At 62.5% G+C, this 55,404-nt stretch carries 60 protein-coding genes, 1 tRNA gene and 2 pseudogenes (2 of these 63 cut by a window edge); 38 read left to right on the top strand and 25 right to left on the bottom strand.

Annotation, left to right across the window (positions count from 1 at the left end; all coding sequences use genetic code 11):
- From X730_RS143035 to X730_RS143060, 8 genes and pseudogenes are all read right to left on the bottom strand, one after another.
- Positions 1–166: the 5' portion of a GGDEF domain-containing protein gene (locus tag X730_RS143035; RefSeq protein WP_023670937.1), read on the bottom strand. Its footprint begins 980 nt before the window's first position; 166 of the gene's 1,146 nt are visible here — the first part of the coding sequence; its start codon is at positions 164–166; its stop codon lies beyond the left edge, outside the window.
- A 315-nt stretch (positions 167–481) separates the two neighbouring features.
- Positions 482–1,285 (bottom strand): DUF72 domain-containing protein, encoded by an 804-nt coding sequence (locus X730_RS143040; protein WP_023693383.1) that lies wholly within the window; start codon positions 1,283–1,285, stop codon positions 482–484.
- Between the two features lie 28 nt (positions 1,286–1,313).
- Positions 1,314–1,777: pseudogene (locus X730_RS01000000164670) on the bottom strand (N-acetyltransferase).
- A gap of 34 nt (positions 1,778–1,811) precedes the next feature.
- Positions 1,812–4,733 carry an excinuclease ABC subunit UvrA gene (gene uvrA, locus X730_RS143045; RefSeq protein WP_023670940.1) on the bottom strand — a complete coding sequence of 974 codons (2,922 nt, stop codon included), beginning with the start codon at positions 4,731–4,733 and terminating at the stop codon, positions 1,812–1,814.
- Positions 4,734–5,516: 783 nt separating this feature from the next.
- Positions 5,517–5,738, bottom strand: coding sequence for a hypothetical protein (locus X730_RS07850; protein WP_032910214.1), 222 nt, complete (start codon positions 5,736–5,738; stop codon positions 5,517–5,519).
- Between the two features lie 147 nt (positions 5,739–5,885).
- The gene (locus X730_RS143050) at positions 5,886–6,494 is read right to left on the bottom strand and encodes an ATP-dependent Clp protease proteolytic subunit (protein ID WP_023684630.1); all 609 of its coding nucleotides are present in this window, start codon (positions 6,492–6,494) and stop codon (positions 5,886–5,888) included.
- A 29-nt stretch (positions 6,495–6,523) separates the two neighbouring features.
- Entirely contained in the window at positions 6,524–6,991 is a 468-nt protein-coding gene (locus tag X730_RS143055; protein ID WP_023826993.1) for an SRPBCC domain-containing protein, read from the bottom strand.
- On the bottom strand, positions 6,988–7,302 hold the full coding sequence (locus X730_RS143060) for a metalloregulator ArsR/SmtB family transcription factor (RefSeq protein WP_023826992.1): 315 nt from the start codon (positions 7,300–7,302) through the stop codon (positions 6,988–6,990). The genes X730_RS143055 and X730_RS143060 overlap by 4 nt, the downstream gene beginning before the upstream one ends.
- Positions 7,303–7,435: 133 nt before the next feature.
- Here X730_RS143060 and X730_RS143065 point away from each other — a divergent pair, with 133 nt between their 5' ends.
- From X730_RS143065 to X730_RS143080, 4 genes are all read left to right on the top strand, one after another.
- A complete protein-coding gene (locus tag X730_RS143065) occupies positions 7,436–7,837 on the top strand; it encodes a hypothetical protein (RefSeq protein ID WP_023826991.1) in 402 nt (133 codons plus the stop codon).
- 210 nt (positions 7,838–8,047) lie between these two features.
- The gene (ssb, locus tag X730_RS143070; RefSeq protein ID WP_023670946.1) at positions 8,048–8,581 is read left to right on the top strand and encodes a single-stranded DNA-binding protein; all 534 of its coding nucleotides are present in this window, start codon (positions 8,048–8,050) and stop codon (positions 8,579–8,581) included.
- Positions 8,582–8,618: 37 nt separating this feature from the next.
- Entirely contained in the window at positions 8,619–9,017 is a 399-nt protein-coding gene (locus X730_RS143075; RefSeq protein WP_023752202.1) for a DUF2306 domain-containing protein, read from the top strand.
- Positions 9,018–9,040: 23 nt separating this feature from the next.
- Complete coding sequence (locus X730_RS143080; protein WP_023706191.1) at positions 9,041–9,466, top strand: OsmC family protein; 426 nt, start codon at positions 9,041–9,043, stop codon at positions 9,464–9,466.
- Positions 9,467–9,490: 24 nt separating this feature from the next.
- Here the strand turns inward: X730_RS143080 and X730_RS143085 are convergent, their stop codons facing one another.
- The 3 genes from X730_RS143085 to X730_RS143095 all read right to left on the bottom strand — a co-directional run bounded on the left by X730_RS143085 (position 9,491) and on the right by X730_RS143095 (position 11,175).
- Positions 9,491–10,120: a MarC family protein gene (locus X730_RS143085; RefSeq protein ID WP_023670949.1), complete on the bottom strand. Its 630-nt coding sequence runs from the start codon at positions 10,118–10,120 to the stop codon at positions 9,491–9,493.
- Positions 10,121–10,226: 106 nt separating this feature from the next.
- Complete coding sequence (locus X730_RS143090; RefSeq protein WP_023754906.1) at positions 10,227–10,604, bottom strand: VOC family protein; 378 nt, start codon at positions 10,602–10,604, stop codon at positions 10,227–10,229.
- 34 nt (positions 10,605–10,638) lie between these two features.
- Positions 10,639–11,175: a hypothetical protein gene (locus X730_RS143095; RefSeq protein ID WP_023754905.1), complete on the bottom strand. Its 537-nt coding sequence runs from the start codon at positions 11,173–11,175 to the stop codon at positions 10,639–10,641.
- Between the two features lie 87 nt (positions 11,176–11,262).
- On the opposite strand from X730_RS143095, the gene X730_RS143100 reads away from it, so the two are divergent.
- The gene (locus X730_RS143100) at positions 11,263–12,114 is read left to right on the top strand and encodes an AraC family transcriptional regulator (protein ID WP_023739981.1); all 852 of its coding nucleotides are present in this window, start codon (positions 11,263–11,265) and stop codon (positions 12,112–12,114) included.
- 222 nt (positions 12,115–12,336) lie between these two features.
- Positions 12,337–15,188 (top strand): annotated as a pseudogene (locus tag X730_RS01000000164665) (DNA gyrase subunit A).
- A gap of 56 nt (positions 15,189–15,244) precedes the next feature.
- On the opposite strand, the gene X730_RS1000000166515 reads toward X730_RS01000000164665, so the two are convergent.
- Positions 15,245–15,391, bottom strand: coding sequence for a hypothetical protein (locus X730_RS1000000166515; protein WP_023712381.1), 147 nt, complete (start codon positions 15,389–15,391; stop codon positions 15,245–15,247).
- A 194-nt stretch (positions 15,392–15,585) separates the two neighbouring features.
- On the opposite strand from X730_RS1000000166515, the gene coaD reads away from it, so the two are divergent.
- The 7 genes from coaD to tgt all read left to right on the top strand — a co-directional run bounded on the left by coaD (position 15,586) and on the right by tgt (position 20,237).
- Entirely contained in the window at positions 15,586–16,086 is a 501-nt protein-coding gene (coaD, locus tag X730_RS143105; RefSeq protein ID WP_023696507.1) for a pantetheine-phosphate adenylyltransferase, read from the top strand.
- Positions 16,087–16,254: 168 nt separating this feature from the next.
- On the top strand, positions 16,255–16,749 hold the full coding sequence (locus X730_RS143110) for a peptidylprolyl isomerase (protein ID WP_245259922.1): 495 nt from the start codon (positions 16,255–16,257) through the stop codon (positions 16,747–16,749).
- Between the two features lie 43 nt (positions 16,750–16,792).
- Entirely contained in the window at positions 16,793–17,305 is a 513-nt protein-coding gene (locus X730_RS143115) for a peptidylprolyl isomerase (RefSeq protein ID WP_023670956.1), read from the top strand.
- Between the two features lie 12 nt (positions 17,306–17,317).
- Positions 17,318–17,767, top strand: coding sequence for a DMT family transporter (locus X730_RS143120; RefSeq protein WP_023684639.1), 450 nt, complete (start codon positions 17,318–17,320; stop codon positions 17,765–17,767).
- On the top strand, positions 17,767–18,855 hold the full coding sequence (queA, locus tag X730_RS143125) for a tRNA preQ1(34) S-adenosylmethionine ribosyltransferase-isomerase QueA (protein WP_023712379.1): 1,089 nt from the start codon (positions 17,767–17,769) through the stop codon (positions 18,853–18,855). The genes X730_RS143120 and queA overlap by 1 nt, the downstream gene beginning before the upstream one ends.
- On the top strand, positions 18,845–19,114 hold the full coding sequence (locus X730_RS143130; protein ID WP_023684641.1) for a hypothetical protein: 270 nt from the start codon (positions 18,845–18,847) through the stop codon (positions 19,112–19,114). The genes queA and X730_RS143130 overlap by 11 nt, the downstream gene beginning before the upstream one ends.
- Positions 19,107–20,237 (top strand): tRNA guanosine(34) transglycosylase Tgt, encoded by a 1,131-nt coding sequence (gene tgt / locus X730_RS143135; protein ID WP_023826990.1) that lies wholly within the window; start codon positions 19,107–19,109, stop codon positions 20,235–20,237. Before X730_RS143130 ends, tgt begins: the two co-directional genes overlap by 8 nt.
- Positions 20,238–20,244: 7 nt before the next feature.
- On the opposite strand, the gene X730_RS143140 is transcribed toward tgt, so the two are convergent.
- Entirely contained in the window at positions 20,245–20,667 is a 423-nt protein-coding gene (locus X730_RS143140) for a DUF4864 domain-containing protein (protein WP_023670961.1), read from the bottom strand.
- Between the two features lie 192 nt (positions 20,668–20,859).
- On the opposite strand from X730_RS143140, the gene X730_RS143145 reads away from it, so the two are divergent.
- The 18 genes from X730_RS143145 (at position 20,860) to X730_RS143230 (ending at position 38,958) form a co-directional block, all read left to right on the top strand.
- Positions 20,860–21,471 (top strand): DsbA family protein, encoded by a 612-nt coding sequence (locus X730_RS143145; protein ID WP_023693402.1) that lies wholly within the window; start codon positions 20,860–20,862, stop codon positions 21,469–21,471.
- Between the two features lie 68 nt (positions 21,472–21,539).
- The gene (locus X730_RS143150; RefSeq protein ID WP_023670963.1) at positions 21,540–21,776 is read left to right on the top strand and encodes an Lrp/AsnC family transcriptional regulator; all 237 of its coding nucleotides are present in this window, start codon (positions 21,540–21,542) and stop codon (positions 21,774–21,776) included.
- A gap of 273 nt (positions 21,777–22,049) precedes the next feature.
- Positions 22,050–23,462, top strand: coding sequence for a circularly permuted type 2 ATP-grasp protein (locus tag X730_RS143155; RefSeq protein WP_023670964.1), 1,413 nt, complete (start codon positions 22,050–22,052; stop codon positions 23,460–23,462).
- A gap of 178 nt (positions 23,463–23,640) precedes the next feature.
- Entirely contained in the window at positions 23,641–24,582 is a 942-nt protein-coding gene (locus X730_RS143160; protein WP_023693403.1) for an alpha-E domain-containing protein, read from the top strand.
- Positions 24,583–24,667: 85 nt separating this feature from the next.
- Positions 24,668–25,462, top strand: a complete 795-nt coding sequence (locus X730_RS143165; protein WP_023670966.1) for a transglutaminase family protein — start codon at positions 24,668–24,670, stop codon at positions 25,460–25,462.
- A 32-nt stretch (positions 25,463–25,494) separates the two neighbouring features.
- Positions 25,495–26,226, top strand: coding sequence for a peptidase (locus tag X730_RS143170; RefSeq protein WP_023684646.1), 732 nt, complete (start codon positions 25,495–25,497; stop codon positions 26,224–26,226).
- A gap of 89 nt (positions 26,227–26,315) precedes the next feature.
- Positions 26,316–27,731 (top strand): pyridoxal-dependent decarboxylase, encoded by a 1,416-nt coding sequence (locus tag X730_RS143175; RefSeq protein ID WP_023826989.1) that lies wholly within the window; start codon positions 26,316–26,318, stop codon positions 27,729–27,731.
- A 14-nt stretch (positions 27,732–27,745) separates the two neighbouring features.
- On the top strand, positions 27,746–28,192 hold the full coding sequence (locus X730_RS143180; protein WP_023684648.1) for a hypothetical protein: 447 nt from the start codon (positions 27,746–27,748) through the stop codon (positions 28,190–28,192).
- Between the two features lie 115 nt (positions 28,193–28,307).
- Positions 28,308–29,075, top strand: coding sequence for a DeoR/GlpR family DNA-binding transcription regulator (locus X730_RS143185; RefSeq protein ID WP_023742487.1), 768 nt, complete (start codon positions 28,308–28,310; stop codon positions 29,073–29,075).
- Positions 29,076–29,192: 117 nt separating this feature from the next.
- Complete coding sequence (gene glpD, locus X730_RS143190) at positions 29,193–30,713, top strand: glycerol-3-phosphate dehydrogenase (protein WP_023826988.1); 1,521 nt, start codon at positions 29,193–29,195, stop codon at positions 30,711–30,713.
- A gap of 38 nt (positions 30,714–30,751) precedes the next feature.
- Positions 30,752–31,831 carry an ABC transporter ATP-binding protein gene (locus X730_RS143195; RefSeq protein WP_023826987.1) on the top strand — a complete coding sequence of 360 codons (1,080 nt, stop codon included), beginning with the start codon at positions 30,752–30,754 and terminating at the stop codon, positions 31,829–31,831.
- Positions 31,832–31,841: 10 nt separating this feature from the next.
- A complete protein-coding gene (locus tag X730_RS143200; RefSeq protein ID WP_023826986.1) occupies positions 31,842–32,933 on the top strand; it encodes an ABC transporter ATP-binding protein in 1,092 nt (363 codons plus the stop codon).
- Positions 32,934–33,800, top strand: coding sequence for a sugar ABC transporter permease (locus tag X730_RS143205; RefSeq protein ID WP_023670975.1), 867 nt, complete (start codon positions 32,934–32,936; stop codon positions 33,798–33,800).
- Position 33,801: 1 nt separating this feature from the next.
- A complete protein-coding gene (locus tag X730_RS143210) occupies positions 33,802–34,716 on the top strand; it encodes a carbohydrate ABC transporter permease (RefSeq protein ID WP_023670976.1) in 915 nt (304 codons plus the stop codon).
- Positions 34,717–34,783: 67 nt separating this feature from the next.
- Entirely contained in the window at positions 34,784–35,071 is a 288-nt protein-coding gene (locus X730_RS143215) for a DUF2160 domain-containing protein (protein WP_023670977.1), read from the top strand.
- Positions 35,072–35,148: 77 nt separating this feature from the next.
- Positions 35,149–36,876, top strand: a complete 1,728-nt coding sequence (locus X730_RS143220) for an ABC transporter substrate-binding protein (RefSeq protein ID WP_023670978.1) — start codon at positions 35,149–35,151, stop codon at positions 36,874–36,876.
- A gap of 89 nt (positions 36,877–36,965) precedes the next feature.
- Positions 36,966–38,459, top strand: coding sequence for a glycerol kinase GlpK (gene glpK / locus X730_RS143225; protein WP_023826985.1), 1,494 nt, complete (start codon positions 36,966–36,968; stop codon positions 38,457–38,459).
- Between the two features lie 22 nt (positions 38,460–38,481).
- Entirely contained in the window at positions 38,482–38,958 is a 477-nt protein-coding gene (locus X730_RS143230; RefSeq protein ID WP_023826984.1) for a DUF6882 domain-containing protein, read from the top strand.
- A gap of 90 nt (positions 38,959–39,048) precedes the next feature.
- On the opposite strand, the gene X730_RS143235 is transcribed toward X730_RS143230, so the two are convergent.
- Positions 39,049–39,540 (bottom strand): BA14K family protein, encoded by a 492-nt coding sequence (locus X730_RS143235; RefSeq protein ID WP_023693412.1) that lies wholly within the window; start codon positions 39,538–39,540, stop codon positions 39,049–39,051.
- Positions 39,541–39,636: 96 nt separating this feature from the next.
- Here X730_RS143235 and X730_RS1000000167635 point away from each other — a divergent pair, with 96 nt between their 5' ends.
- Both X730_RS1000000167635 and X730_RS143240 read left to right on the top strand, forming a co-directional pair.
- Entirely contained in the window at positions 39,637–39,801 is a 165-nt protein-coding gene (locus tag X730_RS1000000167635; protein WP_023826983.1) for a hypothetical protein, read from the top strand.
- 61 nt (positions 39,802–39,862) lie between these two features.
- Positions 39,863–39,938, top strand: a tRNA-Lys gene (locus X730_RS143240).
- A gap of 47 nt (positions 39,939–39,985) precedes the next feature.
- Here X730_RS143240 and ugpC read toward each other — a convergent pair.
- From ugpC to X730_RS143270, 6 genes are all read right to left on the bottom strand, one after another.
- On the bottom strand, positions 39,986–41,047 hold the full coding sequence (gene ugpC / locus X730_RS143245; protein WP_023693413.1) for a sn-glycerol-3-phosphate ABC transporter ATP-binding protein UgpC: 1,062 nt from the start codon (positions 41,045–41,047) through the stop codon (positions 39,986–39,988).
- 39 nt (positions 41,048–41,086) lie between these two features.
- Positions 41,087–41,908, bottom strand: a complete 822-nt coding sequence (locus X730_RS143250) for a carbohydrate ABC transporter permease (protein ID WP_023684659.1) — start codon at positions 41,906–41,908, stop codon at positions 41,087–41,089.
- Positions 41,909–42,847 (bottom strand): sugar ABC transporter permease, encoded by a 939-nt coding sequence (locus X730_RS143255; protein ID WP_023693414.1) that lies wholly within the window; start codon positions 42,845–42,847, stop codon positions 41,909–41,911.
- Complete coding sequence (locus X730_RS143260) at positions 42,847–44,184, bottom strand: sugar ABC transporter substrate-binding protein (RefSeq protein WP_023826982.1); 1,338 nt, start codon at positions 44,182–44,184, stop codon at positions 42,847–42,849. Before X730_RS143260 ends, X730_RS143255 begins: the two co-directional genes overlap by 1 nt.
- A gap of 66 nt (positions 44,185–44,250) precedes the next feature.
- Entirely contained in the window at positions 44,251–44,910 is a 660-nt protein-coding gene (locus X730_RS143265) for a GntR family transcriptional regulator (RefSeq protein ID WP_023826981.1), read from the bottom strand.
- 23 nt (positions 44,911–44,933) lie between these two features.
- On the bottom strand, positions 44,934–45,818 hold the full coding sequence (locus X730_RS143270; protein WP_023826980.1) for a dihydrodipicolinate synthase family protein: 885 nt from the start codon (positions 45,816–45,818) through the stop codon (positions 44,934–44,936).
- 239 nt (positions 45,819–46,057) lie between these two features.
- On the opposite strand from X730_RS143270, the gene X730_RS143275 reads away from it, so the two are divergent.
- Positions 46,058–47,200 carry a hypothetical protein gene (locus tag X730_RS143275; protein WP_023706211.1) on the top strand — a complete coding sequence of 381 codons (1,143 nt, stop codon included), beginning with the start codon at positions 46,058–46,060 and terminating at the stop codon, positions 47,198–47,200.
- A gap of 217 nt (positions 47,201–47,417) precedes the next feature.
- On the opposite strand, the gene dprA is transcribed toward X730_RS143275, so the two are convergent.
- The 4 genes from dprA to X730_RS143295 are packed head-to-tail and all read right to left on the bottom strand — an operon-like array spanning position 47,418 to position 51,449.
- Positions 47,418–48,545 (bottom strand): DNA-processing protein DprA, encoded by a 1,128-nt coding sequence (gene dprA, locus X730_RS143280; RefSeq protein ID WP_023670989.1) that lies wholly within the window; start codon positions 48,543–48,545, stop codon positions 47,418–47,420.
- On the bottom strand, positions 48,542–49,147 hold the full coding sequence (gene plsY / locus X730_RS143285; RefSeq protein ID WP_023696534.1) for a glycerol-3-phosphate 1-O-acyltransferase PlsY: 606 nt from the start codon (positions 49,145–49,147) through the stop codon (positions 48,542–48,544). The genes dprA and plsY overlap by 4 nt, the downstream gene beginning before the upstream one ends.
- A 56-nt stretch (positions 49,148–49,203) precedes the next feature.
- On the bottom strand, positions 49,204–50,490 hold the full coding sequence (locus X730_RS143290; protein ID WP_023826979.1) for a dihydroorotase: 1,287 nt from the start codon (positions 50,488–50,490) through the stop codon (positions 49,204–49,206).
- Positions 50,487–51,449, bottom strand: a complete 963-nt coding sequence (locus X730_RS143295) for an aspartate carbamoyltransferase catalytic subunit (RefSeq protein WP_023670992.1) — start codon at positions 51,447–51,449, stop codon at positions 50,487–50,489. The genes X730_RS143290 and X730_RS143295 overlap by 4 nt, the downstream gene beginning before the upstream one ends.
- A 195-nt stretch (positions 51,450–51,644) precedes the next feature.
- On the opposite strand from X730_RS143295, the gene X730_RS143300 reads away from it, so the two are divergent.
- The 3 genes from X730_RS143300 (at position 51,645) to X730_RS1000000166505 (ending at position 54,317) form a co-directional block, all read left to right on the top strand.
- On the top strand, positions 51,645–53,273 hold the full coding sequence (locus X730_RS143300) for a DNA alkylation response protein (RefSeq protein ID WP_023670993.1): 1,629 nt from the start codon (positions 51,645–51,647) through the stop codon (positions 53,271–53,273).
- Positions 53,274–53,397: 124 nt separating this feature from the next.
- The gene (locus tag X730_RS143305) at positions 53,398–53,976 is read left to right on the top strand and encodes a hypothetical protein (RefSeq protein WP_023826978.1); all 579 of its coding nucleotides are present in this window, start codon (positions 53,398–53,400) and stop codon (positions 53,974–53,976) included.
- Positions 53,976–54,317: a DUF6105 family protein gene (locus tag X730_RS1000000166505; protein ID WP_081731041.1), complete on the top strand. Its 342-nt coding sequence runs from the start codon at positions 53,976–53,978 to the stop codon at positions 54,315–54,317. Before X730_RS143305 ends, X730_RS1000000166505 begins: the two co-directional genes overlap by 1 nt.
- Here X730_RS1000000166505 and ruvX read toward each other — a convergent pair.
- Positions 54,235–54,741 carry a Holliday junction resolvase RuvX gene (gene ruvX / locus X730_RS143310; protein WP_023826977.1) on the bottom strand — a complete coding sequence of 169 codons (507 nt, stop codon included), beginning with the start codon at positions 54,739–54,741 and terminating at the stop codon, positions 54,235–54,237. The two genes, X730_RS1000000166505 and ruvX, sit on opposite strands and share 83 nt — an antisense overlap.
- A gap of 181 nt (positions 54,742–54,922) precedes the next feature.
- On the opposite strand from ruvX, the gene X730_RS0134190 reads away from it, so the two are divergent.
- Positions 54,923–55,404, top strand: the 5' portion of a protein-coding gene (locus X730_RS0134190; protein ID WP_023684673.1) for a metal-dependent hydrolase. Its footprint extends 226 nt past the window's final position; 482 of the gene's 708 nt are visible here — the first part of the coding sequence; it begins with the start codon at positions 54,923–54,925; its stop codon lies off the right edge, out of view.

The raw sequence follows: 55,404 nt of genomic DNA, 5'->3' as shown, positions 1-55,404 counted from the left end.
AGGCCTGGTAGGCGAAGACGTCGGCAACGATCAGAAGCACGCTGACGGCCCAGGTCAGCAGGAATTTTTCCGAGCGCGCGGTAAGCCAGATGCCGAACAGCGTCAGGCCGAGGCAAGCGGCGGAAAACCCGACAGCCAACAGAAGGGAACTGTAGTCGAGCGACATGCCCTCGTCCTTGCGCGCGGCGGCCGGCCTCTAGAAAGGACCCGCACCGGATTTATGCAGGAAGGAGGTATCGATAAGGTTACGATGCGCATAAGCTATCACGCTTCGGTTGATCGTAGCAATTCTGGGTTGAAACCCTTTTCAAGGGAAAGCGCTTCCCGGATTTCCGGGAAAACCGGTCCACACTTTTCCTGGAATTGCTCCTAATGCATGTCGCCCAGAAGTGTGCCGCGGTTCTGGGACAACGGCATGCATCAAGACAAAGACTTAAATCGCGTCGTATGAATCCGTTTCAGCGCGACGCGCTTTAACCGATCAGCTCACCCGCTTCATCAGCGCCATGGCGCCGAACGGCGCGCGCACCTTGCCCTCGGTGATGAAGTAGACGAACACATCGCGCGGTTTCACCGGCGCGTCGAAAGTCGGATCGGCGCGCCGCAGATCGGCCGGCTGCTTGCCTTGCGCCCAGGTCTTCACCCGCGCTGCCCATTCGTCCAGGCCATTCGGCGTATAGCAATCCGGATTGTCGTCGCTGCCGGTCTGCAGCCGCGCATAGATAAAATCGCCGGTGATGTCGGCGATACCAGGATATTTGGCATGGTCGGCATAGACGATTGCCGCCTTGTATTTGCGCGCCAGGCCCACAAATTCCGGCACGCTGAAACTGTCGTTGCGCACTTCCAGCGCATGGCGCAGCGCCACGCCATCCTGCTTTTCCGGCAGCAGCTTCAGGAAGGCCTCGAAATCGTCGGCGTCGAACTTTTTCGTCGGCGCGAACTGCCACAGGATCGGGCCCAGCTTGTCGCCCAGCGCGGCAATGCCGGAGCCGAGGAAGCGCGTCATGGACTCGCCGGCTTCGCCAAGCACGCGGCGGTTGGTGACGAAGCGATTGCCCTTCAGCGAATAGACGAAACCGTCCGGCGCCTCGCCCGCCCATTTGACGAAGGTCGGCTCCTTGAAGCTGGAATAGTAGGTGCCGTTGACCTCGATGCTCGGTACCTGGCGGGTGGCGTAACTCAGCTGTTTGGCCTTGGAAAGCTTGTCCGGGTAGAAGGACGTATCCCAGGGTTCGAAAGTCCAGCCGCCCATCCCGGCGCGGATTGTTCCTTGGCTGATCATCGTCTTCCTCCCAGTTCTAAAAATGCGGTCAGGCTATTTTTCCAACCGGTTTGATCATGTCGACCACGGTCCATCCGGGACGGTGGGGATTGGCTCGGCGGCCCGTTTCGTGGAAGCCATAGGCCGTATAGATCTCGATGTTCCGCTCCATGCGCGAATTGGTGTAGAGCCGCACCTCCGGCACACCCCATAGCGCGCCTGTTCCTGGGCGAAGTCGAGCAGCGCGGTGCCGAGTTTCCTGCCCTGGAAAGCGGGGGAGACCGCGACGCTGAAGATCATCGCATGATCGGGATGGCGCTCAATAACGATCAGCCCGGCGAGTTCCGCGCCGCTCTCCAAGAGCCAGACCTCGCCACGCTCGATGCGTGGCGCATAGTCCTCGGTGACTGGGAGCGGCGGCGCGCCTAACAGGGGCGTGTAGTGCTCATAGGCGGTCTGCGTCAGCGAGACGACTGCGTCGAGATCACCGGCAAGCGCCTGTCGGACTGTCATTCAAAGCTCTCCAGGCGCCCGACCGGTCTGTCAGTTACTCCGCCGCTTCGCGCTTGCCTCCGGGCCGCCGCTCCAAAAGCTCCTTCAGGAACTGGCCGGTGTAGCTGCGCTTTTCGCGCACGATGGCTTCCGGTGTGCCCTGTGCCACCAGTTCGCCACCGCCATCGCCGCCTTCGGGGCCGAGGTCGAGCACCCAGTCGGCGGTCTTGATGACTTCGAGATTGTGCTCGATGACCACCACCGTGTTGCCCTGGTCGACCAGTTCGTGAAGCACTTCCAGCAACTTGGCGACGTCGTGGAAGTGCAGGCCGGTGGTCGGCTCGTCGAGGATGTAGAGCGTCTTGCCGGTCGCCTTGCGCGACAATTCCTTGGCGAGCTTGATGCGCTGCGCCTCGCCGCCCGACAGCGTCGTCGCCTGCTGGCCGATATGGATGTAGCCGAGGCCGACCTGCTTCAGCGTGTCGAGCTTGTCGCGCACGCCGGGCACGGCGGCAAAGAAATCGACACCTTCCTCGACCGTCATGTCCAAGACGTCCGCGATCGACTTGCCCTTGAACACTACATCCAGCGTCTCGCGGTTATAGCGCTTGCCATGGCAGACGTCGCAGGTGACATAGACGTCGGGCAAGAAGTGCATCTCGATCTTGATGACGCCGTCGCCCTGGCAGGCTTCGCAGCGGCCGCCCTTGACGTTGAAGGAGAAGCGCCCCGGCTGGTAGCCGCGGGCCTTGGCTTCGGGCAGGCCGGCGAACCAGTCGCGGATCGGTGTGAAGGCGCCGGTGTAGGTGGCCGGGTTCGAACGCGGTGTGCGGCCGATCGGCGACTGGTCGATGTCGATGACCTTGTCGAGGAATTCGAGGCCCTCGATGCGGTCGTGATCGGCCGGATGCTCGCGCGAGCCCATGATGCGGCGCGACGCCGCCTTGAACAGCGTCTCGATCAGGAAGGTCGATTTGCCGCCGCCAGACACGCCGGTGACGGCGGTAAAAGTGCCGAGCGGGATTTCGGCAGTGACGTTCTTGAGATTGTTGCCGCGCGCGCCGACGATCTTCAGCCGGCGGTTCTTCTTGGCCTCGCGCCTGACACCGGGCGTGGCGACTTCGAGCGCGCCCGACAGATATTTGCCGGTGATCGAATTAGGATTGGCCATCACCTGCTGCGGCGTGCCTTGGGCGATGATCTCGCCGCCATGAATGCCGGCGGCCGGACCCATGTCGACGACATAATCGGCATGCAGGATGGCGTCCTCGTCATGCTCGACGACGATCACCGTGTTGCCGATGTCGCGCAGATGCTTGAGCGTGTCGAGCAGGCGGGCATTGTCGCGTTGGTGCAGGCCGATCGACGGCTCGTCCAGCACATAGAGCACGCCGGTGAGGCCGGAGCCGATCTGCGAGGCCAGACGGATGCGCTGGCTCTCGCCGCCCGACAGCGTGCCGGAATTGCGCGACAGCGTCAGATAGTCGAGGCCGACATCGTTGAGGAAGCGCAGGCGGTCACGGATTTCCTTGAGAACGCGCACCGCGATCTCGTTCTGCTGGTCGTTGAGATGTGGCGGCAGTTCGGTGAACCACTGGTCGGCCTTGCGGATCGACAGCTCTGTGACTTCGCCGATATGCTTGCCGGCGATCTTCACCGCCAGCGCTTCCGGCTTCAGCCGGTATCCCTTGCAGACCGGGCAGGGCGTCGCCGACATGAAGCGCTCGATCTCCTCGCGCATCCAGGCGGATTCGGTTTCCTTCCACCGCCGTTCGAGATTGGGAATGACGCCCTCGAACGTCTTGGTGGTCTTGTAGGAGCGCAGGCCGTCATCATATTGGAAGGTGACCTCGCGCTCGCCGGTGCCACGCAGGACGGCATCCTTTGCCTCTTCGGTCAGGTCTTTGAACTTGTCGCCGAGCTTGAAGCCGTATGCCTTGCCCAGCGCTTCCAGCGTCTGCGCATAATAGGGCGAGGTCGATTTCGCCCACGGGCTGACGGCGCCGTCGCGCAGCGAGACGTTTTCGTCCGGCACGATCAGGCTGGCGTCGATGGCGCGCTGATTGCCGAGGCCGTCGCAGGTCGGGCAGGCGCCGAACGGGTTGTTGAACGAGAACAGCCTGGGCTCGATTTCCGGAATGGTGAAGCCGGAAACCGGGCAGGCGAATTTTTCCGAGAACAGGATGCGCTCATGCGTCTCGTTCTTCGATTTGTTGACCGAGTCCTCGCCGGTCTGGCTGGCGTCGAGCGGCCGGTCGGCGAACTCGGCCACCGCCAGCCCTTCGGCGAGCTTCAGCGCCGTTTCGATGGAATCGGCAAGCCGTGTCGCCAGGTCGCCGCGCACGACGATGCGGTCGACGACGACGTCTATGTCGTGCTTGTACTTCTTGTCCAGCGCCGGCACGTCGGCGATCTCGTAGAAGACGCCGTCGACCTTGACGCGCTGAAAGCCCTTCTTCTGCAGCTCCAGCAGTTCCTTGCGATATTCGCCCTTGCGGCCGCGCACGATCGGCGCCAGCAGGAAAAGGCGCGTGCCTTCCTCGACAGCCAGCACCCGGTCGACCATCTGGCTGACCGTCTGGCTTTCGATCGGCAGGCCGGTCGCCGGCGAATAGGGGATGCCGACGCGCGCGAACAGCAGGCGCATGTAGTCGTAGATCTCGGTGACGGTGCCGACCGTCGAGCGTGGGTTCTTCGACGTGGTCTTCTGCTCGATCGAGATGGCCGGCGACAGCCCGTCGATCTGGTCGACATCCGGCTTCTGCATCATTTCGAGGAACTGGCGCGCATAAGCCGACAGGCTCTCGACGTAACGGCGCTGGCCCTCGGCATAGATGGTGTCGAAAGCAAGCGACGATTTGCCGGAGCCCGACAGGCCGGTCATGACGATCAGGCTGTCACGCGGCAGGTCGAGATCGACATTCTTTAGGTTGTGTTCGCGTGCCCCGCGAATGGAAAGGTATTTATGGTCGGCCATCGCCGGTCGCCGCCTCAGGTCTGGTGTCAGTGGGATCGGCGGGTTTTCCCGGCCATTCCCTATGTAGGTATTTTTGCCGCCACGTCGAGAGACGCCACACTTCTCGACCAAAGCCGTTTAACCGTCTTTCGCGCGAACGGGCAAGCGGAAAGAACAAAGACCGAACACGCTCCTGACAAAGCTGTGCAGAAACTGACAAGGGTGTTTCAGAAACTGACCCTGACGTAAGCTCCCGACGATCACATTTTCCGTAACCGGCTATTCAAGGTTGACGCCGTCAAATCAGGGGCGCACTCTGCCGGAGTCAACGGAGCCGGCCGTCTTTGATGGCCTCGCCGCCCATAGCGGCCTGCGAGACGCCGCAGGTTTTTGCGATTTGTGCTTCGGATTGACACCAGTCGCAACGGACATAGGAGCGGAGCATGACGCCACCGGATAGTCCCTTGAGGCTCCACCTGCTAGTGGAGCCGCGGCGGGCATAAGTGCCAGGTAGTTTCAAGGCATTGGAGTGTATGCGTCCAAACGAACGCATCGCGTCAGTCCAACAAACCACCAGACAAACCGTGACCTGCCGAATCCCACAAAAATCAGAGACGGCTAGTCGGATCGTCGGCTGAATGCCGCGAAGCATCCGAAATCAAAGTCGGTATAACACTACCGGCAGTTTGGATTTGGAATCCAAAAAAAGCCCCGACCGTTAGCGGAAGCAACGGCGGGGCTGTTCTTTTGCGAGGAAGTCGTCGGCGCAGGCTTTCTCTCCCGTATAGTAGCTGGGAGAAGGGGCTACCGGCGCGGCGGCTTGATCCCACCCGTGCCGACATCGACAGTGATGCTGCCGGAAATCCTGACATCGGTGTCGCCGATCTTGAACGTGCCGTTCTCGCCGGGAGGCAGCGCGTCGTCCGGCTCCGGCTGCGGCGCGGGCTTGGCGATGCGGTAGTCGACGGCCACGCCGGGCAGGGCGCCTTTCCGCGACGTGCTGGTGCTGCCCCCGGCAAAGGCCATGCTCGATGTCGCCGCCGTGATGGCAATGGCTATGGTCAGTCTGTTCAGGTGGTAGCGCATGGCAAGACTATAGTGCCGCGCTCAAGGCGAGGCCAGACCAGAGGCGTTGAAATTGAGGGAACACCGGCCCTGCATTCAATCCGCCGATCAGGCCGCTGCCTGCTTGCGGGTGTCGAAGACGTGGTCGACGAGGCCCCAGTCCTTGGCCTCCTTCGCGGTCATGAAGAAATCGCGGTCGAGCGTGCGTTCGACCTCTTCGTGGGTGCGGCCGCAATGGTGAGCGTAGAGGTCGGCCATGTGCCGCTTGGTGCGCAAAATGCCTTCGGCGTGACGCTGGATGTCGGAGGCCTGGCCCTGGAAGCCGCCCAAAGGCTGATGCAGCACGATGCTGGCATTGGGCAGCGCGATGCGCCGCCCCGGCGTTCCCGCCATCAGCAGGAAGGAGGCCATCGACGCGGCAAAGCCCATGCACACGGTCGACACCGGGCAGCTGACATATTGCATCGTGTCGTAGATGGCGAAACCGCTGGTCACCACGCCGCCCGGCGAGTTGATGTAGAGCGAGATCTCCTTGTCGGGATTGTCCGATTCCAGCGACAGGAGCTGGGCGCAGACCAGCGCCGACATGCCGTCATTGATCTCGCCATTGACGAAGATGATGCGCTCGCGCAGCAGCCGCGAGAAAATGTCGAAGGCGCGTTCGCCGCGGCTCGATTGCTCGATCACCATCGGCACCAGATTGGCAAAGCCGCTCATCTCATTGTCTCCGTTTTGATTTTTCCGGTTCAGGCAGCGCGCAGCAACAGGCGCGGCGCGTTGGCGGCGACAGGCGGTTTGGGCTTGTATGCGCGCAGCGAGAGCCGGCAGCCGGCGCCGGCCATCGCAACCGCAGGCGTCAGGACAAACCCGTCATGGACGATGCGCAGATGCGTGCCGCCGGAAACGGTGCGGGCGAGTGTGAAGGTGACGATGCTCTCCAGCTCCTCGCGGTCGGCGTCGCCGGAACGCTCGCGCCAGGAATAGCGCAGCAGGCGCCCCGGTTCGGCATCGAGCACTTCGCACTCGATCGGCTTCTCAGGCCCGGCAAAGGCAAAGCGGCTGCCGGTTTCCGGATTGATGTCGTTCGGCATCATCCATTCCGCCAAGAGGTCCGGCACGGTCAGTGCCCGCCACACTTTTTCCGGTGCGTCCGGCAGATCGCATTCGAAGGCGAGGGCATCTTTGGCGGTCTGCGTCTGCTTTTCGTCGGTCATTGGTCCATGTCCTTCAAAACGGCCTTCAGTCTTTCGATGCGCTCCGGCCAGAATGCGCGGTAGCGTTCGATCCAGCCGAGCAGCGGCTCGAGCCCTTGCGGATCCGCGCGATAGTAGGCGTTGCGGCCGGCCCGCCTTTCGCTGACCAGGCCGGCGCCGCGCAGCACGGCAAGGTGCTGCGACACCGCCGGCTGCGACACGCTCATGCCGGTGCGCAACTCCGAAACGCTCATCTCGCCGCAAGTCAGCCGCTCATAGACGGCGCGTCGCGTCGGGTCGGCCAGGGCGCGAAAAATCTCTGCTTCGATCATGGCAAAAGCATAAGTCGATACTTATCGATTTGGCAAGGGGTGTTTTGAATGCCCCGTATTGATTGGATCCTGCCGGGCCTCTAATCCATGGGGAACAAGATGGGCCGCTCATCGCGAGGCAGGAGTAGTATTTATGAATTCCAACGTCGATCTTTCGTCCGCCGAGAACCTCAACGAGGCTCTGAGGCTCTATCGCCGCCTCGTACTCGGTATAGGAGCGATCGCCGTCATCGGTTTCGTGGCCGTGATCTTGTTGGCCAAGCTGGGTACGGCGCTATCGCCGCCATACGGGATTTACATCTTCGGCGAAGGATTGGGGACCTGGGGCCTGATCGCGGTGGTAGCGGCGCTCGTCGCTCAGGTGTGGTGGCACGGGCGCGCGATCGGGAAATTGCTGAATGACCCGGCTCTGAAATCTGAACCTGCAGTCGGGCTGATGTCGGCCCCAACCGTGATCGCACAGCGCGCCCATGCCATGGGCATGGAGTGGAGCGGCTTTTTCGGTCCGTTGCGACCAGTGAAAAAACGGCGCTGACGACACCGCTTCTCGCCGCTGCGTGTCAGCTAAATCCACGCGCCCGCGTCGGCGATTGCTGCCATTCCTTGACAATCCGTGGTTAACAGTATAGGAACGAAAAGGGAACAAAAACCTTGTGGGAAAAGCCAGCCGCGGCAAGCCAGGATTGTCCGCGGCCTGTAAGGTGAACGACTTGAAATTTGTTTCGGATGAGCGCGGAGAAGTGTCATGGCGGGTAGCGTCAACAAGGTCATTCTGGTCGGTAACCTCGGCGCGGACCCTGAAATCCGCCGCCTGAATTCTGGTGACCCGGTCGTCAACATCCGCATCGCCACGTCGGAAAGCTGGCGCGACAAGAACTCCGGCGAGCGCAAGGAAAAGACCGAATGGCACAACGTGGTCATTTTCAATGACCAGATCGCCAAGGTCGCCGAGCAGTACCTGAAGAAGGGCATGAAGGTTTACGTCGAAGGCCAGCTGCAGACACGCAAATGGCAGGACCAGACCGGCGCCGACAAGTACACGACCGAAGTCGTGTTGCAGAAATTCCGCGGCGAGCTGCAGATGCTCGATTCTCGCGGCGAGGGCGGCGGTCAGGTCGGCAACTATGCCGGCGGCGGCGGCGCGAGCCGTGGCTCGGATTTCGGCCAGTCTGGCCCCAATGAGAGCTTCAATCGCGGCGGCAACAGCGGTGGCGGCGGTTCCAAGGGCGGCGGTGGCGGCGGCTCGTCGCGCGAACTGGACGACGAAATCCCGTTCTGAGCTGACGATAGTCAGCGATATCTGAGGAGAGGGCGCGATGTCGCTCGGACCGCTTCTGTCGGCGCGCCCTCCCATTCCATGGCACGCCTTCGCGGCCCTTGCCGCGCTGGCCATTGGCGCTACGCAACTGGCACTGCCGAAAGGCACGACGCGCCATCGTGTCGTCGGCTATACCTGGGCGGCGCTGATGCTGGTCGTCGCCATCTCCAGTTTCTGGATCCAGCAGATACGCCTCGTCGGTCCGTTCAGCCCGATCCATCTCTTGTCGATTTTAGTGTTGATCGCCGTGCCGCTGGCGGTCTGGCACGCGCATATGCATCGGGTCGCCAAACATCGCAGGGTCATGATATCGCTGTATGTTTTCGCCCTGATCGGCGCCGGCGTGTTCACGCTGCTGCCGGGGCGGATCATGCACACGGTCGTCTTCGGCCAGTGACGCTTTCTGAAAGGAAGATTGCCGTGAAAGCGCGGATCAAATGGGTCGAGGAGCGCACCTTCGTCGGCGAGTCCGGCAGCGGCCACAAACTGGTGCTGGGGACCGCCCCCGGGCCGGAAGGCAAGACGCCGGGTCCGAGCCCGATGGAACTGGTGCTGATCGGCACCGGCGGCTGCTCGGCCTATGATGTCGTCCACATCCTCGAAAAAGGCCGCGAGGCGATCGAGGACTGTGTTGTCGAACTCGACGCCGACCGGGCCGAAACCGACCCGAAAGTCTTCACCCGCATCCACATGCATTTCATCGTCACGGGCCACGCGCTGTCGCGCGACAAGGTCCAGCGCGCCATCAACCTGTCGATCGAGAAATACTGCTCGGCCTCGGCCATGCTGGCCAAGACGGCTGTCATCACCCACGATTTCGAGGTCGTCGATACGGCGGTGGAGTAGGGAGCAGGGAGCAGGGGCTGCCGCTTACCCCGCCATCAGCGCCTTGATGCCATCCGCGACGAACTGAACCGCAAGCGCGGCCAGGATGACGCCGAGCAGGCGGGTGAGGATCGAGCGGCCGGTCTGGCCGAGGATGCGGTCGATGCGCTCCGACAGCACGAACACCAGATAGGTGATGGCAAGGCAGACGAAGATGATGCCGACCAGCGCCGCTTGTGCTGCAAAACCCTGAAAAGAGCCCGACAGTAGCACAGTCGCCGAAATCGCACCGGGGCCGGCTATCAGCGGGATCGCCAGCGGGAAGGCCGCGATGTTGTGGATCATGTCCTTGGTGATGGCGACGTCGCCGATCTTCTCCTTGCGGTCCTGGCGGCGCTCAAACACCATTTCGAACGCGATGAAGAACAGCAAAAACCCGCCGGCGACGCGGAAAGCCGGCAGCGTGATGCCGAACACCGACAGGATGGACGCCCCGGCCACCGCAAACAGCGCCATCACCAGGAAGCCGATGATCGAGGCGCGCACCGAAACCTGCTGACGTTCCTCGCGGTTCATGCCGCGTGTCACCGCGAGGAAGAGCGGCGCGAGACCTGGCGGGTCGATGGTCACCAGAATGGTGACGAAGGCGTTGAACAGGCTGTCGAAACTCGGCATCGCTGACCCCTCCCGCCGGGCCGGACCCCTGCGCCACCATAGTGGTAGAGCAAAGCCCGACCGGTGGGAACCGTCTGACATGGCGATACCGGAGACGCCGGCAGTGTTAGGCGGCAGCGTTGCAATAGGCCTCCAGGCGATAGCCGTCGGGATCGACGATGAAGGCAACGTAATAGTCCTCGCCATAGTCGGCGCGCAGGCCCGGCGCGCCATTGTCGCTGCCGCCTGCACGCAAGGCGGCGGCATGGAAGGCGACGACACTCTGCCTCGTCGGCGCGGCAAAGCAGAAATGCAGACCGGACTTCTCGTCCGATGGCACTGGCCGCTCCGCGTCGTTCACCCACAGCGCGACGGCTTGCGCACCATAACCCAGTGAGCCTGGCGACTGGCTGAGGCAGGAATAACCGAGCGGCTTTAGCGCGGCATCGTAGAAGGGCTTCGAAAAATTGGTGTCGCGGACGCCGATCGAGACATGGTCAAGCATGCTTTTGGTCACCTTTTTGCAATATGTTGCGTCATCAGTCGTGGGCGACGCGGCGCGCCAGGAACTCGACTTCGAGACGCCATGTCTTGCCATCGTCGTGCGAACGCTCGCCGAGCCAGCGGAAGCTGTCTTTGGTGATGCACGAAAAGCTCCAGCGGACCGAGGAACCAGTGCCGTCGGCGCCGACCTGCACAATCGTGTCGCCTTCGGCGCGACCAAGCTGGCGGCTGTAGTATTGGTTGCGCGGGTCGCTCCAGAAGATGTGCCAGGCATCCGAGCCGGGATCATAGGCCCGCAGCGTTGTGCCATAGAAAGTCCATTTGCCGAGAGAAGGCGAGGGGCCGGCATCCCGCGCGGGCAGGATCCATACATCCTGGATCGCCCTGCCTTCCAGGACCCAGCCGAAATGCACCTCGCCGCGTCCGGTGAGAACCGTGCCGTCCTCGAGATGGCGCGTGGCATCGAATGTCCAGGCGCCGACGAAGCGGCCGTAGAGATCAAGCTTTTCAGCCAGACCGGGGTTGGGGCCGTCGCTGTGGAGCGCTTCGGCAAAGGAGGATGTACCGATCATACTTGCTGCCTTCGTTGTGTCAGGAGGCTGCAAGCGATAGGCCCCGACCGGGTGTCGCGCTTGGGAAAAATTGCTATCTTTCAAGCCATGACGACGAGCGAACAAAACCTGGCATCGGGGCAGGGCTGGCATGTGTCCGACGTGCTGTGCACGGCCGGCGCCGGCGACCGCCCGTTCGAGGAGGCGCACGACACCTTCTGCGTTGCCGCTGTCACCAGCGGCACCTTCCGCTACCGCACCAGGCAAGGCGCCGCCATGCTGGCGCCGGGCGCGATCCTGCTCGGCAATGTCGGCGCCTGCTATGAATGCGGGCATGAGCATGGCGCCGGCGACCGTTGCCTGTCCTTCCACTTCGCTCCGGCCTATCTCGACCGCATCGCCAGCGACGTGCCCGGCGCGAGCAAGCTCGCCTTCGGCGTGCCGCATATGCCGCCTTTGCCGGCGCTCGCATCGCTGCTGGCCGAGGCGGAAGCGGCGCGCGAGATGGTCGACATCGACGCCTTTGAAGAGCTTGGCCTGCGAATTGCCGGTGCAGCACTGGCAGTTGCCGGCGCAGCACTGCCCGTCGCCAGCGATGCGGTGCCTGGCGTTCGACCGCCGAGCCGCCGCGACCAGAAACGGGTTGCCGAGGCGGTGCGGCAGATCGAGCTCAATGCCGACAGGCCGGTCTCGCTTTCCGAGCTTGCCTGCGCGACGGCGACCAGCCCGTATCATTTCCTGCGCACCTTCCGGCAGGTCGCCGGCATGACGCCCTATCAGTTTCTGCTGAGAACCCGGCTGCACCGCGCGGCGGTGCGGCTGCGCATGTCAGGCGATGCCATCTCGGCAATCGCCTTCGAGGCCGGTTTCAACGATTTGTCGACGTTCAACCGCCGTTTCCGGCGCGTCATGGGCGAAACGCCCGGCGACTATCGCGCCCGGCGGATGGCTACCCGCTAATGCGTCCGCCTGCCTCCTGATACGTTCTGGCTTGGAAAACTGTCCTTCGCAGGCTTTTGCCCCTGGCGGCGGCGAATGCGTTATGGCCAAATCGTCGCAATCAGAGGTATCCATTTGAATTTACCGCTGAAATCGTCATTGGAAAAGCACCACGAATATTGGAGTTTCGGCCGTGCTTCCTATATAAGCGGTCAATGATTCCTGATTAGATTGTGATCCGATTTGACCGACCAAAAACCCCCGCGCGGCGCCGACGGCGGCCCCACCGGCATCGAGCCCATCTCCATCATCGAGGAGATGCAGAGCTCCTACCTCTCTTATGCCATGAGCGTGATCGTCAGCCGTGCGCTGCCCGATGTGCGCGACGGCCTGAAGCCGGTGCACCGCCGCATTCTCTATGCGGCGCATGAGAGCGGCTATCACTGGAACCGCAAATATGTGAAGTCGGCCCGCCCGGTCGCCGACGTGATGGGTAAATACCATCCGCATGGCGACGCCTCGATCTACGACGCCTTAGTGCGCATGGCGCAGGACTGGTCGCTGCGCGTTCCGCTGATCGACGGGCAGGGTAATTTCGGCTCCATCGACGGCGATCCGCCGGCGGCGATGCGCTACACCGAATCGCGGCTGACCAAGGTCGCACATGAGCTGCTGGAGGACATCGACAAGGAAACCGTCGATTTCCAGGAGACTTATGACGCCTCCGACACCGAGCCGAAGGTGCTGCCGGCTCGCTTCCCCAACCTTCTGGTCAACGGTTCCGGCGGCATTGCCGTCGGCATGGCCACCAATATTCCGCCGCATAATCTGGCCGAGATCTGCAACGGCGCCATCGCCATCATCGACAATCCGGCGATCGATTTGCCGGCGCTGATGGAGATCATTCCGGGTCCCGATTTCCCGACCGGCGGCATCGTGCTCGGCCGTTCCGGCATCTACAGCGCCTATGCGACGGGTCGTGGCTCCATCGTCATGCGCGGNTCGGCCGTTCCGGCATCTACAGCGCCTATGCGACGGGTCGTGGCTCCATCGTCATGCGCGGCAAGGTCAATGTCGAGCAGCGCGGCAACGACCGTGAATCGATCATCATCACGGAAGTCCCGTACCAGGTGAACAAGGCCTCGATGATCGAGAAAATGGCCGAGCTGGTGCGCGACAAGCGCATCGAAGGCATTTCCGACATTCGCGACGAAAGCGACCGCCAGGGCTACCGCGTCGTCATCGAGCTGAAGCGCGACGCTGTCGCCGACGTCATTCTCAACCAGCTTTACCGCTTCACGCCGCTGCAAACCTCCTTCGGCGCCAATATGGTGGCGCTGAACGGCGGCAAGCCGGAAGTGATGAACCTGACCGACATGCTGAAGGCGTTTGTCAGCTTCCGCGAAGAGGTGATTAGCCGGCGCACGAAATTCCTGCTGCGCAAGGCGCGCGACCGCGCCCACGTGCTGGTCGGCCTCGCCATCGCCGTCGCCAACATCGACGAAGTGATCAAGCTGATCCGCACCGCGCCCGATCCGCAGACGGCGCGCGAGCAGTTGATGGAGCGGCGCTGGCCCTCCGGGGACGTGGAGTCATTGATTCTGCTTATCGACGATCCGCGCCATCGCATCAATGAGGATGGCACCTACAACCTCTCCGAGGAACAGGCGCGCGCAATCCTCGAACTGCGCCTGCAGCGCCTGACCGCGCTCGGCCGTGACGAAATCGCCGACGAGCTGAACACGATCGGCGACGAGATCAAGGATTACCTCGACATTCTGTCGTCCCGCGCCCGCATCCAGCAGATCGTCAAGGACGAGCTTGCCGCCGTGCGCGACGAGTTCGGCACGCCGCGCCGCACCGAGCTCACCGACGGCGGCGCCGACATGGAAGACGAGGACCTGATCCAGCGCGAGGACATGGTCGTCACCGTCAGCCATTCCGGCTACATCAAGCGCGTGCCGCTGTCGCTCTACCGGGCGCAACGCCGCGGCGGCAAGGGCCGCTCCGGTATGTCGACCAAGGAAGAGGATTTCGTCACCCGGCTGTTTGTGGCCAACACGCATACGCCGGTGCTGTTCTTCTCCTCGCGCGGCATCGTCTACAAGGAAAAGGTCTGGCGGCTGCCAATCGGCAATCCGCAGTCGCGCGGCAAGGCGCTGATCAACATGCTGCCGCTGGAGCAGGGCGAGCGCATCACCACCATCATGCCGCTGCCCGAGGACGAGACCAGCTGGGGCGAACTCGACGTCATGTTCGCCACCACGCGCGGCACCGTGCGCCGCAACAAGCTGTCCGAATTCGTCCAGGTCAACCGCAATGGCAAGATCGCCATGAAGCTGGAGGAGGAGGGCGACGAGATTCTCGGCGTCGAGACCTGCACAGACAATGACGATGTGCTTTTGACCGCCAGCTCCGGCCAGTGCATCCGCTTCCGCGTTGGCGATGTGCGCGTCTTCCAGAGCCGCAATTCGGTCGGCGTGCGCGGCATAAGCATGGCCGAGACCGACCGCATCATCTCCATGTCGGTCATCGAGCATGTCGATGCTTCACCGGCGGAACGCTCCGCCTACCTCAAGCGGGCAGCACTGGAGCGGCGGCTTGCCGCCGAGGTGACCGGCGAGGAAGAAGAGATTGCACTCACCAATGAGGAGATTGGCGAGGAGACCGAGCTTTCCGACAGCCGTTACGAAGAGCTCAAGGCGCATGAGCAGTATGTGCTGACGGTGACCGAATATGGCTACGGCAAGCGCTCGTCATCCTACGATTTCCGCCTGACCGGACGCGGCGGCAAAGGCATCCGCGCCACCGACGTGTCGAAGGTGGCCGAGATCGGCCAGCTGGTGGCGACTTTCCCGGTCGGCAATGACGACCAGATCATGCTGGTTTCGGATGGCGGCACGGTCATCCGGGTGCCGGTCAACGGTATCCGTTTCGCCAGCCGCGCGACCAAGGGCGTGACCATCTTCAACACCGCCGAAGGCGAGAAGGTGGTTTCGGTCGAACGGATTTCGGAGCCGCAGGCCGACGAGGATGTCGAAGAGGGTGTCATTGAGGCCGGCGCCGGAGATGCCGTACCGGACAGCACCGAATAGGTTTGAGCAACAACGCCGGCCCGATGGGCCGGCGCAAACAAGAAACTAGCAATAAATCAGGGGCGATGGTGGGGCCAGCGAGCGCCGAAACCTTCGAACCGCTTTGTGCGGACACGGACGCGCTCTGCCTCGCTATGCAATCCGAATGCGGTGGCGATCAGCATGGCGACGGTCATTGCGGTGGCGAGCATGTAGATCAGCATGTGCGTGTTCTCCTGCGCCTATCCAACGGTTAGATCGGGTTTTGGTTTCATCTTCCGAAGTGCAAACTAGCGAACGCGGCGTGAAGTCTTCGTGATCAAGGCATTCATCTGTCGTTCATGTCTGCGAAAAGGTTCACGCAGATGTTCCCAATCGCATTTGCCTTCCGCCCAATGCCCCGCTAGAAGCACCTCCCATGACCGATCGCATCGCCCTTTATGCCGGCTCCTTCGACCCGCTGACCAACGGCCATCTCGATGTGCTGAAGGCATCGCTGGCTGTCGCCGACACGGTATATGCGGCGATCGGCACCCATCCCGGCAAGACGCCGCTGTTTTCCTTCGACGAACGGGTGAAGCTGATCGAGGCCGCGACGAACGCCGAATTCGGCCGCGACGGAGCCCGGATCAAGGTCGTCGCCTTTGACGGGCTGGTCATCGACGCGGCCCGCAAGCATGGCGCCTCGATCATGATCCGCGGCCTGCGCGACGGCACCGATCTCGATTACGAGATGCAGATGGCCGGCATGAACGAGACCATGGCGCCGGAACTGCAGACGGTTTTTCTGCCCGCCAGTCCATCGGTACGCACCATTACCGCCACACTTGTGCGCCAGATAGCCTCGATGGGCGGAGACATCCGTCCCTTCGTACCGGCCGCCGTTGCCGGCGCGCTCACCGCCAAATTCGCGAAATAGTGCATGTCGCCCAAAAGTGGATGCCGGTTTTGGGGCAACGACATGCACCCTAACAAAGACCTTCGGAGATCCCTTATGCAGCTGAAAAAGCTCGCCTCGTTCCTCGTCGTGCTTGCCGGTCTCGTGACCGCATCCGTTTCGGCCTTCGCCGCCGAACCGGAAAACACCATGGTCATCACCTTGAAGAACGGCGACGTCACCGTCGCGCTACGCCCCGACCTGGCACCCAAGCATGTCGCCCAGATCAAGAAGCTGGTGCGCGAAGGCGCTTATAACGATGTCGCATTCCACCGCGTCATCAACGGCTTTATGGCGCAGACCGGCGACGTCAAGTTCGGCAACATGAAGAAGGGGTTCAGCCCCGAGGCCGTCGGCACCGGCGGTTCAGACCTGCCCGACCTGCCGGCGGAATTCTCGCAGAGCGAACATTTCAAGCGCGGCACGCTCGGTATGGCCCGTTCGCAGGACCCGAACTCCGCCAATTCGCAGTTCTTCATCATGTTCGCGCCGGCGCCGAACCTCGATGGCCAGTACACCATCGTCGGCAATGTCGTCAGCGGCATAGAGCTGGTGGACAAGATCAAGAAGGGCAACGAGGCGGACAACGGCACGGTCAGTGAGCCCGACCGCATGATCAAGGTACGCATCGCCGCCGACAAGTAAACCTATCAAATCATTCTGTTTTCTGAGATAAAGGATATCCGACATGGCTGAGATCAAGGACCGCGAAAACGCGCTCATCCTGGAAACGACCAAGGGCAAGGTCGTCATCGAACTGTTCCCCGACCTGGCCCCGGGCCACGTCGCCCGGATCAAGGAACTGGCCCGCGAAGGCGCCTATGACGGCGTGGTTTTCCACCGCGTCATCGAAGGCTTCATGGCGCAGACCGGTGACGTCAAGTTCGGCAATTCGACCAAGCCCACTTTTGCCCCCTCCCGCGCGGGCATGGGCGGCTCGGAAAAGCCGGACCTGAAGGCTGAGTTCTCCAACGCCAACCATGGTCGCGGCACCTGCTCGATGGCCCGTTCGCAGAACCCGAACTCGGCCAATTCGCAGTTCTTCATCTGCTTCGACGATGCCGCTTTCCTCAACCGCCAGTACACGGTCTGGGGCCAGGTCATCGAAGGCATGGACAATGTCGACAAGATCAAGCGCGGCGAGCCGGTGGTCGATCCCGACAAGATCGTGTCGCTGAAGGTCGCGGCCGACGTCAGGTAAGGACAAACGAAGATGATGGGCTTGGTCTGGTCGCTGCTCGGCATCCTGTCAGGCGCCTTCATCGCCGTCCAGGCGCCGATCAACTCGCAGCTGGCGCGCGGCCTGGGGCTCCCGGTCGCGGCTGCTGCGTTTTCGTTCCTGTCGGGCGCGATCGTGCTTGGTATCATCTCCATTGCCGTTGTGCGGCTGCAGGACATCTCGCTCGACTGGAAGGCGCCGGCGCCTTGGCTGTTCATCGCCGGCGGCATGCTCGGCGGTTTCTATGTCACCCTGTCAACCATTCTTACGCCGCGCATCGGTGCAGCCGCGTTGATGGCGTTCCTGGTTGCCGGCCAGTTGCTGGCCGGCATGCTGATCGATCGCGTCGGCTTCCTCGGCGTGGCGGTGCGCGAGATTTCGCTCGGCCGCATCGCCGGCGCGGTGCTGCTGTTGGCCGGAGCGCTGCTCGTCCGGCTCTACTGATGCGCGTCGATCTCTTCGACTTCGACCTGCCGGAGGAGCGCATCGCGCTGCGCCCGGCCGAGCCGCGCGACAGCGCCAGAATGCTGGTGGTCAGGCCAGGCGAAGACTTTGCGGACCGCGCGGTGCGCGACCTTCCGTCCTTGCTCAGAACGGGCGACGTGCTGGTCTTCAACGACACCAAGGTCATTCCTGCCCAGTTGAGAGGCATCAGGCGGCGCGGCGAAGCGCAGGCGCAGGTCGACGCCACGCTGCATATGCGCATGGCGCCGGACCGCTGGCTGGCCTTCATGCGGCCGGGCAAGCGCATCGCCGCCGGCGACCGCATCCATTTCGGCCATGACGGCAATTCCTGTTTTCTCGGCCAACTCGACGCCACGGTCATCGAGAAGGGCGACGCCGGCGAGGCGTTGCTCGGCTTCGACCTCTCCGGCCCATTTCTCGACGAAGCGCTGCGCGCCGTCGGCCACATCCCGCTGCCCCCCTATATCGCCTCCAAGCGCGACGACGACGCACGCGACCTGACGGATTACCAGACAATCTATGCCAAGGAGGAGGGCGCAGTCGCTGCCCCCACCGCAGGCCTGCATTTTACGCCGGAGCTGTTTGCCGCGCTGGATGCAAAAGGCATCGAACGCCGCTTCGTCACCTTGCATGTCGGCGCCGGCACCTTCCTGCCGGTCAAGGCGGACGACACCGCTGACCACAAGATGCATGCCGAGACCGGCTCGGTCAGCGAAGCAACAGCCGACGCTCTGAATGGCGCCAAGGCGCGGGGCGGGCGCATCATCGCTGTCGGCACGACCTCGCTGCGCCTGCTGGAGAGCGCGGCACGGCCTGATGGCTCGCTGACCGCCTGGTCCGGCCCGACCGACATCTTCATCACGCCGGGCTATCGCTTCCGCACCGCCGATCTGCTGATGACCAATTTCCATCTGCCGCGTTCGACGCTGTTCATGCTGGTTTCGGCCTTCAGCGGCCTAGATACGATGCGTGCGGCCTATGCTCATGCCATCGGGAACAATTACAGGTTCTATTCCTACGGAGATGCAAGCCTGCTTTATCGAGCGGAGATGAGCGATGGACGATGATCTGCAAGCCTTTGATCGCGAGAGCCTGATCGCCGAAGTGAAGAAACTCCGTGCCGGCATACGCCAGCATCGAGATTCTACCGGCCATGATTTATGCTGGCATCATCCCAACCTGTGGGACCTGCTGCCGGAAAAGACCGATCCATCGATTGCCGTGCCGCCATGGCCGAAATTCATGCGCGGCTGCATCCAATACCGCCAGTCGCTCGACAGGCAGGCGCCAGGCGCGCCTGTCCATGACAAGGAATTCAATGGCTGAGACATTCACCTTCAAGATCCTCGCCACCGACGGCAAGGCGCGGCGCGGTTCCATCACCATGCCGCGCGGCGAAATCCGCACGCCGGCCTTCATGCCGGTCGGCACCGGCGGCACGGTCAAGGCCATGTATATGGACCAGGTGCGCGGCGTCGGCGCCGACATCATCCTGGGCAATACCTATCATCTGATGCTGCGCCCCGGCGCCGAGCGCGTGGCGCGGCTTGGTGGGTTGCATGAATTCGCCCGCTGGCCGCAGCCGATCCTGACCGACAGTGGCGGTTTTCAGGTCATGTCGCTGTCGAAGCTCAGAAAATTGACCGAGAAGGGCGTCACCTTTCGCTCGCACATTGACGGCGCTGCCTACGAGATGTCGCCGGAGCGCTCGATCGAGATCCAGGGCCTGCTCGATTCCGACATCCAGATGCAGCTCGACGAATGCACAGCGCTGCCGGCCGACCTCAAGCAGATCGAGCGCGCGATGGAGCTGTCGCTGCGCTGGGCCGAGCGCTGCAAGACAGCGTTCGGCGATCAGCCCGGCAAGGCGATGTTCGGCATCGTCCAGGGTGGCGACAACGCAGCTCTCAGGGTGCGTTCGGCGCAGGCGCTGAGCGCGATGGAGCTGAAGGGCTATGCGGTCGGCGGCCTGGCCGTCGGCGAACCGCAAGCGGTGATGCTGGATATGCTGGAGATCACCTGTCCGGAATTGCCTGACAACAAGCCTCGATATCTCATGGGCGTCGGCACGCCGGACGACATCGTGAAATCGGTGGCGCGCGGCATCGACATGTTCGACTGCGTGATGCCGACCCGCGCCGGCCGCCATGGCCTGGCCTATACCAGGCGCGGCAAGGTCAATCTCAGGAATGCCCGCCACGCGGACGATCCGCGGCCGCTGGATGAGGAGAGCGACTGCCCGGCCGCGCGCGACTACTCACGCGCCTATCTGCACCATCTCGTGCGCTCGCAAGAGGCGCTGGGGGCGATGCTTCTGACCTGGAACAACCTGTCCTACTATCAGAAGCTGATGCAGGACATTCGCGCCGCGATCGAGGCCCGGGCCTTTGAGGCGCGCACGGCTGAGATTTCCGAGGCATGGGCGAGGGGTGATATTCCGGTGCTGTAGCCGGGCCTCAGGTACTGAGCGAATTCGCTGCGCGCAAGCTGCAGCCGGTGATCTGAAAGCTGCCGTCGGGCTGCTGTTCCAGCGTGTAGACCGCCTCATAGTCCTTGCCGTCGGGTCCGACGATCAGCACTTGCTGGATTAGCGAAGTTGGCCCCATCTGCTCGACCTTGCCGAAGGAATAGCTCTGCGGCTGGCGCACCGGCGGATAGCCGTTGGTCACCATGTTCATGAAGGTGTCGACGGTCGGAAAGATGCGCTTCACATTCGGAGCGGCGAAACTGTACGCCTTGGCGCCATCATTGGCGATGAGTGCCTTCAACTGACCATCGATGACGGCCTGGCCGGCCTTGACTTCCGCATCACCGGCAAGGGCTGCCGAGACGAACAACGCGAACAGCAATGAAACGACTGCGAATGCGATGCGGCGCATGGCCTGTCTCCATTGTCCTCAACAAAACCTGTCCCAGGACGCATCATACCATACGCTTGGCGGAGCCTCACGGTTTCAGCAACCGCAATATTTGCCACGCAAGTGCCACAAGATCATGCTTAAGCCTCCTTTAACGCGAGGCGCGCATCGTAGGGACGGGTGGGGACCCGTTCGCGCAACCAGGGGACGACCATGTTCAAGCAGCCGATCGACCGGCGCCTTTTGCTGAAGGGCGCGGCAAGCCTCGCAGTTTTGGCTCCCTTGCCCGCCTGGGCAAGCACCGGGCCGACTGTCACGGAAGTCGCCTTCGATCCCGCCATTCCAGCGCTCGGCAACCCCGATGGCGACGTCACCATCGCCGAATTCGTCGACTATCAATGCCCGATCTGCAAGCTCGTCTTCGTCGAACTGAAGAAGTTGATGGAAGAGGACAACGGCGTCCGGCTTGTGATGAAGGACTGGCCGATCTTCGGCGACGTGTCGCGCGACGCGGCGCGGGTGACGCTGCTGAGCGGCGAACACTATGGCGCGGCGGTCGATGCGCTGATGACCAACCAGCGCGGCCTTTCGGAACGCCGCACCAACGACATCCTTTCTTCCGTCGGTGTCGATGTGGCGATGGTGCGTGCCGACCTCGCCATCCGTGAACCCGACATCGACGCTGCCCTTGTCCGCACCGAAGCCCAGGCGACGGCTTTCAAGCTGCGCGGCACGCCAGCCCTGGTCATCGGCGGCAACTTGTATCGGCGCGGCATGCCGGTGTCCGAACTGAGACAAGCCGTCGCCAAGGCGCGCTCGGCCTGATGCTTGAAAGCCGGGCGGCAGTCTGCCACAAGGGCCGCTTGTGTGCTGAAGCTTGATCGGGACCGGCAATGAAGACGTTTTTCATGCAGATAAAGTGCGATCTGGGCAAGTCCTATGAGGTCGCCAGCGCGCTCGCCGATGCCGAAATCGCCTCGGAAATCTACTCGACCGCCGGCAATTACGACCTGCTTGCCAAATTCTACGTCGACGACGAGGAAGATGTCGGCCACTTCGTCAACGAGAAGGTGCAGATTATTCCCGGAATCAAGGACACCTTCACGGTCGTCACTTTCCGCGCATTCTAAAGCAATTCCAGGAAAAGTGTGAAGCGGTTTTCCGTCCGGAATTGCGGCAAAGCAAAAAGCCATGGCAGGTCGCCGTTTCCATGAAACGGTGAACTGCTATGGCCGCATCAGGCACTTGCCCGGCGACAAGGCAGAGCCTGATTAAGGTCCTGTTCCGACTGCCCGAATTTTGGGCAGTCGGAACATACTGATCGCCGATATCCTCCAAATCACCGATTGCGCTTGATTTTCTCCCGCGACGCCAGTGAAATGGCGTCACAGGGGAGTATGCGATTGGCAGCGTTCGATGAAATGCTTCCGGAAGTTTCCGGGCTTAGACAACCGTATACGGCTTACGACCGCTGGCTGAAGGAGCAGGACCCGGCCAGGCTTACCGAAAAGATGCAGGACGCCGAGCGCGTCTTCCGCAAGACCGGCATTACCTTCGCCGTCTATGGCGAGCAGGAAGCCTCCGAGCGGCTGATCCCCTTCGACATCGTGCCGCGCATCATCTCCGGCAATGAATGGCGAAGGCTGACGCAAGGCATCGAGCAGCGCGTGCAGGCGCTGAACGCTTTCCTCGACGACATTTACCACCGCCAGGAAATCCTGCGCGCCGGCCGCGTGCCGAGGGAGCTGATCGCCAGGAACGAGGCGTTCCTGCCGGAAATGATCGGAGTGCGGCCACCGGCCGGCGTCTACACCCACATTATCGGCGTCGATATCGTCCGCATCTCGGAGAACGAGTTCTACGTGCTGGAGGACAATGCGCGCACGCCGTCGGGGGTCTCCTACATGCTGGAGAACCGCGAGACGATGATGCAGCTCTTTCCCGAGCTGTTCCAGCAGATCAAGGTGCGGCCGGTGGAGAATTATCCGCAATTGCTGCGCCAGTCGCTGGCGGCAGTGCGGCCGCAAAGCACCAAGGGCGCACCGACCATTGCCGTGCTGACGCCGGGCAGCTTCAACTCCGCCTATTTCGAACATGCCTTCCTCGCCGACCAGATGGGCGTGCAACTGGTCGAAGGCCAGGATCTGCGCGTTGTAGACGGCCACGTCGCCATGCGCACGACCGAAGGCTACAAGCAGATCGACGTGCTTTACCGGCGCGTCGACGATTCCTTCCTCGATCCGCTGACCTTCCGGCCGGACTCGGCCCTTGGCGTGCCCGGCATCATGGACGTCTACCGCGCCGGCAACATCACCATCGCCAACGCGCCGGGAACCGGCATCGCCGACGACAAGGCGATTTATTCCTACATGCCCGACATCGTCGAGTTCTACACCGGCCGCAAAGCCATCCTCGGCAACATCCCGACCTGGCGCTGCTCGGAGCCCGACAGCCTGAAATACGTGCTCGAACACATCCATGAGCTGGTCATCAAGGAAGTGCACGGCTCCGGCGGCTACGGCATGCTGGTCGGCCCGGCTGCGACCAAGAAGGAATGCCAGGATTTCGCCAAGAAGCTGCAGGCGAAGCCCTCCAACTACATCGCCCAGCCGACGCTGGCGCTGTCGACTTGCCCGATCCTGACCGAAAAAGGCCTGTCGCCGCGCCATGTCGATCTCAGGCCCTATGTTCTGGTCTCCGACCGAATCCAGATCGTTCCCGGCGGCTTGACGCGGGTGGCGCTGAAGGAGGGGTCGTTGGTCGTGAATTCCTCGCAAGGCGGCGGGACGAAGGATACGTGGGTGTTGGACGATTAGGTAGGCAGTAGGCAGTAGGCAGTAGGCAGTAGGCAGTAGGCAGTAGGCAGTAGGCAGTAGGCAGTAGGCAGTAGGCAGTAGGCAGTAGAGGGACAAGAAATGCCATATTCCACAGAGAATCAAATGCTTACTAATCCCTACTCACTATTCCCTACTCACTAGTCCGAAGGGTCTTGCCATGCTTCTCGGCCGCACCGCCAACGGGCTCTACTGGATGAACCGTTATATCGAGCGGGCGGAAAACATGGCGCGTCTGGTCGATGCCGGCCTTCGCATGGCGCTGACCCGCACCCAGAGCGCGTCGGAAGAGTGGAATTCGGTGCTGCTCAGCGCCGGCTCCGACGTCACCTTCACGCAGAAATACAAGGACTACACCGCCGCCAATGTCGCCGACTTCCTGCTGCGCGACACCTCGAACCCGTCGAGCACGATGTCGGCGATCGAGACCGCTCGCAACAATGCCCGCATGGTGCGCACCGCGCTGACGCGCGAGACCTGGGAGAGCATCAACGAAGCCTGGATGGCCCTGAAGCGCATGCTGGCAAAGCCGATCGACGAGCGCGACCTGCCGAGTGTGCTCGACGCCATCAAACGCGAGACGGCGCTGATCCGCGGCTCGTTCTACGGCACGATGCTGCGCAACGAGATCTTCGACTTCTCACAACTCGGCACCTATGTCGAGCGGGCCGACAACACGGCACGCATCCTCGACGTGAAATACTACGTGCTGCTGCCGTCGATCTCCTGGGTCGGCTCGAGCCTCGACAACTACCAATGGGAATCGATCCTGCGCTCGGTGTCGGCGCACCGTTCCTATCGCTGGGTCTATGAGGCCGACTACAAACCGACCAATATTGCCGACTATCTGATCCTCAATGTGCGCATGCCGCGTTCGCTGACCTTCTGTTATCGTTTTCTCGCCGAGCATCTGAAGTTCCTGGGCGACGACTATGGCGACCGTCATGCCTGCCACGCCACCGTCGACAGGACACAGGCGATGCTGCAGGCAGGGTCGATCAAGGACATATTCGACGCCGGCCTGCACGAATTCCTGGCCAGGTTCATTCAAGACAACACCAAGCTTGGCGAAGAGATCGCACAAGATTACCGGTTCAATTGAGCATGATCGCGAACCGGAGGGCCGCGCTAGCGACAAGTGGGACCCGGTTTTCGGATAAGATCATGCTTACAAACGGAAAATAGGCATGCGGCTCAAGATCACCCACCGTACCGAATACCGCTACGACGCGCCGGTGCACTATCTGTTGCAGCGGCTACGCCTGTTACCGGTCAGTGGCCCGACGCAGACCGTGCTGTCCTGGGCGCTGAAGATCGAGGGCGCGCGCGAGGAAGTCCGCTTTAACGACCATTTCGGCAACGATAACAGGCTGTTGAGCGTCGAGGGCGAGCGCGACTTCATCACCGTCGAGGCCTCCGGCGAGGTTGTCACGCGCGACACAGCGGGCGTCTCGGGTCCGCATCACGGCTTTGCGCCGCTGTGGCTGTTCAGCCAGGAGACAGCTTTGACCATCCCCGGCGAGGGCATAAGCGAGCTTGCCGCGGCGGTCGGCAAAGGTACCGACATCGAAAGGCTGCATCGGCTGATGGCGCTGATCGTCGAGCGCGTCGCCTACACGCCGGGCACCACCAGCGTGACGACCCCGGCGGAAGAGGCATTGGCGCTGAAGACCGGCGTTTGCCAGGATCACAGCCACATCTTTGTCACCGCAGCCCGCGTCATGGGTTTTCCGGCCCGCTATGTCAGTGGCTATCTGATGATGGATGCGGCCATCGAGCAGGCGGCAAGCCATGCCTGGGCCGAAGCCCATGTTCAGGGTCTCGGCTGGGTCGCCTTCGACGCCGCCAACGGCATTTCCCCCGATGAACGCTATGTCAGGGTAGCCACCGGCCGTGATTATCGCGACGCCTCGCCGGTGTCGGGAATTCGACTGGGACAGGCGGAGGAACAGCTTGCAGTCACCGTCACGGTAGAGCAGTAGTCTCCGGCAAGATTGCTGCCTGAAGAGATTCCATGACTTATTGCGTCGGCCTCAAGATCGATCGTGGGCTCGTGTTCATGTCGGACACGCGCACCAATGCAGGGATGGATTCGATCTCCACTTTCAAGAAGATGCATGTCTGGGAAGAGCCAGGCGAGCGCGTCATCGTACTGATGTCGGCCGGCAATCTGGCTACGACGCAGGCCGTGGTCAGCCTGCTCGACGAGCGCACCAAGGCGGTGGCGGAACGCCACGCGACGCTGCTCGAGACCCCATCCATGTACCAGACGGTGCGGCTGGTCGGCGACACCGTCAAGGAAGTCATCGCCAGCTCGTCGCCTGCCGGCGAAAAGGCGGATTCCTATTTCAACGCCTCCTTCATCCTCGGCGGCCAGATCAAGGGCAGCCCGCCACGGCTGTTCATGATCTATCCCGAGGGCAATTTCATCGAATCGACCGACGACACGCCGTTCTTCCAGATCGGCGAGACCAAATACGGCAAGCCGATCATCATCCGTGCCTATGAAAGGACGATGAGCCTGGCTGAAACGGTCAAGCTCTTGCTGGTATCGTTCGATTCGACGCTGAAATCGAACCTGTCCGTCGGCCTGCCTCTCGACCTGCTGTTCCTGGAGGAGGACACGTTCACGGTGGGTTTGAAAAAGCGCATCGGCCAGGACGATCGATATTATCGTGCTATTTCCGAAGGCTGGTCGAACGCGTTGAAGACGGCCTTTGCCAGCCTGCCGGATTTTCCGGGGTAGCGCGGGAACCTTCGTCGCGGTTGCCTGTCTCTATTTAACATGTTAATCAAAATTCAAACGGCTGGCTGATCGGCGCGTCGGGAGGATCCATGGACAACGAGCAATTCCGCGACTGGTCGAGGCGCGCCGCCGACTGGGGCGCTGATTACCGCGCCGGCCTTCGCGATCGGACCGTGCGACCTGCCATAGCGCCGGGCGAGATCTTCAGGAGCATCGAAGCTTCTCCGCCGGAGGCCGCGGAATCGATGGAGACGATCTTCGCCGATTTCGAAGCCAAGATCGTGCCCGGCATGACGCATTGGCAGCATCCGCGTTTCTTTGCTTATTTCCCGGCCAATGCAGCACCCGTCTCGGTGGTGGCCGAATATCTGGTCTCTGCGATGGCCGCGCAGTGCATGCTGTGGCAGACTTCGCCGGCGGCGACAGAGCTTGAGACGCGCATCGTCGACTGGATGCGCCAGGCGCTCGGCCTGCCCGAAGGCTTTTCCGGCGTGATCCAGGACTCCGCATCATCGGCGACGCTGGCCGCCGTGTTGACCATGCGCGAGCGCACGCTCGACTGGCAGGGCAACAAGAAGGGTCTTTCCGGGCAGGGCAGGCTGCGCGTCTATTCCTCCGACCAGGTGCACACCTCGATCGACCGCGCCATCTGGGTCGCCGGCATTGGCGAGGAAAACCTCGTCCGCATTCCCGTCGCCGGCACCTACCGCGCCATGGATACCGCGGCTTTGGAAGCGGCGATTGTTGCCGACCGCGCGGCCGGCCTATTGCCGGCCGGCATCATCGCGTGCGTCGGCGGCACCAGCACCGGCGGCACCGACGACATCGCTGAAGTGGCCGCGGTGGCCAAACGCCAGGGGCTCTATCTGCATATCGACGCCGCCTGGGCCGGATCGGCGATGATCTGTCCGGAATACCGGCATTTCTGGACCGGTGTGGAGGGCGCGGACTCGATCGTCTTCAACCCGCACAAATGGCTGGGCGCGCAATTCGACTGCTCGATCCAGTTCGTCCGCCAGCCGGAGGATCTCGTGCGCACGCTGGCGATCAAGCCGGACTATCTGAAAACTCGCGGCCATGACGGCATCATCAACTACTCCGAATGGTCGGTGCCTCTCGGCCGTCGCTTCCGGGCGCTGAAGCTGTGGTTCCTGCTGCGCGCCCATGGCCTCGAGGCGCTGCGCACCATGATCCGCAATCACGTCGCCTGGAGCGAAGGCATAGCAGCGCGCCTGGCCGAGGAGGAGGATTTCGAGCTCGCCAGCCAGCCAATGCTGTCGCTGTTCTCGTTCCGGCATCGCGCCGCATCCGGCGCTGACTGCGACGAGCACAATCTGCGTCTGGTCGACGCCATCAACAATGACGGCCGTATCTACCTGACGCAGACGCGTGTCGATGGGCGGGTCGCCATCCGCTTCCAGGCAGGCCAGTTCGAGACAACCGCGGCCGATGTCGATACCGCCTTCACTGTCATCTGCGAGTGTGCAAGATCCCCGAAGGACTGACAGGGATTGCCCGGGTGGTTGCCGCCGCCGGGGCAAGCCAGCAAGGACCTGCGAGCAAGCATATGGCCGGAAGGGCTGAAGGGGTTAGCCAGAATCTGACGGGCGTCTGGAGCGGGCGCTATTTCTATCCGCGCGAACTGCCGCCGGTTTCCTTCGTTGCAACGCTGATCGAGACGGCAACCAGCTTGACGGGCATGACCCACGAACCGGCGGCGACCAGCACGGCAAGATACGCAAGCCTGCAGGGGCAGCGAGAGGGCAACGCCGTCTCCTTTACCAAGACATACGACAAGGCCCAATTGAAGGCGCACCCGATTCACTACAGCGGCATCATCAACGGTGATGCAACCGAGATCAAAGGCACTTGGCGAATCCCGGGATACTGGTCCGGCAATTTCCTGATGATCCGCTCGCCAGGTAAAGTCGCGGCTGTCACCCGCAAGGTGGCGGAGCGGGTCTGAGCCGTATCTGCCCGGTTCGCCTTTGCAATCATCGATATTTCATTAGCCGGCGTCTCCCTTTTCATTGCTTTCGTTTTCAGCTACAAACAAGAAAAACGAAAACGGGAGGTTCTCAGTGTATTTGTCGCCGCGCCATGCCGAAATCATCCAGATGGCGAAGGACCATGGCCGTGTGCTGGTCGATGACCTCGCCACGCATTTCAACGTGACGCCACAGACCATCCGCAAGGACCTCAACGATCTCTGCGACCAGCGGCTGCTGACGCGCATCCATGGCGGGGCCCTGTTCCCGTCCGGCATCGAGAACATGGAGTATGAGGCGCGCCGCAAGATTGCCGCCGACGAGAAGGAGGCGATCGGCCGCGCGGCGGCCAGGCTGATACCCGACAACGCCTCCCTGTTCATCAACATCGGCACCACGACCGAGTCGGTCAGCAAGGCGCTGCTCGACCATACCGGGCTGATGGTCATCACCAATAATATCAATGTTGCCAACAGGATGCGCATCTATCCTTCGATCGAGGTGGTAATCGCCGGCGGCGTCGTGCGTGGCTCCGACGGCGGCGTTGTCGGCGAGGCCGCGGTCGATTTCATCAGGCAGTTCAAGGTCGACTATGCGGTGATCGGCGCCTCGGCCATCGACCATGACGGCGCGCTGCTCGATTTCGACTTTCGCGAAGTGAAAGTCGCGCAAGCCATTATCGCCAATGCCAGGCATGTCATCCTGGTCTCCGACCAGACCAAGTTCGAACGAACCGCGCCGGTTCGCATCGGCCATCTCTCGCAGGTCAACACCTTCATCACCGACCGTTGCGACATCCCGTCGGTGCGCCGGATCTGCGAAGAGGCCGAGGTGCAATTGATTGAAACGTCGCTCGGATAGCGGCGCCATCACGGCCCCGTGATATTTCGTTTGACATTCGTTCTTATTTCGAAATAATCCCACTACGGTTTCGTAAAAACCTAAAAACGCTGCAATGCGAAATCGCGGGAGGGCTTTGTGGACGCAATCCATGACATCTTCGTCATCGGTGGCGGCATCAATGGCTGCGGCATCGCCCGCGACGCCGTTGGGCGGGGCTTTTCGGTGTTTCTGGCCGAGATGAACGACCTCGCCAGCGGAACCTCCTCCGGTTCGACCAAGCTGATCCATGGCGGCCTGCGCTATCTCGAATTCTACGAGTTCCGGCTTGTGCGGGAGGCGCTGATGGAGCGCGAGGTTCTGTGGAAGAACGCGCCGCACATCATCTGGCCGATGCGCTTCGTGCTGCCCTATGCCAAGGGCCTCCGCCCGGCCTGGCTGATCCGGCTCGGCCTGTTCCTCTACGATCATATTGGTGGCCGCAAATTGCTGCCGGCGACCCGAACACTGGACATGTCCAAGGATCCGGCGGGCAAGCCGCTGAAGCCGCTGTTTCACAAGGCCTTCGAGTACTCGGACGGCTGGGTCAACGATGCCCGGCTGGTGGTGTTGAACGCGCGTGACGCCGCCGACCGCGGCGCCACCATCCGCACCCGCACGAAAGTCGTCGGGGCGAGGCGCGAAGGCGATCTGTGGGCGATCCGCGTGGAGGACGTGCAGACTGGAGAGGCCGAGGAGGTCAAGACCCGGCTGCTGGTCAATGCCGCCGGTCCGTGGGTCGACCACGTCCTGTCGACCACTGTGGGCCAGAACGACGTGCACAATGTGCGCCTGGTGCAGGGCAGTCATATCGTCATCAAAAAGAAATTCGATGATCCGCGCGCCTACTTCTTCCAGAACAAGGACGGGCGCATCATCTTCGCCATCCCTTACGAGGAAGAATTTACGCTGATCGGCACCACCGATCGCGACTATCCCGGCGATCCGCATGACGTGAAGATCAGCGACACCGAGATCGACTATCTCTGCGCGGCGGCGAGCGAATATTTTGCTGAAGCCGTGACGCGTCCCGATATCGTCTGGACCTATTCTGCCGTGCGCCCGCTCTATGACGACGGTGCTTCGAAGGCGCAGGAAGCGACCCGCGACTATGTGCTGAAAGCCGATGGCGGCGGGGGCAAGGCGCCCATCGTCAACGCTTTCGGCGGCAAGATCACCACCTACCGCCGGTTGTCGGAATCGATGCTGGAAAAGGTCGAAGGTTTTCTCGGCAAGCGCGGCAAGCCGTGGACGGCGAACGCGCCCTTGCCGGGCGGCGATTTCCCGGCCACCGGTTTCGACGCCCAGGTGGCGAAGCTGAAGAGCGCCTATCCTTTCCTCGACCAGCGCCTGGCGCGTCGGTTGACCAGGCTTTACGGCACGCGCGCGCAAGTGTTGCTCGGCCTCGCCAAGTCGAACGCCGATCTCGGCCGCAATTTCGGCGCCGATCTCTATGAGGCCGAGGTACGCTACCTCTGCGAAAACGAATGGGCGCTGGCCGCCGAAGATGTATTGTGGCGTCGCACCAAGCGCGGTCTGCATCTCAGCCGCGAACAGGCCTCGGCGCTTGACGAATTCATGCGCGGCATAAGCCGGCGCCATGTCGCGGCAGCGGAATAGGGAAGGCGATTGATGCACAAAGCCTGGGAGGAGGCATCATGCTGGAACTGAGAAACGTGACGAAGATGGTCGGCGCGGTGGAGCATATCCGCGACGTGTCGCTGACGCTTCAGCACGGCTCGCTTAACGTTTTGCTCGGGCCGACACTGTCGGGCAAGACCAGCCTGATGCGGCTGATGGCCGGGCTCGACGTGCCGACCGCCGGTTCGGTCTGGTTCGACGGCCAGAATGTCACCGGCATGCCGGTGCAGCAGCGCAAGATCGCCATGGTCTATCAGCAGTTCATCAACTACCCCGCTATGACCGTCTACGAGAACATCGCCTCGCCGTTGCGCGTCGCCGGCACCGACCAGGCCAAGATCGACAAGGAAGTCCGCAACGCGGCAGGGCTTCTGAAGCTCACACCCTATCTCGACCGCACGCCGCTCAGCCTGTCCGGCGGACAGCAGCAGCGTACGGCGCTGGCCCGCGCCATCGTCAAGAATGCCAGCCTGGTGCTGCTCGACGAGCCGCTCGCCAATCTCGACTACAAATTGCGCGAGGAGCTGCGCGCCGAACTGCCCAAGATATTTGCCGCCGCCGGCACTATTTTCGTCTACGCCACGACCGAGCCGCATGAAGCCTTGCTGCTCGGCGGCAATACGGCGACGCTGTCCGAGGGCCGGATCACCCAATTCGGGCCTACCATCGACGTCTTCCGCAAGCCGATCGACCTGGTGACGGCGAAAACCTTTGCCGATCCGCCGCTCAACACCATCGTGCTGGCCAAGAAGGGCCCGGATTTCCTGCTCGAGGGCGGCGTCAAGCTGCCGGTGCCGGCCGAACTCGCCGGCATTTCCGACGCCAACTACACGATCGGCTTCCAGCCGCATCATCTGTCGCTCGAGCGGCCCAACGCTGCCGCGGTGCCGGTGCGCGCCAAGGTGACGATCACCGAGATCACCGGCTCGGAAAGCTTCATCCATCTCGATTTTGCCGATGCGCGCTGGGTCATGCTGACCCACGGCATCCGCGATTTCGAGCCCGACGCCGAGATCGAGGTGTTTATCGATCCGCGCCACATCATGGTCTTCGACGGCAACGGCAGCGCCGTCGCCGCGCCGAAGCTTGCGGCCTGAGGGGGAAGAGATGGCGCGCATCGACGTCAACCATGTCAGGCACTCCTACCTGCCCAATCCGCAGAAGGATGCCGATTTTGCGCTGCGGGAAGTGCACCACACATTCGAGGATGGCGGCGCCTACGCGCTGCTTGGGCCTTCGGGTTGCGGCAAGACCACGCTGCTCAACATCATTTCGGGACTTCTGCACCCCTCGCACGGTGAGTTGCTGTTCAACGGCAAGGACGTCACCAATCTGTCGACGCAGGAGCGCAACATCGCGCAGGTGTTCCAGTTCCCGGTCATCTACGACACCATGACCGTCTACGACAATCTGGCCTTCCCGCTGCGCAACCGCGGCGTGCCGGAGGCCGACGTCGACCGCAAGGTGCGCGAGACGCTGGAGATGATCGACCTGGCGTCGTGGGCGAAGAAGAAGGCGAGGGGCCTGACCGCCGACCAGAAGCAGAAGATCTCGCTCGGCCGCGGCCTGGTGCGCTCGGATGTCAATGCCATCCTGTTCGACGAACCGCTGACGGTTATCGATCCGCACATGAAGTGGGTGCTGCGCTCGCAGTTGAAGCAACTGCACCGCCGCTTCGGCTACACCATGGTCTATGTCACCCATGACCAGACCGAGGCGCTGACCTTCGCCGACCAGGTCGTCGTCATGTATGATGGCGGCATCGTCCAGATCGGCACGCCGGCTGAATTGTTCGAGCGCCCGCGCCACACTTTCGTCGGTTATTTCATCGGCTCGCCCGGGATGAACGTCATGCCGGTGGCGATCGACGGCAAGACTGCGACCATTGGCAGCCAGCGCATCGAGCTGCCCGGCGCGCCAAAGACCGCCGCTGGGAACGCCGGCGCGATCGAACTCGGCATCCGCCCCGAATATGTCAGGCTCGGCCGCGAGGGCATGGCGGTTAAAATAAGCAAGGTCGAGGATCTCGGCCGCCACAAGGTGGTGCGCGCCAGCCTCGAAGGCCGCGAGATCGCTGCCGTCATCGGCGAGGACGAGAGCGTGCCGGCCGACCCAAAGGTTCGCTTCGATCCGGCCGGCATCAACATCTATGCCGATTCCTGGCTGGTTGAGATGGGGCGTGTCGAGATGGGGGCATAGATGGAAAAGACCTGGAACAACAAGGCCTGGTTCCTGGTGCTGCCGGTGCTGGTGCTGGTGGCGTTCTCGGCCGTCATTCCGCTGATGACGGTCGTCAACTATTCGGTGCAGGACACCTTCGGCAACAACGTCTTCTTCTGGGCAGGCACCCAGTGGTTCGAGGAACTGCTGTCGTCCAGCCGCTTCTGGGAAGCCATGGTGCGCAACCTGATCTTCTCCTTCATCATCCTGGCCATCGAAGTGCCGCTCGGCATATTCATCGCGCTCAACATGCCGAAGAAGGGCTGGGGCGTGCCGGTCTGCCTGGTGCTTATGTCGTTGCCGCTGCTCATTCCGTGGAACGTCGTCGGCACCATCTGGCAGGTCTTCGGCCGCAACGACATCGGCCTGCTCGGCTACTACGTCAACGCGCTCGGCATCGACTACAATTACGTTCAGGATCCGTTCGACGCCTGGGTCACCATCATCATCATGGACGTCTGGCACTGGACCAGCCTTGTCGTGCTGCTCTGCTATGCCGGCCTGGTTTCGATCCCGGATGCCTTCTACCAGGCGGCCAAGATCGACGGCGCCTCGCGCTGGGCGGTGTTCCGTTATATCCAGCTGCCGAAGATGCAGCGTGTGCTTTTGATCGCCGTGCTGTTGCGCTTCATGGATAGCTTCATGATCTACACCGAGCCCTTCGTCGTCACCGGCGGCGGCCCCGGCAACTCGACCACCTTCCTGTCGATCGACCTCGTCAAGACCGCGCTCGGCCAGTTCGACCTCGGTCCGGCGGCCGCCATGTCGCTGGTCTACTTCCTGATCATCCTGTTGTTGTCGTGGGTGTTCTACACCGTGATGACCAACTACGACGCGGAGCGCTGAGATGAGCGGCGCCAACGAAAGAGCCGACAGAGTGAGCGAAACCACCGCTTCGGGAAAATTGGCGAGCACGCTTTCGCAGGATCAGGTCGCCCGGCTGATGCGCAAGCGCGGCGAGGAATCGCGCTGGTGGTGGATCGTGCCGACGATCTACATCATCGTGCTTCTGCTGCCGATCTACTGGCTCATCAACATGAGCTTCAAGACCAATGCCGAGATCGTCTCCTCGCTGACGCTCTATCCGCATCAGCCTACGATCGCCAACTACGTCACTATCTTCACCGATGCGTCCTGGTATTCGGGCTACATCAACTCGATCACCTATGTTGTCATGAACATGGTGATTTCCGTGGCTGCGGCGCTGCCGGCGGCCTACGCCTTTTCGCGCTACCGCTTCCTCGGCGACAAGCATCTGTTCTTCTGGCTGCTGACCAACCGCATGGCGCCGCCGGCAGTGTTCGCGCTGCCGTTCTTCCAGCTCTATTCGGCTTTCGGCCTGATCGACACCCACATCGCTGTGGCGCTGGCGCACTGCCTGTTCAACGTGCCGCTGGCGGTGTGGATCCTCGAAGGCTTCATGTCGGGCGTGCCCAAAGAGATCGACGAAACAGCCTATATTGACGGCTACTCCTTCCCGCGCTTCTTCGTCAGGATATTCATGCCGCTGATCGCCAGTGGCATCGGTGTCGCCTGCTTCTTCTGCTTCATGTTCTCATGGGTCGAGCTTTTGATCGCTCGCACGCTGACGACCACCGATGCCAAGCCCATCGCCGCCACCATGACCCGCACCGTTTCGGCCGCCGGCATGGATTGGGGCCTGCTCGCTGCCGCCGGCGTGCTGACGCTGATCCCCGGCGCGCTCGTCATCTGGTTTGTCCGCAACTACATCGCCAAGGGCTTCGCCCTGGGGAGGGTGTGATGAAACAAAAGCACGGGTTCACCCTCACCACCACCGCCAAGGGCTTTGCCCTGGGGAGGGTGTCACCATGAATCTCGACCTCACCTGGATGGCGTGGACGTGGCCGACGGCGGCGTTCTTCGGCACCATTCTTCTACTGCTGTGCGGCATGGCGTTTTGGGAATTTGCCTCGCCGGGCGGCAATCCGCGCGTCGGCATCCTGCGCTTCGAGACGACGCGCGGCGACCGTCTTTTTCTGTCGCTGCTTGGCAGCGCCTTTATCCATCTCGCTTGGCTGGGTCTTGTCGGATCCAACCTGTGGTGGGCTCTCGCTCTCTCCGTGGTCTACGCCGTCGGCGTGTTCCGCTACGTATAGAGGGGGAAACTGTTGGATCGACCGCGTGCCGGCGGCCGTTCCAGATCGCACTTGAAACCTAAATGTGGAGGAAACCTATGCGACGGCAATTTTTAACATCAACAACTGCCCTTGTCCTGTTGCTCGGGGTAGGCAACGCCTACGCCGGAATGGATGAGGCCAAGGCGTTTCTGGACAAGGAAATCGGCCCGCTGTCGACGCTCGACCGCGCCGGCCAGGAAGCAGAAATGCAGTGGTTCATCGATGCCGCGAAGCCTTTCGCCGGCATGGACATCAAGGTCGTGTCCGAAACCATCGCCACCCACCAGTATGAATCGCAGGTGCTGGCGCCGGCCTTTACCGCCATCACTGGCATCAAGATCACGCATGACGTCATCCAGGAAGGCGACGTCGTCGAGAAGATCCAGACCCAGATGCAGACCGGCCAGAACCTTTATGACGGCTGGGTCAACGATTCCGACCTGATCGGCACCCACTGGCGCTACCAGCAGGTCCGCAACCTGACCGACTGGATGGCGGGCGAGGGCAAGGACGTTACCAATCCGAACCTCGACCTGAAGGATTTTATCGGCACCTCCTTCACCACCGCGCCGGACAAGAAGCTCTATCAGCTGCCCGACCAGCAGTTCGCCAACCTCTACTGGTTCCGTTACGACTGGTTCAACGACGAGAAGAACAAGGCCGACTTCAAGGCGAAATACGGCTACGATCTCGGCGTTCCCGTCAACTGGTCGGCCTATGAGGACATCGCCGAGTTCTTCACCGGCCGCGAGATCGACGGCAAGAAGGTCTATGGCCACATGGACTACGGCAAGAAGGACCCGTCGCTCGGCTGGCGGTTCACTGATGCCTGGCTGTCGATGGCCGGCAACGGCGACAAGGGCCTGCCGAACGGCCTGCCGGTCGACGAATGGGGCATCAAGGTCAACGAGAAATCACAGCCGGTCGGCTCCTGCACGGCGCGCGGCGGCGACACCAACGGCCCGGCTGCCGTCTACTCGATCCAGAAATACCTCGACTGGCTGAAGGCCTACGCTCCGGCCGAAGCCCAGGGCATGACCTTCTCCGAATCCGGCCCGGTGCCGGCACAGGGTGCGGTCGCGCAGCAGATATTCTGGTACACCGCCTTCACCGCTTCGATGGTCGACGCCGGCGCCAAGGCGGTGCTGAACGACGACGGAACGCCGAAGTGGCGCATGGCCCCGTCGCCGCATGGCGTCTACTGGAAGGACGGCATGAAGCTCGGCTATCAGGACGTGGGTTCCTGGACGCTGATGAAGTCGACGCCGACCGACCGCGCCAAGGCCGCCTGGCTCTACGCGCAGTTCGTGACCTCGAAGACGGTCGACGTGAAGAAGAGCCATGTCGGCTTGACCTTCATCCGCGAAAGCACGATCCACGACAAGAGCTTCACCGAACGTGCGCCGAAGCTCGGTGGTCTGATCGAGTTCTACCGCTCGCCGGCCCGCGTTCAGTGGTCGCCGACCGGCACCAACGTGCCCGATTATCCGAAGCTGGCACAGCTCTGGTGGCAGGCGATCGGCGATGCCTCGTCCGGCGCCAAGACGGCGCAGGAAGCCATGGACTCGCTCTGCGCCGAGCAGGAAAAAGTCATGACCCGCATCGAGAAGTCGGGCGTCCAGGGCGATATCGGCCCGAAGATGGCCGAAGAGCATGACCTCGCCTACTGGAACGCCGACGCGGTCAAGAACGGCAATCTCGCGCCTCAGCTGAAGATCGAGAACGAGAAGGAAAAGCCGATCACCATCAACTACGACGAACTGGTGAAGAGCTGGCAGAAGTAATCTTGGCGTACGCGCCAGGATCATAGTGAACGGGGAGGCGGCATCTTGCCGTCTCCCCTGTTTGTATAGGCGAGCTACCGGGAGGACTAATGACCGGATACATCCTTGCAATCGACCAGGGTACGACATCGACCAGGGCGATCCTGTTCGACGGCGCGATGAAGGTCGCCGGCAGCAAGCAGCAGGAATTCACGCAGCATTATCCTGCCTCCGGCTGGGTCGAGCATGATCCGGAAGAGATCTGGGCAAGCGTCGTCGCGACGGCCAAAGGCGCGCTGAAGGCCGCCGGCCGCGAGGCCTCGGATGTGGCGGCGATCGGCATCACCAACCAGCGCGAAACCGTCGTCATCTGGGACAAGGCGACCGGCAAGCCGATCCACAATGCCATCGTCTGGCAGGACCGCCGCACCGCGCCGCTGTGCCAGAAGCTGAAAAAACACGGCCTGGAGAAAAAGTTCACCAAAAAGACCGGCCTGCTGCTCGATCCCTATTTCTCCGGCACTAAGATCGCCTGGATGCTGGACAAGGTGAACGGTGCGAGAAAGCGAGCCGAAAAGGGCGAACTGCTCGCCGGCACCATCGACAGTTTTTTGATCTGGCGGCTGACCGGCGGCAAGGTGCATGCGACAGATGCCACCAACGCCTCGCGCACGCTGGTCTACAACATCGAGAAAAATGTCTGGGACGACGAGCTGCTCTCCATCCTGCGCATCCCGGTGGCGATGCTGCCTGAGGTCAAGGATTGCGCCGACGACTACGGCGTGACGGAAAAAAGCCTGTTTGGCGCCGAAATCAAAATCCTTGGCGTGGCCGGCGATCAGCACGCAGCGACCATCGGCCAGGCCTGTTTCGAGCCAGGCATGATGAAATCGACCTATGGCACCGGCTGCTTTGCGCTGCTCAACACCGGCGCCGATCTGGTGCGCTCGAAGAACCGGCTGTTGACCACCATCGCCTATCGGCTGAACGGCAAGACTACCTATGCCTTGGAAGGCTCGATCTTCATCGCGGGTGCCGCCGTGCAATGGCTGCGCGACGGCATCAAGGTGATCGGCAAGGCCGAGCATAGCGGCGTTTTGGCGGCAACCGCCGACCCCACGCAGAACGTCTATCTGGTGCCGGCTTTCGTCGGTCTCGGCGCGCCGCATTGGGACGCCGAGGCGCGTGGCGCGATCTTCGGGCTGACCCGCAACTCTGGCCCGGCGGAGTTCGCCCGCGCGGCGCTGGAATCCGTCGCCTACCAGACGCGCGATCTCCTCGACGCAATGCGCAAGGACTGGAAGGGGGCGTCGGCCAAAACCGTGCTTCGCGTCGACGGCGGCATGGTGGCCTCCGACTGGACCATGCAGCGGCTGGCCGATATCCTCGATGCGCCGGTCGATCGCCCGACCATTCTGGAGACGACGGCGCTGGGTGCGGCGTGGCTTGCCGGCTCGAAAGCAGGCGTGTGGCCGAAGGCGAAGGATTTTGCCAAGAGCTGGGCGCTCGAGCGCCGCTTCAAGCCGGACATGGATGCCACGGTGCGTTCGGCAAAACTGGCCGGCTGGCGCGATGCGGTGCGCCGGACGCTGAGCGTACGGTAGTAAATCGTGGCGGGGGAAGGGGATGAATCCACACTGGTATGTCGCCTGGCGCGACGAGGCTGTCGAACAATTGGATGCAAAGAATGCACGCTTGCAGCAGGCGTTCCGACTCGGCAGTTGGCCTCGCTATGACTATGATCTGACAGAAGGAAAGCTTCTGTTCTCGGACAACGGCATCACCAAGGTCGTCGCCGAAATCCAAATCGCCGGATCGACGAGTGCCAAGGCCAGCAACTGGCTCTGGGCTTGGGCAAATTCAAACCTGCCTGGCGAACTGCTTGCCGACGCAAAGCTGGTTCGGTCATTCGGACAGGAGCATTCCATTGATGAGCTGGCTCAATCCTATGCGATAGATTTGAACAACGACCTGGAAGTGCTCGGCTGGAAGATGACCGCAGTTGCGGTTCGAATCTGCAACGGCCTCGGTGCATACCGTTCTCCGCGTGGTGAAGGCGGAGCCCTGTATCTGATCTTCAAGAGCGTCAATTGGGCTAGCTAATCCGCCGCGCCCGTACCCAAGCAACCTACGGAAAGGCCCGCGCCGTTGCCGGCGCGGGCTTTTCTACACAACACTTGGTACCAACTCAGCTCAATAGGGCGAATTGCACTGCCGACGCGGGCCGTAATTGGGCTGGAATGTGTTGTCCGAAGCGCGGTACGACCGATAGTGGTCGTAGCACCACTGCACATGCGCATCGCCGCGGTTGTTCTCGCTGTTGACGATCGCGCCGGTGATCAAGGCGCCGGTGGCGAAGGCAGCCAGCGGGAACCAGTAGTCGCCGTGACGGCGATAGCCGCGGTGATATTCGCGATAGCCGCGATGGCCATTCCAATAGCTGCCGCCATCATTGTTGCGCGAGAACTGGCGGCCCACGCGGAAATCGCGATTGCCGGAATTGCGGTTGCCATGGCGCATCCACCGCCAGTTGTCATGACGAGAATCGCCCACATTCACGATGTCGGACGAAGTTGCTGATGACTGGGGCACGAACATCTGGGCGGCATTGGCCGGCATAGCGGCGGCCGCGGCAAACGAAATTGACAGGGTGGTCGCCAGTAGACCCGTTGCGATCTTGTTCATGATCTTCTCCTTGAAGGGTGGTTGACGTCCCTTGTGAGACGAAAACGGCCCGCTCGTGCGATGGTTCCCACCAAAACAGTAAGTTGCTGATTTGTAATGTTTCTCGAATTTGGCGCGAGAGAAAAGGCGCGTCTCGCGCGCCAACAGATCGAAGCGGCGACCACGTTGCGGGAGCGGCTCACCGGGCTGGTGACGACGCAATTTGCGGCGCGTCTGGCGATGGCTGAAACCCCGGTCGAACGGCCATCTTTTTCCGGTTGACCGGTCGCGGCACTCTCCCTATGTTCCGCGCAATTTCGAGGGCGGCCTTTAGAGCCCGCGGGAGCGCGTAGCTCAGCCGGTAGAGCAACTGACTTTTAATCAGTAGGTCTCGGGTTCGAACCCCGACGCGCTCACCAGAAATATTTCGTGCGGAAGTTGCCCTGTCAGCAGCCCCCATCGCCCCCTACAATCGCCGCCCGGTCTTGACGTAGAACAGATGAGCGCAGGCGCGGTCGATCTCGATGCGCATCTGCTCGCCCTGTTTCAGTGCCAGCCGCTCGCGGAAAAGGCAGGAGATTTCTTCTCCGGCGCAGTTGACCCTGGCAAAGATTTCCGAACCCGTTGCTTCCAGAAGCACGATCGTGCCGGGGATTCCTTTGGCGGTCGTCGCTCGGATGTGTTCGGGGCGGATGCCGTAGATGAGGTCGCCGCCGGGTATGTTTGCCAGGTCGATGCCTTCCGGCAGCGGCAAGATCAGTCCACCGGCGCTGCGGAAAACACCTTCCTCGACATGGCCCCGAATGAAATTCATCGCCGGCGAGCCGATGAACCCGGCAACGAAGAGGTTGGCCGGGCGATCGTAGAGATCGAGCGGCGCGCCGATCTGCTCGACAAGGCCGTCATGCAGCACGACGATCTTGTCGGCCATGGTCATGGCCTCGATCTGGTCGTGGGTAACGTAGATGGTGGTGGTTCCCAGCCGCTGGTGCAGCGCCTTGATCTCGCCGCGCATCTGCACGCGCAATTTGGCGTCGAGATTGGACAGCGGCTCGTCGAACAGGAACACCTGCGGGTCGCGCACGATGGCGCGGCCCATGGCGACGCGCTGGCGCTGGCCGCCGGAAAGCTGACGCGGATAGCGGTCGAGCAGCTTGTCCAGGCCGAGAATGCTGGCGGCCCTGCCGACGCGGCCGGCGGTGTCGGCCGGATCGGCTTTCTTGATCTTCAGGGCAAAGCCCATATTGTCGGCCACCGTCATATGCGGATAGAGCGCGTAGTTCTGGAACACCATGGCGATGTTTCGGTCGCGCGCCCTGAGATTGTTGACGAGGCGATCGCCAATGGCGATCCTGCCGCCCGAGATCGTTTCCAGTCCGGCAATCATGCGCAGCAGCGTCGACTTTCCGCAGCCCGACGGCCCGACCAGGATGACGAATTCGCCATCGGCGATGTCGACGCTGACATCGTGGATGATCTTGGCGGCTCCGAAAGCCTTCTGAACGTTGTTGATTGTTACCGATGCCATTGGATTTCTCCCGGAAATGAGTGATGTCGGGGCCGTGCCTCAGCCGCCCTTGACGGCGCCTGCGGTCAGCCCGGCGACGATCTGCCTTTGCGCGAACAGGGTCAGCACCAGCACCGGCAGCGTCACCACAAGTGCTGCGGCGGCGAGCGGACCCCAGCTCACCTGCTCGTAGGAAAGCATGTTGTAGACGGCGACCGGCAGCGTGCGAGTCTCGCGGCTGGCGAGCACAATGCCGAAGACGAAATTGTTCCATGAGAAGATGATCGACAGGATGAAGGCGACGACAATGCCCGGCTTGGCGATGGGCAAGGCGACCAGCCGGAACACCTGCCAGGAACTGGCGCCATCAATGTTGGCCGCTTCTTCCAGCTCCATCGGCGTGGTCTCGAAATAGCCGATCATCACCCAGACCACGATCGGCACCGTCACCACCAGATGGATGATGATCTGCGGCCACAGTGTGCCGAGAATGCCGACCCACTGGAACAGCAGGAACAGCGGAATGAGATAGGAAAGCCCCGGCGTCATGCGGGCGATCATGATGACCACCGCCGAGCGTTCGGCCTTGAGCCGCGCGATGCCATAGCCCGCCGGCACGCCGATCAGCAGCGCCAGCAACGTTGCCGTGCCCGTCACCAGAACCGAATTCCAGAAATAGAGCAGGAAATTGTTCTCCTCGAATACCTTCACATAGTTCGACCAGGCGAGATGTTCCGGGATCAGAATCGGCGGGTATGCACCGTTGTCGATCTCGAACTTCAGCGACAGCGAGACCATCCAGAGGAAGAACAGGATCGCCGGCGAGACGAAGACCAGAGCCGCGAAAAACAGCCCGATCCGGTTGAGCAGCCGTGAACTCATCTATTTGCCCTCCACCCCGATCCATTGGGAGCGCTGGCGCAGCATCAGCAGGATGAAGGACAGCGCGACGATGACGATGAAGAACACCACGGCCATGGCCGAGCCATAGCCGATGTCGTAGTAGGAGAAGGCGGTGTTGTAGAGATAGATGTTGATGGTTTCCGAGGCCGTGCCCGGTCCGCCCTGGGTCATGGCATAGATGATGTCAAAACTTTTCAGCGCATCGATGGTGCGGATGATCATCGCGATCATCAGGAACGGCGCGATCATCGGCAAGGTGAGATAGCGGAATTGCTGCCAGGCGTTGGCGCCATCGATCTCGGCGCTCTCGAAGGGCTCGCGCGGCACGGAGGCCAAGCCGCCCAGCACGATCAGCATCACCAGCGGCGTCCACTGCCATGTCTCGACCGCAACCAGGGACGGGATGACCGTCCTGGCATTAAAGATCCATTCCTGCGCCGGGATGCCGACCAGCGACAACAGATAGTTGAGCACGCCGAGCTGGGGATGGAACATCATCGTCCAGACCAGCGCCACGGCGACTGGCGTTGCCATCATCGGCATGACGAAGACGCCGCGCAACAGGCCGCGCAGCGGAAATTTGGCGTCGAAGATCAGCGCCGCGACAGTGCCGAGGAACATCGGCGCCGCAACCGAAAGCGCCGTGTAGGTCAGCGTATGGAAAAGCGATTCCCAGAAGCGTTGGTCGACGGCCAGCCGCAGGTAATTTTCCATCCCGGCAAAGCTTCGCGCCTGGCCGAGGGTCCAGCGGTTGACGCTCATCCACAGTGTGAAGGCCCAGGGAAAGACGATCACGGCGCCGACGACGACGAGCGCCGGGACGACGAAAGGCCAGTAGTTGGGAGCCAGCCGGATGGTCTGGCTCCCTTCGATGGCTTGCGTCGTCACCCCGGTGCGTTCTGGGGTGATGGCGGACATCAGCCTTGCTCGCTCCGGTCGAGCACCGGCTGGAACTGCTCGGTGGCCTTCTTCAGTTCCTCCGCCGGATCGGCGCCGGCGATCAGATTGGTCAGCGCCACGCCATAGATGTCGCGGAACTCGGTGACCGGAATGATGACCGGCAGCGACAGCCGGCTGACATTGCCCGAGCCGACCACGGCATCGAGCCAACTCGCCGGCATGGTGACGCCTTCGCGCACCTTGGGATTTTCCAGCACCGACTTGCGGAACGGCACGCCGGCACCCGCCTGCAGCAGGCGCGCGCCCATCGCGGGCGAAATCGCCCACTGGCAGAAGAGGTAGGCGGCCTCCTTCTTCTCGCTGGCGGCCGTCACGCCGAGGCCGTCGCCAAAGGTGCCGGCGGCATGCGCCTTAGGCCCCTTGGGCATGACGCCGTAGCCAACCTTGCCGACAACTCGTGACTTTTCCGGATTTTCCATTGGCGGGGCAAAGCCGACGCCATCGAACCACATCCCGATCTTGCCTTGCAGGAAGGCGGACTGGGCTTCGGCCCAGTTGAATCCGGTGACGCCTGGAGGCGCCGACTTGGTCATCAGCCGCTGGTAGAGGCTGGCCGCCTCGACCGCCTCGGGCGAGGTCGTGCGCAGCTTGCCCTTGTCGTCGAGCGGCGTCATGTCGTAGCCGAGCATAAGCGACGTCCACACCGGCGTGTTGGCGTTCTTGAGGCCGCGGGCGACAAAGCCGTAGGTGTTGGTCGACGGGTCGGTCAGCGCTTCGGCGGCCGCCACCAGTTGCTCGAAGGTTTCAGGGTATTTGAGGCCCTTGGCCTCGAACAATTCCTTGTTCCAGTAGACGATCCAGTAGTCGACTGAGAACGGCAGCGAGCGCAACACGCCCTGGCCGTCCTTGGCAAACAGCATGCCGGCATCGGCGAAATCGGTTTCCACCAGCGCAGGATTGGTCAGGGTCGGGTCAGCGAGATAGCCTGATATGTCGGCCAGCCAGTCGCCCTTTTCGAACTGGCGCTTCTGCACGTGGTAGCTCAGATGCACGACGTCGAAGCTCGGTTTGCCGGAGCTCAGTTCGATCACCGTCTTCTGGCGCTGCTGCTGTTCAGGCGTCGCTTCGGCATTGACCTTGATCCCGGTCAGTTCCTCGAACTCGGCGATGTATTTTATCAGCGTGTCGCTGCGCGGGCTTTTCACCAGATTGACGTCAAGCGTCGTTCCCGCAAAGCGCTTCCAGTCGACGCCGGCGGCAAAGCTTGGGCGAACACCGGCAAAGCCGGCGGCGGCAAGGGCGGCGGTTCCCTGGAGGAGTTGCCTCCTGGTTGGGTTGAACAGATTGGACGACATTTTCTTCCTCCCGGTCGTTGTCGTTGTCGATTGCGCCGCAGCGACCGCGGCGCGGCTCATGCTTCCTCAGATTTGCAGCGCCAGCCGGCGCGCCTTATCGATATGCTGGCTAATGGCCTCGACCGCCTTCCCAGGGGCGCGGCTCTGCATCGCTTCGATCACCGCCAGGTGCTCGCGCATCACCGGCACGACGCGCCCGTCGATACGGAACCGCTCCTGGTGGATCAGGCGGATTTTCACCGAATTGACCAGATAGGCCTTGGCGATGATCTCGTTGCCCAGCGCATCGATGAACGTGTCGTGCATGGCCCAGTCGATGGTCTGCGCCTTGGCCTCCATCTCCGGCGTCGGGGTTTGCGCCAGCGCCTGGGCAAGCATGTCCTCATGCTCGCGCCGCAAGCGGGCAAGCTCGGCATCGGAGGCGCTTACCGTAAACAGCGCCACCGCTTCACGCTCCATGAACAGGCGGAACTGAAAGGCCTCGCGGATCAGGCTGATGTCTATATGGGCGATCTGCATGCCGCGCTGCGGGATGGTCGTCAGCAGTCCTTCCGCCTCGAGACGCGGCACGATCTCGCGAATGGCGCCGAGCGGCAGTCCGGTGAAGGCAACCAGCTCACGCTGCGACACGAACTGGCCCGGCTTGAAGTCGCGCGCCAGCAAATGCCGCGTGAAGCTGGCATAGGCCTTCTCCCTGAGGGTGGTCGGTTCGTTGCCGTCTTCCATTTCGGCGCGCTTCCCTTTGCCGGTCAGGCCGGTTCCCTGGCAAACAAGCTGTCATAGGCTGCGGCAAGCTGCTGCTGCCCTTGCAAAGCGATCGGCTCCAGCGGCGGACGGACCGCCAGCCAGCGCTCGTCGCCGGTCTTGCGCGCCACCATCACCTTTACCGCGGGGGTGACCTGATATTTGAGCAATTCGAGCACAAAACTTTCGACGCGAGGATCGTCGCACCCGTCCCCGGCCATGGCGCGGATTTCGCCCGGGACGAAATTGGCCATGCCCGAGATTGCGCCTTGAGCACCCAGTCGCACCGCACGCGCCAGATGCCTTTCATCGCCGATCAGGATCACCAGATCGCCATGGGCGGCAAGCAGCGCCTCGCTGTAGCTCCAATTTCCACCGGAATCCTTGACCCCGGCGACCACGTCGGGAAAAGCAGTGCGCAACCGGCCGATCAGGCCAAGCGAAAGCTGCACCATGGTAACCGAAGGGATGTTGTAGAGCAGCACATCACGGGCGAGGGGGCCGAGCGCGGCAAAGACGGCGGAGAACCAGCCGAAAAGGCCGTCCTCGCCGACATTCTTGAAGTAGCTCGGCGGGGCCAGCAGAATGTTTCGGGCGCCTCGCTGCAAGGCATGCTGTGCCTGTTCGGCGGCGTCTTCGGCGGCGTCGACCAGCACGCCGGCAACGAGTTGATGCGGCAAGATTCCAGCAGCCAGCATGGCTTCGGTCACCGACCGCCGCTCCGTCGTGCCCACCGACGCGCCTTCCCCTGTCGTGCCGAAAAGCGTCACGCTGCCGCAACCCTGCGCCAGGCAACTTTTGGCCTGAGCGATCATGGGAGCGGTGGCGATCTGCCCGCGGGCATCGAAAGGCGTGGCGAGAGCGGCCGAAAGGCCAAAGCGTGATGTCACCGGAAGGTCTCCGAAGTAGGTGTGTATGCCGTGCTAGCACACTAACATGTTAGTCGTAAATTGGGGTGGTGCGCTTTTTTAACAGCGGAGGGCCTTCACGGGTTCGAAGCCCATGGCGGATCGAGACCATTGGCGAAACAGCAGGATGGCCCAGTGTTAGGGCGCGGAGCGGCAGCTCCAACCTTGTCCCCATCCCAGTCGATGGCTAAACTCAGCCTTTCCCAGGGGAGGGTTCTGACATGACACTTCAGCTTTCGGCGGATGCTGTCGCTCCTAAGGCGGCGGCGCCTCAAAAGTACCTCTTCGGCCCGGTCGCCGATTTCCTCATGCTGGGCGGCAGCGCCTTTCTCATCCTGCCGGTGCTGTTTCTCGTTCCGCTCGAATATGAGGGGCCGGTGGCCGCAACGATGGTCGTCGTCGCCTATCTCGTGAACTATCCCCACTTCGCCCACTCCTACCAGCTTTTCTATCGCAATTTCGGGCGCAAGGTGACGGGCGACGGCTACGACAGGAGCCTGCAACTCCGCTACATCTTCGCGGGCATTGTCGTGCCCCTGGTCATGGCCGGGTTCTTTGCCTATGGCGCGGTGGCGGCGAACACGCGGCTGCTCGGCTTTGCCACCAACGCCATGTTCTTTTTCGTCGGCTGGCACTACGTCAAGCAGGGCTACGGCATGCTGATGGTGGACGCGGTGCTGAAGCGCAAATTCTTCGACGATCGCGACAAGAAGGTGCTGCTGGTAAACTCCTATGCCGTGTGGATCCTTTCGTGGCTGCAGACGAATACGGCGGTCACCCAGGGCAAATATTACGGCCTCGACTATTACACCTTCGCGGTCCCTTCCTGGATCACCGACATCGCCTTGCTGGCAGCCATTGCTTCGACGGCGGCTACGCTTTTGATGCTGGTCAATCGCTGGCGAAAGAACGGTGGTAAGCTGCCCTATAACGGCATCGTGGCCTACGTCGCGTCGCTCTATCTCTGGATCCTGATTGTGAGAATAAATCCGCTCTGGCTGCTGATCGTGCCGGCGCTCCACTCGCTGCAGTACCTCGCCGTGGTCTGGCGCTATCAGACCAATGTTGAGCGTGACAGCTCCGATGCCGAACGCGATCCGCAGCCGAAAATCCTGTCCTTTCTCGGCCCCCTCTACAGGTTTCGGCTCCTCGGCTTCATCGTCGGCGGCACGGCCCTTGGCTATCTCGGCTTCTGGCTGATCCCATCCGCGCTGACGGCCTTGATCCCGTATGACAGGCAAGTGCTGGGGTCATCGCTGTTCTTCTTCATCGTGCTCATCTTCATCAATGTGCACCATTATTTTCTGGACAATGTGATGTGGCGCCGTGGCAATCCGGAGGTATCGAAGTATCTGTTCCGCTGACTGAGGCGCAGACTGTCGAGCCCGGTTTTCATCAGCTGTCGAATATGCCGTTGCGAGCGTGATCGTCAGTGCAACGGAGAGCCCTGGAATGCCGGAGTGCTTTTCCGAGAGCCGCCTGGAAAATACCCTGCGGTGGCATCTGTACCGGCGTTGGCGCCGCCGGCGTGACCCTCGACGCGTGAGTTGCGGCCGACGTGCGGCGGGATCGGCTGGAACGTCATGAAACCAGTGAGACATTGCCGCCGGCATGGCGCTCGATGCGGCCGGCAAGGTCGAGTTCCAGCAGCACCATGGAGACTTGCGCGGCGTTGAGGCCGGTGTGGCGGATGATCTCGTCCACGCCCACCGGCGTTGGGCCCAGCGCCTCGAGCACGCCGCTGCGTTCGTCCTCACCGGGCGGGGGTGTTGCCGAAAAATCGGGTGCCTTTTCTGGCGGCGCAATGCTTCGCGTTCGCGTGCCCGCCAAGGGTGCGATCGCACCGGAAACATCGGCCGCCTCGGTGACCAGGGTGGCGCCATCCTTGAGCAGCCCGTTGGAGCCGGCGCAGCGCGGATCGAGCGGCGAACCCGGTACGGCAAAGACCAGCCGGCCCATCTCGCCGGCCAGGCGCGCGCTGATCAGCGAGCCGGAGCGTTGCGCAGCTTCGATCACCACCAGTCCGAGGGCGGCGCCCGCGACAAGCCGGTTGCGGCGCGGAAAATCCTGCGCCCGCGGCTGCCAGCCGAACGGCATTTCCGAAATAACGGCGCCGCCACGCTCGGCAATGTCGTCGCACAAGCCGATATTTTCGGGCGGGTAGGGGACATCGAGCCCACCGGCCAGCACACCCACTGTACCAGTCGAGAGACTGCCCTGGTGTGCTGCCGTGTCGATGCCGCGCGCCAGGCCGGAAACGATGACGTAGCCGTCGCGGCCAAGATCCGCCGCCAGCATGCGCGCCATCTTGATGCCGGCGAGCGACGCGTTGCGGGCGCCGACGATGGCCACCGCCGGCAGGCGAAAGACGGCTGCCTCGCCCTTCACGGCAATCAGCGGCGGCGGATTGTCCATGTTTTTCAGCATCGGCGGGTAGTCGGCCTCGCCGATGCCGACGAAGCGGGCGCCGTTTTCACTGGCTGCGTCGAGTTCCGCTTCGGCTTCCTCCACGGAAGGAATGCGCATGATCCTTTTGGCTCCGCCCGAAATCATCAGCTCGGGCAGCATCTCCAACGCCGCCTCCGCCGAACCAAAGCGGTTGATCAATTCGCGAAACGAGGCCGGGCCGACATTTTGTGTGCGGATCAGCCGCAGCCAGCTCAGCCGCTGCCGGTCGCTGAGGCGCGGCCCGGCGGCGGGCTTGCTCAACCCTTGGCTCCGATCTTGCCTTCGGTGCCGGCAAGAAGGCGCGAAATGTTGGCGCGATGTTTGAAGATGACGATCAGGCTCATCACCAGGAACAGCCCGGCGGTCTCAGGTGTGCTCCAGAAATAAAGCGCGATCGGCACGATGACCGCCGCCGTCAGCGCTGCCAGCGAGGAATAGCGAAACAGAAAAGCCATCGCCAGCCAGACGACGATAAAGATCAGCGCCACATGCCAGCCGAGCGCGATCAGCACGCCGAGATAGGTCGCCACGCCCTTGCCGCCCTTGAAACCGAGCCAGACCGGAAACAGATGGCCAAGGAAGGCGCCAAGGCCCGCCCAGAGTCCAAGGCCGGCCCACAGTCCGTAGTCGTGTCCAAAATGGCGCGCGATCATCACCGCCGCCGTACCCTTCAACGCGTCGAGCACCAGCGTCGCGGCGGCGAGGCCCTTGTTGCCGGTGCGCAGAACGTTGGTGGCGCCGATATTGCCGGAGCCGATTTTGCGCACATCGCCGAGGCCGGCCGCGCGGGTGATCAAGAGGCCGAAGGGAATCGAGCCGAGGAGATAGCCGAACAGCAATGCCAGGATAACGTTATAACTCATTGTTTGCCCCCGCATTTCCCCAGCAACATATCGGTCTGCGACGTGGCGCGATCGCTCTAGCTCGAAAACACTGTGCGGCCCGCCACCAGCGTTTGCAAGACCATGCCTTGCAGCCGCGCACCTTCGAAGCAGGTGTTTTTCGAGCGCGAGCGGATGCCGCTTTCACTCACGATCCAGGGTTCTTCAAGGTCGATCAGCGCAAGATCGGCCGGCGCTCCCGGCTTCAGCGTGCCGCCCGGCAGGCCGAACAGCCTTGCTGGTGCGGTGGACAGTGTTTCGACCAGCCGAAGTAGCGGCACGTCGCCATTGTGGTAGAGCCGAAGCGCTGCTCCAAGCAGCGTCTCCAACCCGATCGCGCCGGCAGCTGCATCGGCGAAGGGAAGGCGCTTGGTGTCGACATCCTGCGGGTCGTGCGAGGAGACGATGATGTCGATCGTGCCGTCCTTGACCGCCTCGATCATGGCCAGCCGGTCTTCCTCCGCGCGCAAAGGCGGCGTCAGCCGGAAGAAGGTGCGGTATTCCCCGACATCGTTCTCGTTCAGCGACAGATTGTGGATCGCCACGCCCGCCGTGACATTGGCCTTGTCGGCTTTCGCGCGCGTCATCGCTTGCGCTGCCATCGCCGTCGAGATCTTGGCCGCGTGGTAGGCGCCGCGCGTCAGCCGTGCCAGCGCCAGGTCGCGCTCCAGCGGGATGGACTCGGCCTCGCGCGGAATGCCGGCAAGGCCGAGCCAGCTGGCATACAGGCCTTCATTCATCACGCCCGCCGAAGCGAGGTCGCCATCCTGTGTCTCATGTGCGATGACGCCGCCGAAATCGCGGGCATAGGTCAGCGCCCGGCGCATCACCAGTGCGCTGGACATTGTGTGCCGCCCATCGGTGAAGGCGACCGCACCGGCCTCGCGCAACAGGCCGAATTCGGTCATCTCGCGACCGGCGAGGCCTTTGGTGATCGCCGCCGCCGGAAAGATGTTGACGCTTGCCGTGTCCCGGGCGGTGCGCAGCACGAATTCGACCAGCGCGACATTGTCGATCACCGGGTCGGTGTCGGGCATCATGACGACGGAGGTGACGCCGCCGGCCGCCGCCGCAACGCTGGCCGAAGCGATGGTCTCGCGATGTTCGCCGCCCGGTTCGCCGATGAAGACGCGCGCGTCGATCAGGCCGGGAATGATCGCCTTGCCGGCGCAGTCGACCACGGTGGCTCCCGCCGGCAGGCCCTGGTTCAGGGCAGCCTTGCCGGCGGCAACGATCTTTTTCCCTTCGACGATGACGGTGCCGACCTCGTCGATGCCGCGTGACGGGTCGACGATGCGGGCGCGCTCAAAGACCGTCGCGCTCATGCCACCCGGCCCTCGTTGCGGCGCGGGTCGAGCAGCGCTTCCATCACCGCCATGCGCACGGCGACACCCATCTCGACCTGTTCCTGGATGACGCTTTGGGGACCGTCGGCGATTTCGGACGCAATCTCGACGCCGCGGTTCATCGGACCGGGATGCATCACCAGCGCGCCGTCCTTGGCGGCCTTCAGCTTTTCGGCATCGAGGCCGAAATAGCGAAAATATTCGCGCACCGAAGGCACGAAGGCGCCTTCCATCCGCTCACGCTGCAAGCGCAGCATCATCACCACGTCGGCGCCCTTGAGGCCCTCGGCCATCGAGCGCGAGACGATGACGCCCATTTTCTCGATGCCGGACGGCAGCAGGGTCGACGGCGCCACCACACGCACCTGCGCACCAAGCGCGTTCAACAGCATGATGTTGGAACGCGCCACGCGAGAATGCAGGATGTCGCCGCAGATCGCTACGATCAGTTTCGACAGCGGCCCCTTGGCGCGGCGGATAGTCAGCGCGTCGAGCAGCGCCTGCGTTGGGTGTTCATGCGCGCCGTCGCCGGCATTGACCACCGAGCAGCCGACCTTCTGCGCCAAAAGGGCGGCGGCGCCCGCAGACTGGTGGCGGATGATCAGGATGTCGGGGCGCATGGCGTTCAGCGTCATCGCCGTATCGATCAGCGTCTCGCCCTTCTTCACCGAAGAGCTCGCCACCGACATGTTCATGACGTCGGCGCCGAGCCGTTTCCCGGCCAGTTCGAACGACGACTGCGTGCGCGTCGAGGCTTCGTAGAAGAGGTTGATCTGGGTGCGGCCGCGCAGCGTCGAGGTCTTCTTTTCGGACTGCCGCGAAATGGCGACGGCGCGATCTGCCCGGTCGAGCAGAAGCTCGATGTCACCGGGGGAAAGATCGCGGATGCCCAGAAGATGGCGGTGAGGATAAAGCGGCAGGGACGAAGCGTCGGTCATCTCAAGGTGCTGCTATAGGGGGGAGAATTCCTTGCCGCAAGCGCCAGCTTGGGATTGCGGCCTTTCTCCCCGGTATTTTCGTCGCGCGCGCCGCCTGCCTTGGGCTATATCTAGCCGATTGCTTCGGATTCGAAGCCTTGTGATGTGAGGCCTTTCTTGCGTTAGAAGGCCCTTCTACTTTCAGAAGGATTGGGCGTGACCGACGACGTGACCAACCAGCCTCCGCCGCTGACGGGCGGCAACGCCTGGCGGGGCGATCCGTTGCTGATCCAGCTTGCCGAGCGTTTTTCCGATCCGGTGCGCAAGGACCTCGACGGGCTTGGCCGGTTCGTCCTGACGCAGGAGGCGCAGGAGCTGGCGCGCCTCGCCAATGTCGAGACGCCGAAGCTCCGCACGCATGACCGTCAGGGCCGGCGCATCGACCTCGTCGAATTCCATCCGGCCTATCATGCGCTGATGCGCCGCTCGGTTGCCGGCGGCCTGCATTCCTCGATCTGGGAAAACGGCGATAGCGAGATCGGCCGTCGCCATCAGGTGCGCGCCGCGCGTTTCTACCTGACCGCCGAACTCGAGACCGGGCATCTCTGCCCCATCACCATGACCAGCGCTTCGCTGGCCGCCCTGATGGCCAGCCCAAAGCTGTTTCGCGAATGGGCGCCGCGCGTGACGACGCGCAAATACGACCAGAGCCAAAAGCCGCCGGTCGACAAGGCCGGGCTGACGCTCGGCATGGGCATGACCGAAAAGCAGGGCGGCACCGACGTGCGCGCCAACACCACACGGGCCGAACGCGCCGGCAGCGGCTTTTATCGCCTCACCGGCCACAAATGGTTCATGTCGGCGCCGATGTCGGACGCTTTTCTCGTGCTTGGACAGGCGCCGGAAGGGCTTTCCTGTTTTCTCGTCCCGCGCATCCTCGGCGACGGTTCCGGAAACGGCTTCCGCTTTCAGCGGCTGAAGGACAAGCTCGGCAACCGCTCCAACGCCTCATCGGAGGTAGAGTTCGTCAACGCCATCGGCGAGATGGTCGGCGAGCCCGGCGCCGGCATAAAGACAATCATGGACATGGTCACGCTGACCCGGCTCGACTGCGCCGTCGCCTCGTCGGCAATCATGCGAGCGGGGCTGGCTGAGGCCGTGCATCACGCCCGTCACCGCCAGGTGGCCGGCTCGACGCTGATCGAACAGCCGCTGATGCAGCGCGTGCTGGCGGACATGGCGCTCGATGTCGCCGCCGCCACGGCACTCTCGTTCCGACTGGCGCGCTCCTTCGACGAGGCTGCCGGCGACCGCGGCGAGGCTGCTTTTGCCCGCGCCATGACCCCGGTGGTCAAATACTGGGTCTGCAAGATCGCGCCGCCACTGCTCTATGAGGCGATGGAGTGCCTCGGCGGCAATGGCTATGTCGAGGAAGCGCCGCTCGCCCGCTACTACCGCGAAGCCCCGGTCAATGCGATCTGGGAGGGCTCAGGCAATGTCATGGCGCTCGACGTGCTGCGCGTGCTCGGCCGCGCGCCCGGCCTGTTCGAGGAGGTGCTGGCCGGCATCGACCGCGATCTCGGCGCCGGCGGACGCGGAACCATTGGCGTGCTCAAGGCGGCCATGCAGGTCGCCGGCACCGATGAGGGGTCGGCCCGCCTGCTGACCGAACAGCTGGCGCTGTCGGCGGCAGCTGCGGAATTGCGCCGGCTGGGGGCAGGGCGGATTGCGGACGCCTTCGTCGAGACGCGGCTCGCCGGCCAGTGGCGCAACACCTATGGCATGCTCGATTCGCGCCACGATGCGCGCATGATCATCGACACGCTCTATCCGCCGGTGAATTGAGGGCCTTCCGCCAGGCCGTGAACGAATTTGCCTGCCTGTGGACAGCCGTTAACCTTAACGAATGGTTTCCGTTGCAGCCGCAGGCCGCAGACCCCACTGTCTTTGTCACCAAAGCAGGAATGCCATGCGGCACATTTTGACGTCCTTTCTGGCCTTGCACTGGGCGCTGGTTTTCGCCCTGCTGGCGTTCATCTGTGTCGATGGAAACCGCGGCGTTGCGGGCGCTCTGGGCGTGCTCGGCGTCGTCGTGGAAAACACTCGTCTGGCCGATCTCGACAATGCTGCCGTCGTGGCGCCGCTGGCCATCGCCTTGCTGGTCGTGGCGGTGCTGTTTTGCTGGGTCTTCGTCGAGAGCCTGGTTAACGCCGCGGCGAGCCCGGACGGAGCCGACAGTGTGGCGCGGACCGCCTTCATTTCGGCATCCGCGGTGTTGTCGCTCATCCTGATCGGCGGCGCAGCGCGAGGCATCAACGGCCTGTTTTTGGTTGTCGCCGTGCAATTGGCGGCACTTCTGGCCTCCTATGTCGCCATGCTGGCCGAGCGGAGGTCGGTCTTCGCTGTCATGGTTTCTCGGGAGGCAGAGAGCCGCGCCACCGCCCATGCCATGGCCAAGGGTGCCGCGCACGGCTCCTTGCTGTCGCGCATTTCCGGCCGGGCGGATATCGGCCATAGAGACGGCTCCAGCCACTGGGAAGGCCACTGATGCGCACCTTGTTCGCACTGTGGGCCGCCCCAATCACCTTGTTCTGGGGCTGGTTCTTCCTGTCGCTCAACGACATTAATTTCGGCTATGTTATGCTCAGCCGGCGACTGCACGACTTCGTGTTCCAGCTTTACGGCCAGATGCTGGGCATTGATCCGGCAATCATTCCGGGCATGGTAGCCAAGGCCTGCGTCTTCGACGGCTTCCTGCTGCTGGCGTTGTGGGCGTTTCGCCGGCGCCGCAACATCGCCGCCTGGATCAGGCGTCAGACGGGAAATTCGGTTCCGTCCGATCGGATGAGCCAAGCGACTGGAGTCGATCTAAAGCTCCCTGCAGAATAAAGGCGGCCGCCGCCGAATCGATCTTGCCGGCGCGCTTGGCGCGCGAGAAATCCATCTCGATCAACGTCCGCTCGGCCGCGACTGTCGATAGCCGCTCGTCCCACAGCACGAAGGGCAGGTCGGTTATGCCTGCCATGTTGCGCACGAAGGCGCGCGACTTCTGGGCGCGGGGACCTTCCGAGCCGTCCATGTTGATAGGAAGGCCGAGTACAAACGCGCCGACATTATCCTTCTGCAGCTGGGCGAGCAGCGCTGCCGCATCCAGCGAAAACTTTTTACGTAGGATGACAGGGCGCGGATGGGCAAAGGACAGGCCGCGGTCGGAAACGGCGACACCGATCGTCTTGTCGCCGAGGTCGAGTCCGGCCAGCGTCCTGCCGCCCTCCAGCCGTGCCGGCAGATCCTCGATTGCTATGATGCCCAACGGCTTTCCCAACCAGTTTTACCGTGACCCAGTCTTAACCGTGACCAAGACTTACCGTGACCCAGACTTGCCGTCACAAAGAGCGCGACACGTTCTTTTGAAGCGCGAGCACACTATGTCACTTTAATTTTGCTGCCGGCGTTCTATCTTCCGGCGCAACCAAAATCGAGGAACACGATCGATGAAATTGACCTGGTACGGACATTCCGCCTTCCGCGTCGAGACATCAGGCGCGACCATCCTGATCGACCCCTATCTCGTCGGCAACCCATCATGGACGAGCGGCTGGGAGGGGCCGGCGGAAGGCGTCACCCATGTGCTTTTGACCCACGGCCACAGTGACCATGTCAGCGGCGCGGTGGAGGTGCTGAAGAAGAGCGGCGCCCAGCTGGTCGCCAATTACGAGATCTGCATGTACCTGGTCGGCAAGGGCGTCGACGGCAAGAAGATCAATCCCGGCAATCATGGCGGCACCGTCGATTGCGGTGCCTTCACCACCACCTTCGTGCAGGCACTGCATTCCTCGTCGTTTGGGCTCGATGGCGGCCAGAACGTCTACCTCGGCAATCCCAACGGGCTGGTCCTGCATTTCCCGGAGGACAAGACGCTCTACCATATGGGCGACACCGACATCTTCTCCGATATGGCGCTGATCGAGGAATT

Origin of the sequence: Mesorhizobium sp. L103C131B0, assembly GCF_000502275.1 — a bacterium.
Lineage (GTDB): Bacteria > Pseudomonadota > Alphaproteobacteria > Rhizobiales > Rhizobiaceae > Mesorhizobium.
The sequence above is the reverse complement of the archived record's forward strand: the minus strand, read 5'-3'. Positions and strand labels throughout refer to the sequence as shown.

Excerpts from the sequence above, each read along its gene's own strand:
- X730_RS143205 (WP_023670975.1), top strand. The coding sequence starts at position 32,934 with ATGGAAAAGACCTGGAACAACAAGGCCTGGTTCCTGGTGCTGCCGGTG.
- X730_RS143120 (WP_023684639.1), top strand. The coding sequence starts at position 17,318 with ATGATGGGCTTGGTCTGGTCGCTGCTCGGCATCCTGTCAGGCGCCTTC.
- ugpC (WP_023693413.1), bottom strand. The coding sequence starts at position 41,047 with ATGGCATCGGTAACAATCAACAACGTTCAGAAGGCTTTCGGAGCCGCC.
- X730_RS143160 (WP_023693403.1), top strand. The coding sequence starts at position 23,641 with ATGCTTCTCGGCCGCACCGCCAACGGGCTCTACTGGATGAACCGTTAT.
- X730_RS143040 (WP_023693383.1), bottom strand. The coding sequence starts at position 1,285 with ATGATCAGCCAAGGAACAATCCGCGCCGGGATGGGCGGCTGGACTTTC.
- X730_RS143060 (WP_023826992.1), bottom strand. The coding sequence starts at position 7,302 with ATGATCGAAGCAGAGATTTTTCGCGCCCTGGCCGACCCGACGCGACGC.
- X730_RS143110 (WP_245259922.1), top strand. The coding sequence starts at position 16,255 with ATGGTCATCACCTTGAAGAACGGCGACGTCACCGTCGCGCTACGCCCC.
- X730_RS143150 (WP_023670963.1), top strand. The coding sequence starts at position 21,540 with ATGAAGACGTTTTTCATGCAGATAAAGTGCGATCTGGGCAAGTCCTAT.
- tgt (WP_023826990.1), top strand. The coding sequence starts at position 19,107 with ATGGCTGAGACATTCACCTTCAAGATCCTCGCCACCGACGGCAAGGCG.
- X730_RS143165 (WP_023670966.1), top strand. The coding sequence starts at position 24,668 with ATGCGGCTCAAGATCACCCACCGTACCGAATACCGCTACGACGCGCCG.
- plsY (WP_023696534.1), bottom strand. The coding sequence starts at position 49,147 with ATGAGTTATAACGTTATCCTGGCATTGCTGTTCGGCTATCTCCTCGGC.
- X730_RS143235 (WP_023693412.1), bottom strand. The coding sequence starts at position 39,540 with ATGAACAAGATCGCAACGGGTCTACTGGCGACCACCCTGTCAATTTCG.
- X730_RS143195 (WP_023826987.1), top strand. The coding sequence starts at position 30,752 with ATGCTGGAACTGAGAAACGTGACGAAGATGGTCGGCGCGGTGGAGCAT.
- X730_RS143175 (WP_023826989.1), top strand. The coding sequence starts at position 26,316 with ATGGACAACGAGCAATTCCGCGACTGGTCGAGGCGCGCCGCCGACTGG.
- X730_RS1000000166505 (WP_081731041.1), top strand. The coding sequence starts at position 53,976 with ATGCGCACCTTGTTCGCACTGTGGGCCGCCCCAATCACCTTGTTCTGG.
- X730_RS143200 (WP_023826986.1), top strand. The coding sequence starts at position 31,842 with ATGGCGCGCATCGACGTCAACCATGTCAGGCACTCCTACCTGCCCAAT.
- X730_RS143075 (WP_023752202.1), top strand. The coding sequence starts at position 8,619 with ATGTCGCTCGGACCGCTTCTGTCGGCGCGCCCTCCCATTCCATGGCAC.
- X730_RS143255 (WP_023693414.1), bottom strand. The coding sequence starts at position 42,847 with ATGTCCGCCATCACCCCAGAACGCACCGGGGTGACGACGCAAGCCATC.
- X730_RS143265 (WP_023826981.1), bottom strand. The coding sequence starts at position 44,910 with ATGGAAGACGGCAACGAACCGACCACCCTCAGGGAGAAGGCCTATGCC.
- X730_RS07850 (WP_032910214.1), bottom strand. The coding sequence starts at position 5,738 with ATGGCCTTTGCCGGGGGCAGCACCAGCACGTCGCGGAAAGGCGCCCTG.
- X730_RS143085 (WP_023670949.1), bottom strand. The coding sequence starts at position 10,120 with ATGCCGAGTTTCGACAGCCTGTTCAACGCCTTCGTCACCATTCTGGTG.
- uvrA (WP_023670940.1), bottom strand. The coding sequence starts at position 4,733 with ATGGCCGACCATAAATACCTTTCCATTCGCGGGGCACGCGAACACAAC.
- X730_RS143100 (WP_023739981.1), top strand. The coding sequence starts at position 11,263 with ATGACGACGAGCGAACAAAACCTGGCATCGGGGCAGGGCTGGCATGTG.
- X730_RS143095 (WP_023754905.1), bottom strand. The coding sequence starts at position 11,175 with ATGATCGGTACATCCTCCTTTGCCGAAGCGCTCCACAGCGACGGCCCC.
- X730_RS143295 (WP_023670992.1), bottom strand. The coding sequence starts at position 51,449 with ATGACCGACGCTTCGTCCCTGCCGCTTTATCCTCACCGCCATCTTCTG.
- X730_RS143260 (WP_023826982.1), bottom strand. The coding sequence starts at position 44,184 with ATGTCGTCCAATCTGTTCAACCCAACCAGGAGGCAACTCCTCCAGGGA.
- X730_RS143050 (WP_023684630.1), bottom strand. The coding sequence starts at position 6,494 with ATGAGCGGCTTTGCCAATCTGGTGCCGATGGTGATCGAGCAATCGAGC.
- X730_RS143220 (WP_023670978.1), top strand. The coding sequence starts at position 35,149 with ATGCGACGGCAATTTTTAACATCAACAACTGCCCTTGTCCTGTTGCTC.
- X730_RS143290 (WP_023826979.1), bottom strand. The coding sequence starts at position 50,490 with ATGAGCGCGACGGTCTTTGAGCGCGCCCGCATCGTCGACCCGTCACGC.
- X730_RS143275 (WP_023706211.1), top strand. The coding sequence starts at position 46,058 with ATGACACTTCAGCTTTCGGCGGATGCTGTCGCTCCTAAGGCGGCGGCG.
- X730_RS143250 (WP_023684659.1), bottom strand. The coding sequence starts at position 41,908 with ATGAGTTCACGGCTGCTCAACCGGATCGGGCTGTTTTTCGCGGCTCTG.
- X730_RS143305 (WP_023826978.1), top strand. The coding sequence starts at position 53,398 with ATGCGGCACATTTTGACGTCCTTTCTGGCCTTGCACTGGGCGCTGGTT.
- ssb (WP_023670946.1), top strand. The coding sequence starts at position 8,048 with ATGGCGGGTAGCGTCAACAAGGTCATTCTGGTCGGTAACCTCGGCGCG.
- X730_RS143090 (WP_023754906.1), bottom strand. The coding sequence starts at position 10,604 with ATGCTTGACCATGTCTCGATCGGCGTCCGCGACACCAATTTTTCGAAG.
- X730_RS143215 (WP_023670977.1), top strand. The coding sequence starts at position 34,784 with ATGAATCTCGACCTCACCTGGATGGCGTGGACGTGGCCGACGGCGGCG.
- X730_RS143145 (WP_023693402.1), top strand. The coding sequence starts at position 20,860 with ATGTTCAAGCAGCCGATCGACCGGCGCCTTTTGCTGAAGGGCGCGGCA.
- X730_RS143210 (WP_023670976.1), top strand. The coding sequence starts at position 33,802 with ATGAGCGGCGCCAACGAAAGAGCCGACAGAGTGAGCGAAACCACCGCT.
- glpK (WP_023826985.1), top strand. The coding sequence starts at position 36,966 with ATGACCGGATACATCCTTGCAATCGACCAGGGTACGACATCGACCAGG.
- X730_RS143065 (WP_023826991.1), top strand. The coding sequence starts at position 7,436 with ATGAATTCCAACGTCGATCTTTCGTCCGCCGAGAACCTCAACGAGGCT.
- X730_RS143130 (WP_023684641.1), top strand. The coding sequence starts at position 18,845 with ATGGACGATGATCTGCAAGCCTTTGATCGCGAGAGCCTGATCGCCGAA.
- queA (WP_023712379.1), top strand. The coding sequence starts at position 17,767 with ATGCGCGTCGATCTCTTCGACTTCGACCTGCCGGAGGAGCGCATCGCG.
- coaD (WP_023696507.1), top strand. The coding sequence starts at position 15,586 with ATGACCGATCGCATCGCCCTTTATGCCGGCTCCTTCGACCCGCTGACC.
- X730_RS1000000166515 (WP_023712381.1), bottom strand. The coding sequence starts at position 15,391 with ATGCTGATCTACATGCTCGCCACCGCAATGACCGTCGCCATGCTGATC.
- X730_RS1000000167635 (WP_023826983.1), top strand. The coding sequence starts at position 39,637 with ATGTTTCTCGAATTTGGCGCGAGAGAAAAGGCGCGTCTCGCGCGCCAA.
- X730_RS143140 (WP_023670961.1), bottom strand. The coding sequence starts at position 20,667 with ATGCGCCGCATCGCATTCGCAGTCGTTTCATTGCTGTTCGCGTTGTTC.
- X730_RS143055 (WP_023826993.1), bottom strand. The coding sequence starts at position 6,991 with ATGACCGACGAAAAGCAGACGCAGACCGCCAAAGATGCCCTCGCCTTC.
- X730_RS143115 (WP_023670956.1), top strand. The coding sequence starts at position 16,793 with ATGGCTGAGATCAAGGACCGCGAAAACGCGCTCATCCTGGAAACGACC.
- X730_RS143230 (WP_023826984.1), top strand. The coding sequence starts at position 38,482 with ATGAATCCACACTGGTATGTCGCCTGGCGCGACGAGGCTGTCGAACAA.
- X730_RS143170 (WP_023684646.1), top strand. The coding sequence starts at position 25,495 with ATGACTTATTGCGTCGGCCTCAAGATCGATCGTGGGCTCGTGTTCATG.